The sequence below is a fragment of the Catellatospora aurea genome (genome assembly GCF_042663325.1).
GTDB classification, from domain to species: domain Bacteria; phylum Actinomycetota; class Actinomycetes; order Mycobacteriales; family Micromonosporaceae; genus Catellatospora; species Catellatospora aurea.
The window spans coordinates 1-56,561 of record NZ_JBHTAC010000048.1; the positions used below are offsets into that span (position 1 = coordinate 1).

Here is a 56,561-nt window from a genome sequence, read left to right on the forward strand (position 1 = left end):
CATCAAGCTAGTCGACCTCAATCCAAGATCTATTACTCATGAAAGACCGAGGCTAACGTTTGTCAGCCTCACTGGGTCAAGCTGGCGCTCCCAGGCTGGTGACCTGCGCTGGCTAACGGCAGGCTGCCACGAGCCATCTCCTTTTCTCGGTACCGTGGAAGGGCAGCGTTGAGGCTCGCTGGCAACAGCGTGAGCAGCGAACAGCGGAGTTAACCGCTGGCAGCGTAGTTGCGATGTGTTGTCCGACTGGCAGTAAACCGGGAAACGCAGTTACGGCCGCTTGCCAAGTCCGCGAGTTCTACAATTTAAAGAGAACTGGACATCCAGTGTCAGGCGAAAGGGGCATGCCGTGCCGTGGCCCTCGATCATTACAGGGATCATTGCATTAGTGTCCACAATCCTATCCTTCGTGCTGGCCACCATGACAATGCGTCGCGCGCAGTCTGAGAACATCGCGGCACGGTCCCAGCAGATGGCTTTGACACTGATTCCGAGGCGACTCGATGCCTTCGAGGTGATGTGGCGCGAACTGTTTGCGGTTCAGAGTGGCCAACTGCTTACCGACGAGCGCCTCGACAGGCTGATTAGCGCGTCTCTGTGGATGCCCCCCCATCTGCGCGAGTCGTTACTTCAGGCTGTAACCGCGAAAGATCCGCCAGTCGAACAGTTCAGATCACTGCGCGAACAACTATTGGAGGCAGCCGGAACAGATGAGATAGATGTAGCGATGAAGCGCCTGCGGGAAAGGAGAGGCGGTTAGCATGAACGATCATGCTCAAGTCACCATGGAACCGGATCAACTAGATGTTCTCGCCCTACAGCGAAGGGCGAGCGCCGAAGAAGCCGCCGAATTGCCGCGTCCTGAATTCATCCTAGGGGTCAAGTATTCTGAAGTAGTTTATACTTTTGCGACGGGCTCTATCCCGTTCATGCAAGCCGATCCCACCCGGCTAAGAGAGGATCTTTACGCTCGATTCGAGCTTACGCTCGACAAGATCAACATGGCACCGCTTCTCAGCGAAATGTCGGCAGAGGCCCTGGCCGCCCTTCCCTTCGACGACTGCCTGCGTCGATTGGTGAAGGCCGATAATTCTGTATTGACCTTCGAGGCCGGCAAGTTCCCCGTGCGCCACGGTTTTGTGCCGATTCGAAAGGTCAAAATTAATATAGAGTCCATCCAGGTGGGGGTTGAGGGGGTTAGCAAGATCGCCGAAGTTGTCGCACAGGAGGTCGCCGAGCGTATTTGGGCGGCGGCCGGGGCATTAGGTGAGGCGACTAAGCGATGGGAGGACATCGCTCCGGGGCTAGCCCTGACATCTTATGGAACGTCCACCCGCGTTCAGCTTCCATTTCCGTTTGAAGCGTTATTGGCTCCTGGAGTACGAGACTTTCTTGCCAAGAGCGTGACGTCGGGGCCCAGCTATGGGTCCTGCATGGGGCCACTCTCTCAGTACAACATGTTCCAACCAGCGCAGAATACATCGGTCGTCGCAACACTCGACGAGCTCGATATTCAAGTAAACAGATTCGACACAACGACGGGGTACTCGTATGACGGCCTGCTGAAAATCGGTGTTGTCGCTAGGAACGATTTTGGCACGGGCCGAGTTCTCGTTACTTCGCCGATGCAATATGACCGACACGTCGAGTGCCTGCGGGCGCTCTTGGACTCATGCACCGATTCTCACTGAGAGCAAGCGCAGGACACACCGCTGGGCAGTCCGGTCCGGATGAGCCGCAGCCTTTCGTTGGACTTTGATAGCGCAGAGTCCCTAATCCCGGCGAACTTCCGCCAGGTCAGCACCTAACAGAAGATCGTGGGGCGAGCTAAAACACCGCCCCTGTCGCTCGCAGATGCTAGGTGAGCGGGGGCATCTTGCTGGAGGACTGTCGTCCCCGAGCGGTATCGTGTCGGCACTGATTCGTTCGTACGTTCTAAAAAAGGACTCGCCGCGGGCCAACCCGGCACTTACGGACGGTATCGCTGAGTCGATGCCAGCCCAAGGTCGCAAGAGGTTGGCGCGTGATGAGTCGTTCTCAAAACCCAAGATGTTGTCGACACGAACGCCCTGACGCCCTACATATAGCGTTCGCGTTCGGGCGTGTCGGCTTGATTTGGCGAGCCATCGACGGTTACGTTCTGCGACAGAGACAGAAATGACCCCGGCGTGAGCGCCGGTGTCGGCACCCCAGCCGGGGTCAGGTGGCGATTGGTCCTCGCAGCCGGAACCCTACATGACCAGCATGTCTTCTTGCAGAAGGCACGGTGTGCTGTCGTGCGAAGTCTCACTTGCCTGGGCGAGGGACGCCCCGGCAGTGAAAGGAGGCGCGTCGTGCGCCCCATGCCAATCCGCCGAACTCAGGAGAAGCATCCCGGCTGCGGAGCTATCCGACTTCACTGCGCTTGTTGCGATCTTCCCCAGACGATGCGCGATCGAGACGGCGCACTTCCCAAGATCTGCGCTCACTGCGTAAACCACCAAGGCGAGCGTCTTGAGCGGCAGCTCGAACGGGCCTTGGCGCATGAGCGCATGATTCGCGAGCGGCTGCTCGCTTGTCGCGAGAGCGAAAGCCGTGCCCAGACCAAACTTGAAGAAGCGAACAAGAAGGTCGTCAGCGCACTTGCCAGCCGCGGAGCATTAGCCGTTCGACTGGTTGAAGCGGCTGAGCGAAGCCGGGATCACGGCTGCGCCGCGCAGAGGCTTGCTGTGGACGAGTACGTGGTGAGGTGGGCCGAGAACCATAGGCAGGAAGAGCGGCGCAGGGACTTCTGGTAGCTCTGCGACCCCGGCATCGAGGGGCGGGCGAGGTTGGCCCGCTCTCGGTGCCGGCGCGCGCCGGAGCTGGCGCGCTACCGTGATGGGCATCGTTTCGACGTCTCGCTTGTGGAGGAAGGATGGCGCAAGGCCGCCCTGACATTCCTGTCCCGCTTCAGCGCGAGGTTCTGGTTGAGGCCGGACACAGGTGCGCGATACCAACTTGCCGGACGCATCCCGTGGAGATCGCCCATATTGTTCCGTGGGCAAAGGTCCGGGTTCACGAAATGGTCAACCTGATCGCGCTCTGCCCAACATGCCACACGCGGTATGACCGGGGAGAGATCGACCGCAAGGCAATGCAAAAGTACAAGCAAAATCTGTCGATGATTAATAGTCTCTACAGTTCGCTAGAGCGGAGAGTGCTGGAGCACTTCGCCATAAGGCGGGACATCCAAATTAAGCTAGCTTTCCCTCTCGCCATGCGCGAGATGCTTGGAGTGGAGGAGTTCAATGCGCTTGTGCGGCGAGACTTTCAGGAGCAGGCAGAGCGCATCTTCGATGTGATCGAAACCCAGGAGGCGGCCAACGAGGACGAGATTACCTTGGCGGCCGGAAACCGCCTGTTGCTTTGGCAGCTCACTCGTGATGGGTATCTTCTGCCCGTACCGGGTTCGGCAGTCTTCGTGGAAAACATTCCAGTGCTAGAGACATTTAAACTTACCGATGAAGGTAAGGAGTTTCTAGACCGCTGGATAACTGCCGACTACCTGAACCTCAAAGAGCAAGAGCAGGAATGTGACTGTCATGCAGGTAAGGCATTCGCTTACCACATGCGCAATTGCATACCTGAAAGCCGTATGGATGCAGTTGCCCGTGCAGTTCGGGCGGAAATCAGGGAAGAAATGCGCGGAGCTTAGCTAACTTGCCGCACCCGGCTCCCTGGAGCCGAGGCTGGGGGGTTACTGGCTGGCGGCTGCCAAAGGCTGAGCGCCGAGACCCAGTGCCCGGACACCACGCTGCACTTCGTCGCCGCCTGACGTCGCTGCCACGGCCTAATCCGTGGTCAGTACCATGCAGAAGATCGTGATGACTGTGTCGAACAGCATGCGGCGTGGCAGTGTCGGCCTTGGTCGGGCGGGACTGTCGGCGTTGCGTATACGCGTCTTGTGACGGTCTTGTGACGTGATGCGCGATGGGCGCAGACATCGGCTCGGCAGTTTCGGCATGTGCGAACAGAACTCACCCCGCCGATCACCGACACGGTCCCAGGGTCTCGCCCACGCGCGTTGTGGGCGGACACCGCCAAGGGTGCCTGCATCGTCCTCGTCGTGCTGTGGCACGTGGTCATGAAGGACTACCTGCAGGTCGACTGGCACATCGGCATCCCGCTGCCCGGTGCCTGGGGCACCCTGGGCGAGCAGCTCCTCCCGCTGCGGATGCCGCTGTTCTTCACCATCTCCGGCGTCTTCGCGACCACCGCCCTGGCCCGCACCTGGCGACAGACCGCCCGATCCCGCATCGCCAAGTTCCTCTACCTCTACACCGCCTGGCTGCTGATCCACACCGCGATCCTGGGCACCACCCCCGGCTTCGCCACGGCCCGCGCCGACTCTTCCCTTGCGCTGCTCGAACAGCTCACCATCACCCCGTCGAACCTCTGGTACCTGTACGCCCTCGCCGTCTACTTCGTCATCGCCAAAGCCCTCCACCGCCTGCCCCGCGCCGCGGTGCTCACCGCCGCGGCCGCCCTGTCGGCGATCACCGCAGCGGGCGTGCTCGCCACCCCGGGCGATCGCGGCGGCCTGTACCAGAACCTGGTCTTCTTCCTCGTCGGCGTCTACCTGCGACCTCACATCGAACGATGGGCCGACACCGCGACCGGCCGCCGACTCACGGGGTGCTTCTTCGCCTATGCGGGCGCGCTGATCGCCATGGCCGTCGCCGGCGCACAACGATGGCCCGGGGTATGGCTCGCCGTCGGCCTCATCGCGGTGGCCTTCGGTATCACCGCCGCCGCCCGGCTCACCCGAGTGCCCGCCGTCGGCGGCCCGCTCGCCGCCCTGGGACGCCGCACCCTGCCGATCTACGTGATCCACATGCCCGTGCTGGCACTGCTGCACCAGCTGCTCCACGAACCGATCTCCACCCTCGGGTTCACCGGTCAGATCATTGCGGCGCTCTGCTATCCGGCGGTCCTGTCGGCTGTCGTGATCGCGCTCTGCCTGCTGATCCATCGAGCGCTGCTCAGCCTGGGCGCGTCGTGGCTGTTCGAGCTGCCCCTGTTCCAGGGCCGTCGCCCCGGCCAGCAGTACGCGAACACGGCAACGCCGCCCGTCGGGTGATCACACCCGGCGGACGGCGGAGACGGTCGCCGTGGTTCGCGCTACGGCAACCTGATCACGGCGTTGCGGCCGACCTGCGGCGAGCGTAGAACCAGAAGCCTGCCAGGAGGCCCACTCCGGCCAGGGCTCCGAGCACACCTAGCGCGATGGCGCTGCTCGGGCTGGAACTCTCCGATGCCGCGAGGGCGACCGCAGGTGGTGAGGCTTCAGTGGTCGACTCGGCTGCGGCCGGGCTCGCCATGGACGGTGAGGCACTGGCCAGGCTCGGCGAAACGGCGAGGGTGGTCGGTGCCGGGCTTGCCGCAGCCGCCGGCTTCGGGCTGGCTGCGGCCCGGGTCGGCGACGGCTTCGGCTGGGCGCCGGCGCAGGTGGCGGCAGTGACGCCGGGGATCTTCAGCGGGATCGAGGCCGAGTTGTTCGAGGTTTTCGGGTCGCCCGGGTAGTCCAGGCGGAACCGGCCGGGGGAGACGCACTTCTTCTTCAGCACGAAGTAGTGGGTGCTCGTGTGCCCGCCGCTGCCGCCGTTGTACGTATCCAGCCAGATCGAGCCGTCGACCTTGCAGCGGACGCGGGTGTGGGGAGTGACGATGGTGCACAGGCCGGGGCGCTGCGCATAGAACTTCTCGTCGAGCTGCCGGAAGACCGTGCCGGGTGGCGCGGTGATCTCCCTGACGACCGCGGTGCTCTCGGTGTTGTTCGGCCCGTAGTTGTGGGTCCGTACGACGACGGTCACGTAGCCGATGCCGGTGTCGCCTTTGAACAGGCCGCTCTCCGGGTTCACCGTCGCCAGGGTGACGTTGGCGGACTCGAATTCGATCGCGACGTCGGCGCTCGCCACCTCGGCTGCGGCCGGGCTGCCGGTCAGCGCGATGCCGGCCAGCGCCACGCACATGATTGATGCGACGCGGCGCATACGGTCTCCCTTTGATCGGTGCGGGGACCCTAGCACCTCGTGATGGTGCGCTGCATGCCACGTGAGCTGGCAATATCGTCGTCCGTGCGGCTATCGGCCGAGGATGTGATGTTTTACACCGGGCCGAAGCGGTAGCCGAAGCCGCGGACCGTCTGCACGTAGACCGGCCTGGCGGGGGAGTCCTCGATCTTGGCGCGGAGGCGTTGCACGCAGGCGTCGACCAGGCGGGAGTCGCCGAGGAAGTCGTGCTGCCAGACGGCTTCGAGCAGCTGGTGGCGGCTGTGCACGCGGCCGGGCGTGGCCGACAGGGTGAGCAGCAGCCGCATCTCGGTCGGGGCGAGCCGGACCCGCCGCCCCGACTTGCCGATGCAGAGCGAGGCCCGGTCGATGGTCAGCGCCCCGTGCCGCTCCGAGCCGACCGGCCGCGCGGGCTCGCGACGGGCCCGCCTGAGGACTGCGCGGATGCGGGCCTCGACGATCCGGGCGTGCACCGGCTGGATCACGTAGTCGTCCGCGCCCGCCTCCAGCGCCGCCACCACGTCGATGTCGTCGTCGCGGGCGGTCAGCACGATGATCGGCAAGTCGCCCTCGGCCCGCAGCCGGCGGCACACGTCGAAGCCGTCCATGCCGGGCAGTGCGAGGTCGAGCACGACCACCTCGGCGGCGAACGTACGCAGGCGGGCCAGGCCCTGCTCACCACTGTCCGCGGTCGCGACGATGTGGCCGTGCCGGGTCAGCGCCAGGCGCAGGCCTTCGCGCGCGGTGCGGTGGTCGTCTATCAGCAGTACGCGTGCCATCAGGGGACAGCTCATCGCATGCCCCGTTAGCGGGGCATGAGCCGGTTCGCTCACGCCGTGCTCACAGCCTTGATCGGGATGCCGCTGCGGGCAGCGTCCGGAGTATCCCCCTCACCGGACGCCGCCCGCGGGGTCACTTGCCGGACTCGCTGGAGGAGGTACGGTCCGGTGAGTGGCCGTGGCCGCCGAGGACACCCGCCTCGGTCGCCTTGATGATCGCGTCGGCTTCGGCCTGGGTCAGCTTGCCGGCCTTGACCGCCGCGGCGAGCCGCTCCTTGAGCTGCGCGGTCCGGTCGGCGGCCTTGCCGTCGCGGTTCTCGCCCTTGCCGTTCTTGCCGTCGGGGCGCAGCTGGGACTGCACCTTCTCCAGCGCGGCGGAGACCTTCGCCTGGTCGACGCCGAGTTCCTTGGCGAGCGCCTCGGCCAGCTTCTGCTGATGCTCGGCACGCTGGTCGTTCTTGTCCTTGCCCTGCGCGGTGGTTCCGGCGGACGCGGTCCCGCTGCCGTCGGCGGCCCACGCCGCGGCGGGCGCCGCGATGCCGAGCGCCAGTACTCCTGCGGCGCCGACCGTGACCAGGGTCTTCTTCGAGAACTTCATCATGGGAATTCGTCTCCTTGCGATCGGTGAGTCTCCGACGCTGCCGCGCCTGGCTCGACGAATCGCCGACAGAACCTCCAGCCCTCCTGGCAGAACGGCACGACCTTGCCGGAATTGACCGGCGACGAGCGTTTTCTCCCCAGGCGACGCCCAGCATTCCCAGCCGCCGCACAGGCGATGATCGCTGTCTCAGGACAGAAACTGCGGTCCGACCGCAGATCATGACCTGAGACGGCGATCATGGCCCGGAACGATCACCCGGAGCGGTCAGCCGGCACGATCAGCCAAAGACCCGGCGAGCACGTCCTCGATGCGGATCGGCAGGCGGCGGTGGCGTACGCCGGTGGCGTGGTAGACGGCGTTGGCGACCGCCGCGGCGACGCCGACCATGCTGACCTCGCCGAGGCCCTTGACCCCGACGGGGTGGAAGCGCAGGTCGGGTTCGCCGATGAAGTCGACGTCGAGGGTGCCGATGTCGGCGTTGACCGGCACCGGGTACTCCTCCAGGCTCGCGTTGAGCCAGCCGCCGTAACGGGGGTCGACCTCGCCGGCTTCGCGCAGGCTCGCGCCGATGCCCCAGACGATGCCGCCGCGCACCTGGCTGGCGGCGGTGACGGGGCTGGCCACCCGGCCGCAGTCGGCGACGCTGACGACGCGGGGCACCCGGATGCGGCAGGTCGTCGGTTCGACGTGCACCTCGACGAAGTGGGCGATCCAGCTGAACGTGCTGTACCCGGTGAACTCCGGCCCGGAGAGGGCGACCAGGCCCTGCCGGGCGTGCTCGGCGTCCTGCTCGGTCTGCCCGGGTCCGAGCGTCTCGGCGCGGACCTCGACGTGGTCGTGGCCGGTCGCGGCGACGGCGGCGGTCACGTCCACCGGGCCGTTGATCTCGACGGCGAGCTGTTTGCGCAGTTCGCGCAGTGCGGCGTGGACCGCGCCGAGGGTGGAGGCGGTGCCCCACGATCCGGCGGTCAGGTGCTGGGTGGCGACACGGGTGTCGCCGACGACGATGTCGACGTGGCGTACGCCGATGCCCAGGTTCTCGGCGACGAGGAGGGCGATGGAGGACCGGATGCCCTGGCCCATCTCGTGGCCGTCGACCTCGACGCGGATCCGGCCGTCGGCGGTCGCGACCAGGTGCGCGGCAGAGGGCACGATCGAGGCCGGGTACGCCCCGACGGCGACGCCCCAGCCGACCAGGGAGCCGTCGTCGGCGCGCATGCTGGCCGGTCGCTGCTGCCGGGCGCTCCAGCCGAAGCGCTTCGCACCCCGGCGCAGGCACTGGGCCAGGTGGCGGGACGAGAACGGCTCGCCGGTGACGGGGTCGACGGTGGTGTCGTTGGCGAGGCGGAATTCGAGCGGGTCGCGGTGCGCGGCGTAGGCGAGCTCGTCGACGGCGGATTCGAACGCGAACACGCCCGGGTGCTCGAACGGGGCGCGCATGAAGCCGGGCGTCTGGGTGTCCACCCGGGCGAAGGTCTGCCGGCCGCGGAAGTCGCCGATGCCGTACAGGCGTGCGGTGGTCTCGGTGTACATGAGCGGGAACAGGTCGAACCGGGAGGTCTGGTGCTCGACGTCGTGGAGCGCGGCGAGCATCCGGCCGTGCTCGTCGGCGCCGAGGCGGATCCGGTGCCGGCTCGCGGGCCGGAAGCTGGTGTGGTGGAACAGCTGGGTGCGGGACACGACGAGCTTGACCGGGCGGCCGAGCCGGCGGGCGGCCACGGCCAGGGGTGCGATGTGGATCTGCAGCGAGTTCTTCTGGCCGAAGCCGCCTCCGGTGTACGGCGAGATCACTTCGACGTGGTCGGGGTCGATGCCGAGCTGGCGGGCCAGGCCGTGGCGGATGGCGGCGGCGTTCTGGGTGCCCTCGTGCACGACCACGCTGTCGCCGTGCCACCAGACGGTCGCGCCGATCAGCTCCATCGGGTTCTGGTGCTGGGCCGGCTGGTCGTAGACGGCGTCGACCCGCACCGGGGCGGCGGCGTACGCGCTTTCGGCGTCGCCGATGTCGAGGTCGGCGAGGAACGGCAGCGGAATGGTCGCGGGCTGGGACAGGCGCTCGACGCCGGGGGAGTCGAGGGTGACGGCGAACGGCTCCGGCTCGTAGGCGGCCCGGACCAGGTGGGCGGCCTGGGTCGCGGCGGTCAGCGTTTCGGCGACGACCAGCGCGATGGCCTGGCCGCGGTAGGCGATCTGGTCGTCGAGCAGGGGTTGCAGGCTCTGCACGCCGTAGCCGCCGCCCATGACGAAGCCGGGGGACTGCAGGTCGAGGTGGTCGAGGTGGGTGAGCACGAGCAGGACGCCGGGGACCGCGGCGGCGGCCGAGGTGTCCAGTTCGGTGATGCGGCCGCGGCCGGTGGTCGCGGTGGCCAGCACGGCGTATGCGACGTCGTCGGGGAGCAGGTCGGTGGCGTACCGGGCGGCGCCGGTGACCTTCTCCCGGGCGTCGACGCGGCGGGTGTCCACGGGTGGGACGTCGGCGGGATGCGGGTTCATCCGGCGGCCCTGCCCGCGGCCAGGCGCAGCGCGTCGGCGATGGTGCGCGTACCCAGCTCGATCTTGAAAGCGTTGTGGCGGCCCGGACGCGCGTCGGCGAACGCGGCCTCGCCAGCCGCGCGGGCGCTCGCCTCGGTGATCGGCTGCCCGCGCAGCGCCTGCTCGGCCGCGGGCACGCGCCACGGGCGGGTGGCCACGCCGCCGACGGCGATGCGGCACTCGTCAACCCGGCCGTCGCCGTCCAGGGTCAGCGCGACTGCCGCCGAGACCAGCGCGAAGGCGTACGACTCGCGGTCGCGGATCTTCAGGTAGGCCGAGCCGCGGCCCGCCGGGGTGACCGGCACCCGGATCCGGGTGATCAGCTCGCCCGGTTCCAGGGTGTGTTCGAGCTGCGGGGTGTCCCCGGGTTCGCGGTGCAGCCGCGCCAGCGGCAGGCTGCGTGCGCCGCCCGGCCCGAGCACGTCCACCTCGGCGTCGAACGCGACCAGCGCGGTGGCCCAGTCGCCCGGGTACACCGCGATGCACGACTCGCTGCCGCCGAACAGCGCGTGCGAGCGGTCGAGGCCCTCCTGGGCGGCGCAGCCGCTGCCGGGGCTGCGCTTGTTGCACGCGAACGGCTCGCCGCCCCGGAAGTACGGGCAGCGGGTGCGCTGCAACAGGTTGCCGCCGAGGGTGGCCATGTTGCGCAGCTGCTGCGACGCGGCCCGCCACAGCGACTCGGTCAGCGCCGGGTAGTCACGGCGCAGCCGGCCGTCCTCGGCGACGTCGGCCATCCGCGCGCCCGCGCCGAACACCAGCTCCCGCTCGCCGGAGGTGTCGAAGCCGGCCAGGTCGGCGACCCGGTGCACGTCCACGACCGCCGGCGGGGTCTCGATCTCCAGTTTCATCAGGTCGTACAGCGTGGTGCCGCCCGCGAGCAGCCGGGCCTGCGGGCCTGCCGCCGCGAGCGCGTCGACGGCTTCGGCCGCGGTCGCGGCTGCGGTGTACGCGAACGGGCGCACGCCTCAGCGCCCCTGCTGCTCGGCGACGGCGCGCACGGCCGCGACGATGCCCGCGTACGCCCCGCACCGGCACAGGTTGCCGCTCATGTACTCGCGCACCTGGTCGTCGTCGCCCGCGTGGCCCTCGGCCAGGCAGGCCAGCCCGGACATGATCTGGCCGGGGGTGCAGTAACCGCACTGCAGCGCGTCGTGGTCGATGAACGCCTGCTGCAGCGGGTGCAGTTCGCCGTCAGGCCCGGCGACGCCCTCGACCGTGGTCACGTCCGCGCCCGCCACCTGCACCGCGGGGGTCAGGCAGGACACCACTCGGCGGCCGTCGAGGTGCACCGTGCACGCGCCGCACTGGCCGTGGTCGCAGCCCTTCTTGGGGCCGGTCACGCCGAGCCGCTCGCGTAGCAGGTCGAGCAGCGACTCCCGGGTGTCCACGCGCACGTGCACCGGCTCCCCGTTGACCGCGCACGACAGCTCCACCTCGTACGCCGGTTCCGTGGCAGCCATCTCGCCCCCTCGCACGGGTCGGCACATCACCCGATTTTATGACAAACCAGGTCGAGCGGAGCGCCAACGCGGGATCGGGCGGCGGTCAGGCGTGCAGGCTGCGGCCGCCGTCCACGACGATGCGCTGCCCGGTGACGAAGCCCGCGCCCTCGGCGGCCAGGAAGCTGACCACGTGCGCGATGTCCTCCGGGGTGCCCATCCGGCCGGCGGGCACCGTGGCCAGGTAGCCGTCCACGGTGGAGCCCGCGTGCCGCTCGACCGGGATCCAGCCGGGCGCGACGCTGTTCACGGTGATGCCGTGCGGGGCCAGCTCGCGCGCCCAGGCGCGGGCCAGGCCGATCTGCGCGTTCTTCGCGGTGGCGTACGCCGACCAGCCCGGCTGCGGCCGGTCGGCCACCTCCGAGTCGAGGTGCACGATCCGGCCGAAGCCGCGAGCGATCATGCCCGGCGTCAGCGCCCGCCCGAGCAGCACCGGGCTGTGCACGAAGAAGGCCAGCTGCGCCTCGAACGCGGCGCGGTCGGCGTCGCCGATCAGGCCTTCGGGCTGCGGGCCGGTCGCGTTGAGCACGAGCACGTCCACCGGGCCCAGCCGCGCGGCGATCGTATCGGCCAGCCGGGCGACGTCCTGCTCGTCGGTGATGTCGGCGGGGAAGGCGGCGGCGGTGCCGCCCTCGGCGCGGATCTCGTCGACCAGCTCGGCCAGCGGTTTCTCCTGCCGGCCGTTGACGGCCACCGCCATGCCGTCGCGGGCCAGCCGCCGGGCGATGACCCGGCCGAGTCCGCGGGAGCTGCCGGTGATGAGGGCTACGCGTGTCGTCACGGTCGCGATCATGCCAGTGCCGCGGGCGTCGGCCCGGTCCAGCCCGCAGGCCGACCACGAGGCGGAATCCGGTCCGGTGACATGGCACACGTTCCAGGCTCGTCGCCTGCCTTGTTCAGGCCGGCGCGGCCGAATGATGTCACGCAGTTCAGTTCGCCGACATCCCCGCCGTGCCTACTGGGGGCGCTTGCAGATCCGACCCACCCGGGAGACCCGCAGATGTACCCCGCTCTCTCACGCCGGACCGGCCGCCTGGCCGCCGTGCTGGCGCTTTCCTTGACCACGGCCCTGGCCGCCGCCGCGTGCGGCGCGAAGGAGGAGGCCCCGGCCACCGCCTCCGGGGTCGCCGCAGACAAGGCCACCTCGCTCGCCGACTTCGGCGGCATGGACGGGCTGATCGCCGCCGCCAAGAAGGAGGGCCAGCTCAACGTCATCGCGCTGCCGCCGGACTGGGCCAACTACGGCGAGGTCATCGAGGCCTTCAGCAAGAAGTACGGCATCAAGGTCAACAGTGACAATCCCGACGGCTCCAGCGCCGACGAGCTCACCGCGGTGAAGACCCTCAAGGGCCAGGACCGGGCCCCCGACGTGCTCGACCTCGGGGTCGCGTTCGCCATCAGCGGCGCGCAGGAGGGTCTGTTCGCGCCGTACAAGGTCGCCGCGTGGGACAAGATCCCGGCCTCGCAGAAGGACGCCGAGGGCCGCTGGTTCAACGACTACGGCGGTTACGTGTCGATCGGCTGCGACGCCAAGCGCGTCGCGGTCTGCCCGCAGACCTTCGCCGACCTGAAGAAGCCCGAGTACAAGGGCAAGGTCGCCCTCAACGGCAACCCGACCAAGGCGGGGGCGGCGATCGCCGCGGTGTACGCCGCGTCGCTGGCCAACGGCGGCAGCTTCGACGACATCCAGCCCGGCATCGACTTCTTCGCCGCGCTGAACATGTCCGGCAACTTCATCCCGGTGGAGTCCACCCCGGCCACGGTCGAGAAGGGCGAGACCCCGATCAGCCTGGACTGGGACTACCTGAACGCCGGGTACGCCAAGCAGTTCGCCGCCAAGGGCATCGACTGGAAGGTCGCCATCCCCGCCGACGGCAAGTACGCCAACTTCTACGCGCAGGCCGTCAACCTCGACGCGCCGCACCCCGCCGCCGCGCGGCTGTGGCAGGAGTTCCTCTACAGCGCCGAGGGCCAGAACCTGTGGCTGAAGGGCTTCGCCCGCCCCGTCCTGCTGCCCGGCATGATCACCGACGGTACGGCGCAGGCCGACCTGGTGTCCGCGCTGCCGAAGGTCGAGGGCGAGCCGAGCTTCCCGACCCCCGCGCAGAACGACAAGGCCAAGGCCGACCTCGTCGCCAACTGGGCCAAGGCCCTGGCCGGCTGACCGATGCCGACCGCCGTCACCACCGTGTCCCCGCCCGTGCCGGACGCCGCCCCCACGGCGTCCGGCCGGGCGGGGGCCCGCCGTAGCTCTGCCACCCTGGCCGCGCTGCCGCTGCTGGCCTTCGTCACCGTCTTCTTCGGCCTGCCGATGATCGCGGTCGGAGTCGGCGCGGTCACCGTCACCGACCGCGCCACAGGCACGACCAGCCTGACCGCCGACAACCTGGCCCGCTCCGTGCAGGGCGCCTACCTCGACGCGCTCACCAGCAGCATCAAGCTGTCGCTGGTCACCGCCGCGCTCGGCGTGGTGCTCGGCACGCTGCTCGCCCAGGCCGTCGTCGCCAGCCGGCTGCCCGGCCTGCGTTACCTCGTCGTCACCGCCTCCGGGGTGCTGGCCAACTTCGGCGGCGTGCCGCTGGCCTTCGCGTTCATCGCCACCCTGGGCATCTCCGGCGTGATGACCGAACTGCTGCACCTGACCGAGGCCGGGTGGAGCCTCTACACCCCCGCCGGGCTGGCCGTGGTCTACCTGTACTTCCTCATCCCGCTGATGGTGCTGGTCATCGCGCCCGCGCTGGACGGACTGCGCCCCCAGTGGCGCGAGGCCGCCGCCAACTGCGGGGCCACCGGCTGGCAGTTCTGGCGGCTGATCGGCCTGCCCGTGCTCGGCCCGTCGCTGCTCGGCGGCTTCGTGCTGCTGTTCGGCACCGCCTTCGCCGCGTACGCCACCGCCGCGGCCATGGTCGGCAGCGTGCTGCCCCTGGTCACCCTGCAGATCGCCGACGCGCTGTCGGGCAACGTGCTGATCGGGCAGGAGGGCGTCGCGTCCGCGCTGGCCCTGGACATGGTGGTCGTGGCCGGGCTGGTCATGGCGATCTACCTGCCCCTGCAACGACGGAGCGCCCGATGGCTGCGCTGACCCGCCGCGCCCGCGCCTGGCACGGCGCCGTCCTGGCCCTGGCCGGGCTCTACTTCGCCGCGCCGCTGATCGCGTCGTTCGTGTTCACCGTCGACGTGCCGGGGCAGGGCCTGACCGGGCAGGCGTACACGCAGATCCTCGGCGCGCCCGGTTTCCTGGACGGGCTCGGGCTGTCGCTGCTGCTCGCCGTCGCCACGATCGTGCTGGTGCTGGCGCTGGTGGTGCCCGCGATGGTCGCGGTGCGGCTGCGGCCCGGCCGGCTCGGCACGGTCATCGAGGTGCTGTGCACCCTGCCGCTGGTCGTGCCGCCCATCGCGTTCGTCGCCGGGATCGGCTCCATCCTGCAGCTCGGCCCCGAACGGCTCTCCCGCACCCCGCTGTACCAGACGTTCCTCGCCGTGCAGGACGAACGCTTCCCGCTCGCGCTCGTACTGTCGTACACGGTGCTGGCGCTGCCGTTCGTCTTCCGCTCCCTCGACTCGGGCCTGCGCGCCGTCGACGTGCCGACGCTGACCGAGGCCGCCCGCAACTGCGGGGCGAGCTGGTGGCAGGTGCTCGTCCGGGTGCTGCTGCCCAACCTGCGCAGCTCGCTGGCCGGGGCCGCGTTCCTGACGCTGGCACTGGTGCTGGGCGAGTACACCATCGCCCGGATCCTGACCTTCGAGACCTTCCCGGTGTGGATCGTCAAGGTCAGCGGCAGCGAGGCGCGGCTGTCGGTCGCGGTGTCGCTGCTCAGCCTCCTGATCACCTGGCTGCTGCTGCTCGCGCTGTCGAGTGCGGGCACCCGGACCACCAAGAACGAGGAAAAGCGATGACCATGTCGGCGAAGAGTGCGGGGGCGGGCGTCGAGTTCCGCGCCCTGCGGCGCACGTTCGGCAGCACCGTGGCGCTGGACGGGCTCGACCTCGCCATCGCGCCCGGGGAGCTGCTGGCGCTGCTCGGGCCTTCAGGCTGCGGCAAGACGACCGCGCTGCGCATGGTCGCCGGGTTCGACCACCCCGACTCGGGGCAGGTGCTCGTCGACGGGGCCGACATCGTCGGGGTGCCCGCCAACAAACGCGACGCGGGCATGGTGTTCCAGTCGTACAGCCTTTTCCCGAACCTGACCGCGCGCGACAACGTCGCGTTCGGGCCGCGCATCCGCAAGGTCGACGCGGCGACCCGCCGGGCCCGCGCCGACGAGCTGCTCGCGATGGTCGGCCTGCCCACCCAGGGCGACCGGTATCCGCACCAGCTGTCCGGAGGCCAGCAGCAGCGGGTCGCGCTGGCTCGCGCGCTGGCCCTGCAGCCCCGCGTGCTGCTGCTCGACGAGCCGCTGTCGGCGCTGGACGCGCAGGTGCGGCTCACCCTGCGGGAGGAGATCTCCCGGCTGCAGAAGAACCTCGGCATCACCACGATCTTCGTGACGCACGACCAGGAGGAGGCGCTGTCCATGGCCGACCGGGTCGCGGTGCTGCGCGACGGGCGGCTGGAGCAGTGCGCGACACCGGTCGAGCTGTACCACCACCCGGCGACCGCGTTCGTGGCCGAGTTCGTCGGCACCATGAACCGTGTGCCGGGGCTGCTCACCGGCGAGGGCCGCGTCGAGGTGGCGGGGCAGCGGCTGCCGGTGCTCGGTGACGTCCCCGCCGAGAACACGGTGGACGTGCTGATCCGGCCCGAGGACGTACACGTCAGCGCCGACGCCGACGGGGCGGCCCGGGTCGTGACAGTGTCGTTCCTGGGGCCGACCACGCGGCTGTTCGTGGAGCTGCCGGGCGGGGTCGGGGTCAAGGCCGACCTGGCCACCCGCCAGGCCGCGGGCCTCGGTCCGGGTGCCGCCGTCCGGGTGGAGCTGGCCGAGCATCCGGTACGGGTGGCCGCGTCACGCTGACGCTCCGAGCAGGCACGGCAACGATCTGGAGCGGCCGTTGCCGTGCCGCCCGGCGCCACCGCTTGTCGTCGGACCCGCGCCGTAGTGTGCGTGACCTCGGTCCGGTGGATTACTGGGAGTGGTGATGGGTGCGAAGACCGCGTTGCTGGCGTTCGCCGACGGGGACCTCCGTGCGGCTCTGCGGGACGCGGCACCCGCCGGGCGCGCCGAGGCGGAACAGGCGGTGCGCCGGATCCACCCCGGACGCCGGGTCGAGTGGCACAAGGAGACCTCTCTCGACGACGTCCACCCGGCCGACATCGTCACCAACGCCGTCGTCCTGGCCGGTGCGGAGGTCTTCTGCGACCGGCGGCTCGTCCTCGGCCGGCCGTCGGAGCTGCCCGAGCACCTGCTCGCCCTCGGCGCGGGTCGGCGCATCGTCATGCACGGGATGCACTCGGTCGTCGACTGGTTGTGCTTCGCGGTCTGGGAGGACGGCCGCCTGGTCCGGTCGCTGAGCCTGTCGCCGGACAGCGGCATCATCGAGGACATCGGCGAGCGGTACCCGTTCGAGCTGCCCTACTGGGCCGGCGAGCACCCGGTCGAACCCTGGCCGGACGATGACGACGACGAGCCCTACCCGCTGCCGTTCCACCCGCTCGAACTCGGCGAGGACGCGCTGCGCGCGCTGTTCGGGTTCGTCCAGGAAGGTATGCCAGGCCCGGACGACATCGACGAGCACTCCGTGCCCATGCACGGCTTTCTGGTCATCTGAGCCGCCGCTGCGCCCGGTGGCGGCCGTCGGGCCGGCACCGGGCGCGGTACGGGATCAGGGCAGGGTGTACCTGACCTGGTAGGAGCCGCCGTCGCCGACGTAGTAAGCCCAGCTGCCGATGCTGCTGCTCGCCGTGGCGACCATGTCGTCATTGGACAGGTACATGGCGGTCGTGTTGCGCAGCGTGGCCCGCATCTCCGAGATCATCGTGCTGGCCGGCTTCCAGAACGAGATCTGGTACTGGTTGTACATGTTGTTGCCGATCCAGGCGATCTCACCGGCGGTGAGATCGTTGTCGTAGTCCTCCTCGACCATCAGCGAGATGAGCCGCCAGGTGCTGTTGCTCACGCCGCCGGCGATGGACGCGTTCGGGCTGTAGGAGTCGCCGCTGGCGATCTCGTCGTCCCAGCCGCCGGGGCCCCACTTGCCGAAGGCCGTCGCACCGGGGTTGGTCGTGCTGGCCGCGAAGACCAGGAAGTACGGGCTGTCGTCGCCGATCTCGTCGGTCTCCTCGTTGCAGATGACGGTCGCGACCTTCAGCGTGGTGGCGGCCTGCGCCGGGGTGCCGACGGCGAGGCCCGCCGCGAGCGCGACGCCGGTCAGCGCGCCGAACGCGCCGAGCCTGCGCAGGAGGGAGGTGGCTTGCATGGGGGACTCCGTTCCGCCGCGGGCCGGACGGGCCTCGCGGCTGCTGTGCCGGGAACGGGCCGGTGGTCCCGGCCGCTGGGGGCAGCGTCGGCGACCGGGGTTGTGACTGGGTTGTGGTCAGGTTGTCCCGCAGTTCAGCGATGGGAATGCGCAGGCGCGGCTAGCCCAGCCCGCGTCCAGATACGGCAGTTTGTTCAGAGTCGTCGCCGGTTACGCGCAACGTCCTACGTTGCGGGCCCCCGCTTGGTGGCCTTGTGCGCCGAGTGAAGGAAGGTCAACCATCCCCGGCTTCGCGTGAAGCGCCACGAGTGGACGATGTCGCGACCGGACATGGCAAGGCCGATCGGATTGACGGGGAGAGGGAACGGCGCGGCCCCGACGATACCTTTGATGACTTCCATGCGCGTCGACAGCCCCAACTCGTCGATAGCCGCCCACAGAGCATCGATCGCCTGAGTCCTTCCGGCCGCACCTCCCGGCGATGCCGAACCGGCCAACCACTGCCTGAAGTTCCGGACTTTTCGATGGGACCGGAGATCTGCCACAGCCGCCCAGGGCAAGTCTCTGACAGATGGAACGAACATCTCCACCGCTTCATACATCGATTGTGCGTCGTCCGCCCGATCAGTCGCATCCACGGTCAACGCGGCAAGTTGCTCAATGCGATAGAAGGCTACCAGCGCACACGGGACGTACTGCCTCAACCTTCGATGTATGGCAGCTCCGCCGAACGCGCTGGCGGTGACTCCATTGTATTCGCGCAGATAGCTGTAGCGATCTTCATTTTCGATCGCCCTCAACCGCTTTCGGGAAAGTTTGAGCGTTTTCATGATGGCCTCGTCTGTCGCCCCCTTGAAGCCATGTCGATATTTTCCACCCCGAGCGGGAAGAATTTCCCGATCTATTCGCAACGCCTCGTCAAACTGACCTTTTTCTGAAGCCGGAACATAGGCGTCGTAAGATACCCATAGCTCCTCAAAGGCCTTTGTGGGAACTCCTTCATCTGAGAAGATCCGAACGACTCCTGTCACGCTCCTCGAAGAAATCGGCAGCACGAGCTTGTCGTAGAAGACGGCAGCCACCTTCATCTTCGCTTCGTCGTCGCTGCCCGGTGTCAGTCCGAATAGACTGGAGCCCAAGGTCAAGACGCCAATGTTCGGGACAGGCTTCCTGCTAATCATATTCCACCTATCGCCATGGTGACGCTTCCGTGGCGCCGAAGCGCGCGTCAGATCTGTGGTTCGGATGGCAATGACACACCAACCATGGCCATAATCGTATGCACCGAATGCAACGCTGGCGGAGCAGTGTGAACGGTTCGGTCAACGTCACCCGGACCAGCACGAGAAAGATCAGGACCCCGCTAGTCCGTGCCGTCGCTGTACCGGCCTCGCCTAGGCCGCGACTGCGGTCCAGTGTGCCAATTCGCCCAGACGTCCTGGTGCGAAAACGCAGTCGGTTGCCACCTCAAGGCTGATCGGTGGCAGATTCCTGCTGCAACGGGGACTTCCGGGATCAGGCTCTTGGTTGATACTCATGGCCGGTAATCAACCGTTGTGGCCCGGGACCCTGCGGATCAACAGCAGAGCTTGAAGTAGATGACTCGCCTCGCGTGCGCCGGACCGGAGAGCATGCCCGCGTCTCCCTGGTGGCGACGTTTGCCACGACCTCTTACGGTATCTCCAGTAACCCCGCGTCTTATCGTTCAGTCCAGGGGGTGTGCAATGTCGTGGGAAGCGGTGTCTGCAATCTCGTCATCAGTGGGGACGCTGCTTGTGATTGCCGTCTCATGGGTGGCTCTACGGCAACTGCGCGAAACCTCGGAAACGCGGCGCCTGCAAGCGACGCTCGCACTAATAGAACGCCTGCAGGGCGGATTGCTGAGAAGCACTCGGAGTTTCTTCGCGTGTCACCAGTCCGAGATTAAGATGATCCTGGATCAGCCGGACGGTCTCGCAGCGTTGGACGCCTTTCTGTCGAGTAGAGATGCCCTGCACGGCGAGCCGCGCTCAATGGCCGAGGTGCGGCAGGCGCTGGCGGAACTAGAATTCGCAAGCCTACTGTGCTTGCATAATTCACTTCCTAGAGGCCTAGAGCACGCATACCTAGCACCGACGCTGACTCACGTCTGGCAGGAAATGGAGCCGGTGATCCGCGCGATTCGATCTACCTCGAAGTCTGACATTTATCTACAACATACAGAGCTTGTCGTCGTGCTTGCCGGCACGCAAAGGCTATTCGAGCCGCGAAGCGGACGCACGAAGGCCCGAGAACTTGGAAAATTGGCCCTCCGGGGCCGATCCGCGTCTCAGATTCGTTCGTATCGCGGCCTTCCAAGCTCATCTCCAACAGAGCCGTCGCCCACCGAGTCAGCCGCGACGTGATCAAACTTAAACATTTTTGGACCCGCCACTGTGAATGCCGTGTTGTCCAACCTATACGGCAACGACACCTACGAAGTGTTCTACAATGTGCTGCTGAACCCTCAGCTGAGACAACTTATCGCCAGCACCACGGCATGCTGCCCGGCTCGGGTCAGTCCGAGCGCGGACGCCATCAGCGTTGCGGCGGCGACGGCCGCGCAACCAGGCCGATGCCGCAGGCAGCAGGCGATGGCGGCCGAGGTGGGCAAGCACAACCGTCCTGACCAGAATTCTTCACCTGACGATCGTGCAGGTCCTTTGACTACGCCGACCACGATGTAGCCCTCAACGTTGCCCAACGCGGCGTCGAGGATTGGGGTGCAGTCAACCACCCGCATGCGGCCTGACCTCGCAGCCAGGGAGGAAGAACTCGCAAACCTGGCCCTTAAGGCCGGGTAGCTGACCTGACGGATTAAGGGGCCGAAGTCGGCTCGGACGGCGTCTGCCACTCGCCCCGGAGCAGACCGTAGACCCACGAGTCGGAGACGTCGCCGTTCACGACGCAGTCTTCGCGCAGCGTCCCCTCGCGTACGAAGCCGAGCTTCTCCAGCACGCGGGCGGACGCCGCGTTGCGGGTGTCGGCCTCCGCCTGGACGCGGTTGAGGTCCAGGGTGGCGTAGGCCCACTCCAGCAGGGCACGCGCGGCCTCCGTCGCGTACCCGTGGCCCCACGCGGCCTTGCCGAAGCAGTAGCCCAGGGACGCGCTGCGGAAGTCCGGATTCCACCGGTTCAGCGTGCACCAGCCGAGGAAGGCCCCGTCCGAGGCGTGCTCCACGACCAGCCGGGCCCCGGTGCCCTCCTCCGCCAGCTGACGGCAGACCGCGAGGAAGCGCTCGGCGCGCGCAGGTTCGGTCCACGGCGGTGAGTCCCAGTAGCGCAGCACCTCGGCGTCGCTGTGCAGGGCGAAGAGGTCGTCCGCATCCGTGTCGTCGAACGGCCGCAGCCGGAGTCGGGCGGTGTGCAGTGTGGGGGTGGGCAGCGACATACGGGCCATGGTCCCTTCCGTGCTCGGTGGTCGATCAACCAGACAACTGATCTCGGCCGCTCGCAACGGGTTTTCCCGATGCTGACAACCACGTGGGTGGGGATGTCTGTCTACTGTGGTCGGAAGTCCCGATGGAGCCGCCGCCGGGACCGTCACGAAACGGGGTAAACGTGTCCACCCTGCGGACCAAAGCCTTCCGGGTGCTCGGCATCGCCGGTGTCGCGCTCGCCACGACGCTCCTCGCGCACGAGGTCGCGCTCGCCGACACCGCGCAGACGCCCCTCGGATGGCTGACCAGCAGCCTCGAGGGTTGCAACGACCACGGTGGGGAGGTGCTGGTCACGCTGACCGGCGGACAGCCCGACACCGTGTACACCGTGAGCACCGCCCGTGGTTTCCACCACGTCGACACCTTCACCACCGACGCGAGCGGCAACGGCCAGGGCCACCTGCACAACGCGTGGGCCGACGCCGACCCGCACTGGTCCGGCCAGGCCGTCGTCACCGTCACCGGGAACGGCCAGACCGGCACCGTGCCGGTGCAGATCGACTGCCTGGACCCGAAGGGCGAGTAGGCTCCGCCGCGCGGGTCCTGCCGGCCGCGCCGACGGAAAGAACGTCCGCCGACGGGGCGAACGCCCTGCCGGCGGACGTTCGTCTTGACCTCGCCCCAGGGGCACGCCGCAGACTGGCCGGGTGGCACGGGAGCATCTGCTGGCGGGGGAGTTCGGGGCGGCGGCACGGCTGTCGCCGAAGGCGCTGCGCCTATACGCCGAACAGGGCCTGCTCCCGCCCGCGTGGGTAGACCCGGCCACCGGCTACCGCTACTACCGCCCCGACCAACTGCCCCGGGCCCGCCTGATCGCCCGGCTGCGGCGGCTCGGCCTGCCGCTGGCCCGGATCGCCGCGCTGGCCGACCTCAGCCCGCAGGACCGGGCCCTCGAACTGCGCGGCTGGCTGCACGCCCAGCGCTGCCTGCTCGACGACCGGGCCGCCGTGGTGGAGGCCGTGCAGGGCTCGTCCGACGGCTCGGGGCTGGCCGACGCCGTGGCACAGCGGGACGTGCCGGTGACCAAGGTGCTCGGCCGCCGGCGGCGGACCGACTCCACCGCGCTGCATGGCCTCATGAACACGGCTGAGCAGGACATCCGCGCTCAACTGCGGGCCTGCGGGCTGGCCGCGGACGGCCCCCGGTTCGTGTTCTTCGAAGACCTGATCACCCCGGACAGCGACGGGTACGTGGAGGTGGCGGTCGCCTGCGGCGGGCCCGTCGAACCCGTCGACGACCTGCACGTCCGGCTCGTGCCGGCGCACACGGCGGTGTACCTGCCGGTGCCGCCCGGCTACCAGAGCCTGCCACTGATCCTGCGCGTCTACGACGCGATCGAGGCGTGGACCGACGCCCATCCCGGTGTCGTCTGCACCGGGCATCCCTACGAGATCTATCCGGGCACCGGATCGCGCTTCGACGTCGCGTACCCGGTCGCCGTCTGAGCGAGAGGCTTATCGTGCGTCATCTTCCCTATGTGGGCAGCGGCCCCTACTGCTACTCGAACTCGTTCGCGATGCTGCTCGGGGCGCAGGCGCCGTCCACCGCGGTCATCGAGGTCGCCACCGGTGGGCCGTTCGGCATGCAGCTCATCGGCGGCACGCTGGTGTTCTTCGACGCCTACGGGTGGGATCCCGCGCAGGGGTTCGACCGGGCGCTGGCGGCGATCGGCTGGACGTCGACGGTCAGCAAGGGCGGCGACGCCGAGGAGGCGCTGGCCCGCCTCGCGGCGGCGGTGCGGCAGGGGCCGGTGTGGGTCGGGCCGGTCGAGATGGGGCACCTGCGCCACCAGCCCGAGATGAACGGGCCGATCGGGGCCGACCATTATGTGGTCGCGCTCGACGTGGACGACGAGCGGGTGCTCGTGCACGACCCGCACGGGTATCCGTATGCCGAGGTGCCGGTCGGCGACTTCATGACGGCCTGGCGGGCCGAGACGATCAGCTACGGCGACCCGTACACGATGCGCACCGGCTTCGCGAAGGTCGCCGACGTCAAGGACGCCTCCGCGATCCGCTCGATCATCCCGGCCGCGATCGACTGGCTGTCGATGCGTGCCGAGGTGGAGATGCCGCCCGGCAGCCTGGGCAACGGGGCGGCCGCCGCGCGGGTCGCCGAGCTGGTCGAAGCCGGCGCGGGGGACGGGCTGCGGGAGCACCTGATGTACTTCGCGATCCGGGTCGGCGCGCGCAGGCTCAGCGACACCGCCGACTGCCTGCTGCTGGCCGGCTACACCGAGGCGGCCGGGATCGCCGCCGAGCAGGCCCGGCTCGTCGGCTCGCTGCAGTACCCGATGGTCACCAAGGATTTCCCGGCGGCGGCGGACGCGCTGCGGCGGCTCGCCCCCACCTACGACCGGCTGCACGCGGCGCTCGTCTAGCGACCCGGCGAACGGCGGCGTCGGAGAACTGCCTCATCAAGATGTGGGCACATCATTTTTGATGTGCCCACATCAAAAATGATGTGGGCGCTCGGCGCGCTACATCTGTCAGGCCGCGGCGGTGTCAGCAAGTGCCTGGTCGAGGATCTCCAGGCCGAGGGCCAGTTCTTCCCGGGTCGCGGTCAGCGGCGGTGCGATGCGGAACGTGCCGCCCATGCCCCGCAGCTGCACCACGTTCAGGTGCAGGCCGAGTTCCAGGCAGCGGCGGGTGACCTGCGCGCCGAGCGCGTCGGCGCCCTGCTTGGTGGCCCGGTCGACGACGAGTTCGAGGCCTTGCATCAACCCGCGACCGCGCACGTCGCCCACGGCCTGGTGCCGCTGCTGCAGCTCCAGCAGCTCGGTGCGCAGGAACGCGCCCAGCTCCCGCGCGCGCAGGTCCAGCTGCTCGGACAACGCGACGTCGAGCACGGTGTTGCCGACGGCCGCGACCAGCGGGTCCGACACGTGGGTGGTGTAGAACAGGTAGCCGCGCTCGTGGGCGCGCTGCTCGATCTCCTCGCTGGTGATCACCGCGGCCAGCGGCAGCCCCGCGCCCAGCGTCTTGGACAGGGTGAGGATGTCGGGCACGATGCCGTCGCGCTGGAAGGCGTACCAGTCGCCGGTGCGGCACAGTCCGGTCTGCGCCTCGTCGACGATCAGCAGCATGCCGCGTTCCCGGCACTTGGCGGCCAGTGCCGCGAAGTAGCCCGGCGGCGGTTCGATGACGCCGCCGGAGCTGAGGATGGGCTCGACGATGCAGGCGGCGAGGCTGCCCGACGACTGGGCGTCGATCATCGCGAAGCCGTGGTCCAGTTGCCGCCGCCAGTCGAGCTCGCCTTCGGCGGTGGTGAAGTCGGGACGGTACGGGTTGGGCGTGGGCAGCGCGAAGTTGCCGGGCGCGGTCGGCCCGTAACCCTGGTGGCCGGCGCTGTACGTCGCGGCGGCCGCGGCGCCGGTCATGCCGTGCCAGGAGCGGGCGAACGCCACGATCTCGTGCTTGCCGGTGACGAGTTTGGCCATGCGGATGGCGGCCTCGTTCGACTCGGCGCCCGTCGTCAGCAGCAGCACCTTGTCCAGCGGGGCGGGCAGGGTCTCGGCGAGCCGCCGGGCGAGGTCGACGACCGGCCGCGACAGCATCCCGCTGAACAGGTGGTCGAGGCTCGCGATCTGCTGCTGCACGGTGGCCACGATCGCCGGATGGCTGTGGCCGAGGATGGCGCTCATCTGCCCCGAGGTGAAGTCGAGGATGCGGCGGCCGTCGGCGGTGTACACGAAGCTGCCCGCCGCCCGCTCGATGATCTCCGGCGTGAACGGGCCGCCGTAGCGCACCAGGTGGCGTTCCGCGTCGGACCAGAACCGTGCCGCGGTGGACTGCTCGCTCGTCAGCGTCATGCCCTCACGATATGGGCGGTTGCTGTACGCGAAAAGCGCCGATCCACGGCTAGCCTGTGCGTATTCTGCGCACAAGGAGCCACGGTTGCGACTGAACACCGCTCGCCTGGAGATGCTCGCCCTGCTGGACAGCCTCGGCACGGTGCGGGCCGTCGCCGCCGCGCTGCACCTGAGCCCGTCGGCGGTGTCGGCCCAGCTGGCGGTGCTGGAGGCGGAGGTCCACGCCGACCTGCTGCAGCGGGTCGGCCGCCGGGTGCGGCTCACGGCGGCCGGGCGCACCCTGGCCCGGCACGCCCGGGTCATTCTCGACCAGGTCAAAGCAGCCGAGGCCGAGCTTCGCGACCTGTCCGGACAGCCGGCCGGGCCGGTGCGCCTCGCCGCGTTCTCCAGCGCGGTCCGCACCCTGGCCATCCCGCTCGCCGCCCGGCTGCGGCAGGCGCACCCCCGGATCGAGCTGGAGATCAGCGAACTTGATCCGCAGGCCAGCCGGCCTGCCCTGCGCCGCGGCGACTGCGACATCATCGTCACCGCCGACTTCATCGACGGGTCGACGCCCCTGGACCCGGACGTGCACACGGTCGCGCTGCTCGCCGACGCCGTCGTGCTGGTGACCGCGCAGGATCAGGCGGGGCCGGACCTGCCTGCGGACCTGGCCGACTTCGCCGAGGCGGCCTGGTCGGTCGACCTGCCCGGGACGTACCTGTCCCATCTGGTCACCAGCAGCTGCCGCCACGCCGGCTTCGAACCGCGGGTGGCCGGCCGTTTCGGCAGCTACGAGCTCCTGCTGGCACATGTCGCAGCGGGTCTGTCCGTGTCGTTGCTGCCCGAACTGGCCGTCGACGGCAGATACCGCGTGGCGACCCGCGCGCTGCGCGAACCGCTGACCCGCCAGGTGTACGCGGCCGTGCGCAGCCGCTCGGCGCTGACCGCGGCGACCCGCATCGTGCTGGACGAACTGCGCGCCCTGTCGGCGTCCCGGGTCCGCGCCTGACACCGCCCATGATCGTCCGACTTGCCTGGCATTCGTGCGTATCTTGACCGCTCATTGCCACAGGTGCCAGGCAATTCGAGTGACCTTGTGCGGTCGGGGACCGCGCTCAGGCCTGCGGCGGGAGAGCCGTGCCCGGCTGGGGCGAGGGAGCCGTGCCCGGCTCGGGCGGGGGAGCCGTGCCCGGCTGGTGGGTCGGAATGCCGCGGGTGAGGAAGAGCGCGGCGAGCGCGATGATCGCGAGCAGGCCCAGCGCGGCGCGCAGGCCGTCGAGCCGGGACTGCTCGTTCTGCGCGACGGCGGCGGCCGCCGTGGACGGGTCCACGCCCGCGTCCGACAGCGCCGCGGCCAGCTGGTCGTTCGACAGGAACGGGATGCCTGCCGACAGCTGCACCTGGGCCTGCGCCGACACCTCGGCGGGGATGGCCGGGTTGGCCTGGACGCCGGTCAGGAACGACGTCGTCAGCCCGGAGATGAGCACAGCCCCGGCCAGTGCGGTGCCGATGGACGCGCCCAGGTTGGTCACGGTGTTCTGCAGCCCGCCGACTTCGGCGCTGCGCTCGTCGGGCACCGCCGACACGGTGACGCTGCCCAGCTGGGAGGCCAGCGCGCCGATGCCGAGCCCGGCCAGCAGCAGCGGCCAGGTGACGATCTCCGGACCGGCGCCGACCTCCAGCGCGGCGGCGAGGGCGACGATGCCGGCGAACAGGGCGGCGAAGCCGAGTTGCACCACCCGGCGCGGGGAGGCGTTCGGGAGGAACCTGGGCACGCCCACGGCGGCCAGCAGCAGCGTCACGGACAGGGGGAGGATGCGCAGGCCGGTGTCGATCGCGGACAGGCCGAGCGCGACGGACAGGTAGAGCGGGACGGTGAAGAACAGACCCGCCTGAAGCAGGTACTGGAACAGGAACGAGTTGAGCCCGCCGCGCAGCAGCCGGTTGTCCAGCAGGCCCGGGTCGAGCAGCACCGGCCGGCCCCGGCGCTGGCGGGCGCGTTCGCGGGACAGGAACCAGCGCAGCACGACGCCGCCCGCGATGACCAGCCAGAACACGGGCGACAGGCCGAGCCACGCCGGCCCGCCGGGCTTGGGGTTGACGAAGCCCCAGGTGCCGCCGCGTAGTACGCCGAAGACGACCAGCACCAAGCCCAGGCCGGACAGGGCGGTGCCGCCGAGGTCCAGGCGGGTGGCCCGGTCGGGCGGCAGGCCGCGCATGTGGCGGGTCAGCAGCAGGATGCCCAGGACGACGACCACCTCGCCGGCGAACACCCAGCGCCATGAGGCGTACGTGGTCAGCAGTCCGCCGATCAGCGGCCCGACCGCGACCGCGATCGCACCGAACGCGGCGACCAGGCCGTATGCCCGGGGGCGCTGGGAGCGGTCGAAGTTCGTCGCGACCAGTGCCACGATGGCGGGCAGGATGAGCGCGGCCCCGACGCCTTCGAGCAGTGACCAGCCGATGAGCAGCACGGTGAGGTCGGGTGCCAGGGCGGTGGTGAGCGAGCCCGCGCCGTAGATCACGCAGCCGATCGCGAACGAGCGCTTGAAGCTGATGATTTGGCCGATCTTGCCGCCGGTGATCATCAGGGCCGCCATGACGAGGGTGTACATCGTGATCGCGGTCTGGATGCCGGTGACGGTGGTGCCCACGTCCTCGGCGACCGTCGCGATCGACACGTTCATGACCGAGCTGTCCAGCGTCATCAGGAACTGGCCGCAGGCCAGGGTGAACAGCACGGTCCCGGTCGCGGTCTGGCGGTCGGGTGATGTCAGGGCCATGACCCGTTCCTTTGCGCTCGGTCCCGCACCGGCCTGCCGATGCCATCCGAAATGGTGAGCATTCATCCTATAAGCCCGTAGTCGGGTGAGGAGTGGTCGCCGTGCCGCGGTGGCCGTCCGCGGCCTCGCGAAGGTCATCCGGGTAGGCGCCTCCCGGGACCTTCTCCGTAATCCAACCGTGATCTGGCGTCCATTGACCGTGGCCCCCCAGGCGTCGAATCATGTGAGCGTTCACAATCCCGTAATCTGCGACAGTCGCGGGTTACCGAAAGATTTTGTGAGCGATCACAGCCTGCCGCCTGACCTGGCGGCCGGTGGGCCGTTCCCGTCGGGAGAAGGAGCGATATGAAGATCGCAAGATTGGCCGCCGCCGCACTGGGACTGGTCGTGGCAACGAGCCTCGCCGCCTGCGGTTCGAGCACCAAGACCGCCGACCAGGAGCAAGCCGGCGGCACGGCGGGCGCGCTGGTGGGCGTGACGATGCCGACCAAGTCCTCCGAGCGCTGGATCCACGACGGGGAGAACCTCAAGGCCCAGCTGGAGGCGCTCGGCTACAAGGTCGACCTGCAGTACGCCGAGAACGACATCCCGACCCAGGTCAACCAGATCGAGAACCAGATCACCCGCGGCGCGAAGCTGCTGATCGTCGCCTCGATCGACGGCACGGCGATCACCACGCAGCTGCAGCAGGCAGCCGACAAGAAGATCCCGGTCATCGCCTACGACCGCCTGATCCGCAACTCGCCCAACGTGGACTACTACGCCACGTTCGACAACTACAAGGTCGGCGTGCAGCAGGCGACGTCGCTGCTGGTGGGCCTGGGCCTGAAGAAGGCCGACGGCTCCGACGGCACAGCCAAGGGCCCGTTCAACATCGAGCTGTTCGCCGGATCGCCCGACGACAACAATGCGACGTTCTTCTTCAACGGCGCGATGGACACCCTCAAGCCCTTCATCGACAAGGGCACGCTGGTGGTCAAGAGCAAGGAGACCGAGTTCAAGACGGTCGCGATCCTGCGCTGGGACCCGGCGACCGCGCAGAAGCGCATGGAGGACCTGCTCACCAAGACCTACGCCAAGGGCGACAAGGTGCAGGGCGTGCTGTCGCCGTACGACGGCCTGTCCATCGGCATCCTGTCCGCGCTCAAGAGCAGCGGCTACGGCACCGCCAACCAGCCCTACCCGGTCGTGACCGGTCAGGACGCCGAGGTCGCCTCGGTCAAGTCGATCATCGCGGGCGAGCAGTACGCGACGATCTACAAGGACACCCGGGAGCTGGCGAAGGTCACCGTGAAGATGGCCGACGCGGTGCTCAAGGGCGGCAAGCCGGAGGTCAACAACACCAAGGACTACGACAACGGCATCAAGGTCGTCCCGTCGTACCTGCTGGAGCCGATCGTCGTCTACAAGGACAACTACCAGGCGACCCTCGTCGACACCGGCTACTACACCGCCGACCAGCTCAAGTAGCACCGCCGCGCCCGCCCGGCCGGTCACCCCGGCCGGGCGGGCGTCCCATCGACCGGAGGAGGACGACCTTGACCGACGTGATCCTGCAGATGCGTCACATCACCAAGACGTTCCCGGGGGTCACCGCCCTCGACGACGTCAACCTCACGGTCCGCCGCGGGGAGATCCACGCGATCTGCGGAGAGAACGGCGCGGGCAAGTCCACCCTGATGAAGGTCCTGTCCGGGGTCCACCCGCACGGCGACTACAGCGGTGAGATCACCCTCGACGGCGAGGCCTGCCGGTTCGGCACCATCCGCGACAGCGAACGCCTCGGCATCGTGATCATCCACCAGGAGCTGGCGCTGTGCCCGAACCTGTCGATCGCGGAGAACATCTTCCTCGGCAACGAGCGCGCCCCCGGCGGCGTCGTGAACTGGAACCGCACCCACGCCGAGGCCGCCGAACTGCTGCACCGCGTCGGCCTGCACGAGAACCCGGCCACGCTCGCGATGGACCTCGGCGTCGGCAAGCAGCAGCTGACCGAGATCGCCAAGGCGCTGTCCAAACGGGTGCGCCTGCTCATCCTCGACGAGCCGACCGCCGCGCTCAACGACGAGGACTCCGCACACCTGCTCGACCTGCTGCGCGGCCTACGCGACCAGGGCATCACCTGCGTGATCATCTCGCACAAGTTGAACGAGATCCGGGAGATCGCCGACACCACCACGATCCTGCGCGACGGGCGCACCATCGAGACCCTCGACATGTCCGCCGACGTCACCGAGGACCGCATCATCGCCGGCATGGTCGGCCGCGACCTCGAACACCGCTTCCCCGAGCACGAGCCGAACATCGGCGAGGAGGTGCTGCGCATCGAGGACTGGACCGTGCACAGCCCCACCCAGCACGGGCGGGTCGTCGTGCAGGGCGCGAACCTCAGCCTGCGCCGCGGCGAGATCGTCGGCCTGGCCGGGCTGATGGGCGCGGGCCGCACCGAGCTGGCCATGAGCATCTTCGGCCGCAGCTACGGCATCGGCATCTCCGGTCGGATCTTCAAGGACGGCCGGGAGATCCGCCTGAAGACCGTCGGCGACGCGATCCGCCACGGCATCGCGTACGCCACCGAGGACCGCAAACGCTACGGCCTCAACCTGATCGAGGACATCAAGCGCAACGTGTCCGCGGCGGCGCTGAACAAGCTGGCCACCCGCGGCTGGATCCACGACAACGAGGAGTACCGGGTCGCCGACGGCTTCCGGGCCGGCATGAACATCAAGGCCCCGAACGTCGCGGCCGTCACCGGCAAGCTCAGCGGCGGCAACCAGCAGAAGGTCGTGCTGTCGAAGTGGCTGTTCACCGACGCCGACGTGCTCATCCTCGACGAGCCCACCCGCGGCATCGACGTCGGCGCGAAGTACGAGATCTACTCGATCATCAACCACATGGCCGACCAGGGCAAAGCCGTGCTGGTCATCTCCTCCGAACTGCCTGAGCTGATCGGCGTCTGCGACCGCGTCTACGCGATGTCCGCCGGCCGGATCACCGGCCAGGTCACCCGCGAGCAGGCGACCCCCGAGCGGCTCATGCAGTTCATGACCAAGGTGAAGGAGCAGTAACCCCATGACCAGTGTCGGCCCCACGACCGGCCCGAGCACCGCAGTGCCGGCGACCGCGAGCGAGCTCGCGGTGACCAAGGCACCGGACCGATTCGGCGGTCGGCTCTTCTCGGCCAACCTGCGCCAGAACGGCATCTACATCGCGTTCGCGCTGATCATCGCCCTGTTCGCGTTCCTCACCGACGGAGACCTGCTCGCCCCGCAGAACATCTCCAACCTGGTGGTGCAGAACTCCTACATCCTGATCCTCGCCATCGGCATGATCCTGATCATCATCGCCGGGCACATCGACCTGTCCGCCGGCTCGGTCGTCGCCGTCACCGGCGCGATCTCCGCCGTACTCATGGTCAACAACGATGTGCCGTGGCCGCTCGCCATCCTGATCACCCTGATCTGCGGCGGCCTGATCGGCGCCTGGCAGGGCTACTGGGTCGCGTACTTCGGCATCCCCGCGTTCATCGTGACGCTGGCCGGCATGCTGCTGTTCCGGGCGCTCACCCTGACCGTGCTCGGCAACCAGGGCATCGGCCCGTTCCCCGACGAGGTCCGCACCATCGCCAACGGGTTCATGCCGACCACCCTGGGCAACATCGGCCTCGGCCCGCTCGGCGGCGCGGACCTGCTCACCCTGCTGCTCGGCGTCGCCTTCATCGCCGGCATCGTGGTCACCCAGTGGCGCAGCCGCGCCGGCCGCGTCCGCTACGGCCAGGCCGTCGAGCCGACCGCGCTGTTCGTCACCAAGCTTGCCATCGCCGCCGTCGTCGTGATGACCGTCATCGTGCAGCTGGCCCGCTTCAAGAACCTGCCCTGGGTGCTCGTGCTGCTGGCCGCGCTGGTCCTGGCGTACTCGCTGCTCACCGACCGGGTCGTGTTCGGCCGCCACATCTACGCCATCGGCGGCAACCTCAACGCGGCCACCCTGTCCGGCATCAAGGTCAAGTCGGTGACGTTCTGGCTGTTCGTCAACATGGGCGTGCTCGCCTCGATCGCGGGCATCGTCTTCGCCGGACGGCTCAACCAGGCCGGTCCCACCGCGGGCAACGGCTTCGAACTCGACGCCATCGCGGCGGCGTTCATCGGCGGCGCGGCCGTGCAGGGCGGCGTCGGCCGGGTCGTCGGCGCGATCACCGGCGGGCTCATCATGGGCGTCATCAACAACGGGATGTCCCTGATCGGCGCGCCGAGCGAGCGGGTCATGCTGTTCAAGGGCCTGGTGCTGCTGGCCGCCGTGGCGTTCGACGTCTTCGCCAAGCGCCGCGCCGGAACCGCTCGCTGAAACGGGGGAGTCGGGGGCTGTCGCCGTACGGCGACAGCCCCGACGCGTCAGCTGCTGAGGCGCTGGATGAAGGCGACGCTGCCGTCGAAGATGCGCGGCGCGTCGTGGTCCAGCGTCGCGACGTGGTAGCTGTCCTGCAGGACGACCTCCTGCACATCCGCCGACGTGATGTGCTTCAGCACGATCTCGCTGTTGACGGGCTCCACGACGTGATCGTTGGCGGAGTGGTAGAGCAGCACCGGCTGGGCGACCTTGGGCAGGTCCGCGCGTACGACGGACTGGAATCTGCGCAGCGACGCCGCGGCACGCACCGGTGTGCGCGGGTAGGCGCCCTCGTCGACGCCGGGCTTGGCGATGTCGTTGCCGATCGCGGGCACCGAGGGCACCAGCATGCCCAGCACGGGCAGCAGCTTGGCGTCCCAGCGCAGCATGGTCACGGCCGGGTTCACCAGCACGATGCCGGCCAGGTCAGGGTGCTGCTGGGCCAGGCGCAGGGCGAGCGTGCCGCCCATCGACAGGCCGACGGCGTACACGGACGTGCAGTGCTTGCGCAGGTCGGTGACCGCGCGTTCGACCTCGGTGTACCAGTCCTGCCAGGTGGTGCGGTTCGCGTCGCGCCAGCTCGTGCCGTGGCCCGGCAGCAGCGGCAGCCGCACCGACCAGCCCTGCGCGGCCAGGTGGCGGGCCCAGGGGCGCATGCTGTGCGGCGAGCCGGTGAAGCCGTGGCAGACCACGACCCCGATGCCGCTGTCGCCGTCATGGTGCAGGGGAGCGTGGTCGATGGCGTTGTCCATGGGTGCTCCCAGCGGCGGGTGTGTGACGGGTCCCGCCATACTGCCACGTCGCGGCGCGCACAGGCAGGGTGCGAGCGGATGAGTGCGCGCCTCGCGATCGAGGTCAGTCCTCGTGGTCCTCGTCGTCCGGGACCATCTGCCAATCGCCCGGCAGCCTGTCCCGCACAGCCTGCACCGCTGCCGGGGTGCGGCCGTGGACCCACAGCCAGGTGCCGCTGTCCTCGCGCAGCAGCACGTCGGGACCGGCGAACCAGCGCACGGGCGGCCCGTCCGGCGCGGCCCAGAGCGGCAGGTCCGGCAGCGGCAGGCGTACGAACATCGCCCGCAGCGCCGCGCTCGCGGCGTCGTCCAGGTCACCCCGGCTGTCGAAGTTCGCTTCGTCGGCGGAGAACATCGCCTCCGACAACACCATCTCGACGAGCACGATCGACAACCGATCGGCGTACGGCAGCCAGCGGCCGCCGGTGCTCATCAGGACCGGCGGATCATCGCGGTCAACGGCCTCGGCCGGTACACCCCACGACGCGCAGTGCTGGTTCTCGATGCGGAACACCAGGACGCCCTCGGCATCGCGCAGAAGCTGGCCGGGTGCCAGCAGGCGGTCCTGTACACGGGTCAGGTCCGTACGCCGCCCGAACAGCAGGTGAGCCTCACGCAGCGCGGCCGGCAGCGCGACGCCGAGCCGCTCCTCGGCTGCCCGCAGCCGGTCGGCGTCGACACCGTCGCCTTTGACCACGGGGCGGCCGTAGGCAGCAGCCTGTGTGCGGACGAACTCCCACCCTCGGCGGCGGTCGCGGTCCTCGCCGCATAGCGCGTGCAGCGCGTCGTGACCGTCCAACATGCCGCCAACCCTACTGGCGACCGGCACAGAGCATCGGCTTCAGTGCGGCCCGCTTGATCATGGGCGAGTCGCCATTGTGCCTTCCGAGAACCACCTTCGTGATTCGCAAAGACCTAGCCGCGAGGGTGGTGGCCTGCGCCGCTGCCTCAGTCGAGGTGCTTCAACGCGGCTTCCCACGGGAAGCGTGTCTGTTGCGAATGTCCCGTACCAGGCTGATGGGGCAGCCATGAACTCGCCTGGCCAAGGACAACGGCGATGCCTTCCTGCCTGAGGCTCTCGACGGCGGAAACGAAGGGCCTTCGCGCAGCGAGCGCGGCGTTGACGAACGGAACGATCACGGTGGGCACTCGTCGGCCGACGATCTCAGCAACAGATGTGAGGACGTATGTGTCGGCGATACCCAGAGCGAGTTTGTTGATCGTGTTGTAAGTGGCTGGAGCGATGATCAAGGCGTTGACCGGCCTCACCTGTCGCTCAGTGCCCGGTGCGACTCCGTAGTCGGTGCGTACCGGGTTGCCGGACAGCCGTTCCAGCTCCGCGGTGTCGATGAAGCTCAGCGCCGCCTGTGTGGCCGTGACCGTGACCGTCCATGATTGCTCCTGCGCGAGCCTGATCAGGACGACTGCGTCGGCAGCTGGTCCCGCGCCGCAGAGGATCAGATTGAGATGTTTGCCTGTCACAGGCGGATACCGGCCTGACCGGCGAATTCGACAACACGCGCCCGGGTATGACCACGCGCCAGCGCGGCAAGGTCCGCGATGAGCCGCGCAGTCGCGGGCCGTGCGGTGACTTCACCCGGAGCGGCCTTCAGCGCAGCGTGCAGTGCGCTGAGGGCCTGCTCGTGCCGACCCCACATCGCGTACGCCTTCGCGACGTCGAGGAATAGGGAGCCTCGACGCTCGGCAATTGGGATCTTGTCGAGCGGGACCCGCCTGGCGATCTCGACAGCTGTGCCGGCATCACCGAAGGCGAGCGTGAGGTGCACTCGGTGCTGCTGGACGTTGGTTGGCCCGAAGCCGGTCCAACGGTCGTTACCGTCATGGCCGAGCTTTTCTCCTGCCCGCTTTGCCTCATCAAGGATCGCCTCGGCGGTGTCGCGGTTCTGCGCCCGACCGGCCGCAACGGCGGAGCGGAGCAGGAGCGCGCCGTATGCCGAAAGAGCATCGTCTTCCCTGAGACCGGTGGCGCGTTTGAGACGGGTGGCCGCGCCAGTCCCGATCGCCACGGCATTCGTATTGTGGCCGCTGGCCATCAGAGCATGGGTCAGAACACGTGCGCTGGTCGCTTCGGCGATCGGATCGCCGCTCCTGGCGGCGTGATGCCCGCTGCGTTCAGCGGCGAGCAAAGCGATCGCGGGGTCTCCGAGCTTGAGGAAGACGCTCCCAGCCACGTGGTAGAGGTCCGTTGCGAGTGCATGTCCGGCATCGAGCTGGCTGCTGTCCAGGCGATCCAGGGAGGACCGCACGGCCGGTAGCAGCCGCGTGAGAACGGCGGCCACGTCGTCGTAGCGGCATGCCTGGTAAGCCGTTTTCACCTCTTGGACGCCGGCGCTGAGCTGATTCAACGTCAGAGCCTCGGCTTGCGGCGGCTGAAGGAGCGCATCGATGAGTCCAGGCCGACTTGGAACGCTGACTGCGCTCGCCATTGTCGTGGTCAGAAAGACTCTGCGATCCATCTCGTCACCGTCGCCCAGGCCCGAGGACTCTGCCTGCACAGTAGTCGCTGCCGTGGTCGGTGGTTCGAGTACGAGCAGTGCGTCGCACTCCGCCAGGGTAACGCCAAGAGCCTGAGCGAGGTTCGGGCGTTGCCACGGTTGGGGCGTGCTGGTGCCAGACTCCCAGCGAGCGATCGTCGTTCGGTCCACGCCGAGTTGCTCTGCGAGGCGCTCCTGAGACAGGCCTTGAGCAGTACGACGACGGATCAGTGCCGTACGCCGGGCCGCCGGATCGGATGGGGGACGCGCCGAGGTAGCCATCGGGTCCCATCGTTCGCCGTCTCGCCCTGCATCGCAATGGACTCGCAGCAGATACGCCCGGTCGATGCGATGTTCCAGTGGGCCGCCTGCGGACACGATCGATGGCATGCCTGGCGCTGGTGTCATCGGGACGGCGGCGTCGGGCAGCAGGGCGCGCGGCGGCGTGACGACCGCACCCGTGCGCACGCCGCGTGCCCTGGCCACCCCACCAGATGGGATCGCTAATTCATGACCGAGAGCACCTTCGCCATCATGCTGACCACCGTGCAGCCTCTACCAGACGGCATACGACGGGACGAGAACGCCAACCCGGAGAAGATCGTGGAAGCTGTCTCCGCGACTACGCCGGAGGCAGCGCGGCGGATCTTCGACGCGTTTTGCTCGCTGCCTCGTGTACGTGCCGGGCGGCAGCGGGCGAAGATCCTTACCTGCTCCGTCGAGGCGGCTGCCTTCGAGGCTCCGCTGATGACCGCAGGGGCAGCCCGCGCGCTCGCACGCCTGGGAACAAGGCGATGAGCGAGCCGCAGCCGACAGACGAAGCGGCCGCTGCGCACGCAGTGCGAACGCACTGCGCCATCGACTACCCGAACGGCTCGCGATGCCTCAACTGTCACGCGAGGTATCCCTGCGACATCCGTCTCGCCGCCGTCGAAATCCTGGTCGCCGCCGCGTGGCAAGACGAGGCGATCATGGCGCTCGATGCCCGAACCGGGCCGTGGTTCTGAACCGGGGAACCTTGACGGCACCAGTCGCCGTGGGCGGCTTGACTTCGAGTGCGCTCCAACTGGGAGGCTGGGCGGCATGGAGGAAGGGTTCTCGGTCGGCGAGGTCGCGGCCAAGACCGGGCTGACGGCGTACACCCTGCGTTGGTATGAGCAGGTCGGGCTGCTGGACCCGATCCCGCGTGACCACGCGGGCCGCCGCCGCTACCGGCTGCGCGACGTCGAGCGGCTCGACCTGCTGACCAAGATGCGCGCCACCGGCATGCCGGTGCGGGAGATGGTCCGCTACATCGAGCTGGTCCGCGCGGGCAAGCACAACCGCCGCGAGCGCCTGGAGCTGCTGGAACAGCACCGTACGACGGTGCTGCGCCAGATCAGCGAGCTGGAACGCGACCTGGCCGTCATCGACCGGAAGATCACCAGATATCGGGGGTACTTGGATGCAGAGCAGACTGATTGACCCGGCCGGCCCGGCCATCCCGGCGCTCGGCCTCGGCTGCATGGGCATGAGCACCAACTACGGCCCGGCCGACCAGGACGAGTCGCTGGCCACCCTGCACCGCGCGCTGGAGCTGGGCGTGACGCACTTCGACACGTCGGCGTCCTACGGCGAGGGCCGCAACGAGGAGCTGCTGGCGCGGTTCCTGCCCGGCAACCGCGACCGGGTCTTCCTGGCCACCAAGTTCGCGATCCGCCGCGACGGCGGCGTTGCCCGGGTCGACTCCAGCCGCGGCTGGGCCCGGCAGTCCTGCGAGAACTCGCTGCACCGCCTGGGTGTCGACGTGATCGACCTGTTCTACCTGCACCGGCGCAACCCCGAGGTCCCGATCGAGGACACCGTCGCGGCGATGGCCGATCTGGTAGCACAGGGCAAGGTACGCCACCTGGGGCTGTCCGAGGTCGGCGCGGAGACGATCCGGCGCGCGCACGCGGTGCACCCGATCAGCGCGCTGCAGATCGAGTACTCGCTGTTCAGCCGCGACATCGAGGACGAGGTGCTGCCGGTGTGCCGGGAGCTGGGCATCCGGATCGTGGCGTACTCGCCGGTCGGGCGTGGCCTGCTCACGGGCACGATCCGGTCCACGGCGGGGCTGGCCGACAGCGACAATCGGCTGAACCACCCGCGCTTCGCGGACGGCAACCTCGATCACAACTTGGCGCTGGTCGACCGGATCCGGGACATCGCGGGCGCGGCCGGGTGCACTCCGGCGCAGGTGGCGATCGCGTGGGTGCTGGCGCAGGGCGACGACGTGCACGCCATCCCGGGCACGACCCGCCGCACGCACCTGGCCGAGAACGTCGACGCCGCCGACGTCGTGCTGACCCCGGAGCAGCTCGTGGCACTGAGCGGGCTCGGTCCCGCAGCTGGGCATCGGCTATCGGCGTTCGCGCAGACGATGGTCGGCCATTGACGGACGCAGGGGCCGTCGCGCGACGCGACGGCCCCTGCCGTGCATGTGGGTGCGGCTGGTCCGGGCTGGTCAGTCGTCCGTGGCGGACGGTTCCGGGCCGGGCGGCGTGTGTCCTGGTACGTGTCCGTCGGCCGAGGGTGACGGCACCAGATTGGCGTTGCCGGGCACGCTCGGGCTGGCCGCGAGGCACAGCGGCATCGGTTTGCAGCCGTCCGGTTTCGGCTTCTTCGACGGCTCGACGCCGTCGCCCACCCCCTCGGACTCGCCGAGCTTGCCGTTGGTGCCGTTGGCCAGGGGTTCCAGCGGGAGCTTCATGTCGGCGTGGGCCTGGTTCATGAAGCCCTGCCAGATCTCGGCGGGCAGGCCGACGCTGGTGATGTTGCCGCCGCCCAGCGCCGCGGGCCGGTAGATCGGGTCCGAGGCGTTCTTGACGTTGCCGACCCAGATGGCCGAGGCGATCTGCGGGGTGTAGCCGACGGTCCAGACGTTGGAGTGGGCCTTGTCCTGGACCTTGCTCTCCCAGGTGCCGGTCTTTGCGGCGGCCTGGCGGCCGCCGGCGAGCCCCCGGTAGTAGCTCTTGGGCAGCTGCTTGAGCATGCCGGTGACCTCGTCGGCGACCTCCTGGCGGATGCGCCGCTCGGCCTTGCTCACCTCGCCGGTGTTGGGGACCAGCCGGTATTTGCCGTTCTCGTCCTTCTTCTCGACGCGGAGCACGACGTGCGGCTTGTTGTAGACGCCGTGGTTGGCGAACGTCGCCATGCCGGAGGCGTGGTCGAGCACGGTGATCGGATACTGGCCGAAGCCGACCTGGTAGTCGAAGGAGGCGCGGCTGGTGTCGGTCTCCGGTTTGGTGAGGTCGCGGGCCTTGCCGTCGCTGACGGCCCACATGGTGTTGATGCCGGCGGCGTGCGCCATGGCGACGACGTTCTTCGGCTCGATCTTCTTGGCGATCTTGAAGAACGGCACGTTGAGCGAGAGCCGGGTGACGTCCTGCAGCGTGCACTTGCGCTTGCACTTGAGGCTGCCGGCGTCGCGGCCGGCGTTCTCCACCTCGTACGGGCAGAGCTTGTACTTGTCGCAGTTCTTCTTCTTGCCGGTGGCGACGATGGGCGTCGGGTCCCAGGTGGACTTGAGTGAGATGCCCGCGTCGATCGCGGCGGCCAGCGTGTACACCTTGAACGACGACGCCGGCGGGTGGCCGCCGTCCTCCCAGATCGTGCCCTCGTTGATCTTTCCGGCGTAGTCGATGCCGGTGCCGTCCGCGCCGCCGTAGTAGGCCAGGATGCGGCCGTTCTTCGGGTCGATGGCCACTCCGGCGGCGATCACGTTCTTGGGATAACCCTTGATCTTGGTGTACGCGCCGTCGACCTTGTGATCGACGGCCTTGACGACGTCGTTGGTGCACTCCTTCTCGTCGCCCTTGCCCTTGCAGGTCTCCTTCCACTCGAAGGTGCGGTAGAGCTGCGCCTCCAGCGCCTTCTGCGCCTTGGAGTTGATCGTCGTGGTGATCCGGTAGCCCTTGTTGCGCCAGTCCGTGATGCCCCAGGCGGCCATCTCGCGCTCGACGTATTTGTTGATCACGAAGCCGGTGCCGGTGCCCTGGATGCCGGTCTCGCCGGACCGGGCGGAGTACTTGCGCAGCGTCTTGTCCGGATACACCATGGCCGCGCGCTTCTGCGGGTCGAGCCGGCCCATCTCGACCATGTTGTCGAGCACGTAGTTCCAGCGGATGCGGGCGGCGTCGGGGCTGAGGTGCGGGTCGTAGCCCTTGGTGCCGTCGTAGTCGTTGGGCTCGGGCTGCTTGAGCACCGCGCCGAGCACCGCCGCCTGTTCGACCGTCAGCTGGCTGGCCGACCTGTTGAAGTAGGCCTTCGCCGCCGCGCCGACGCCGCTGGAGCCGCGGCCGAACCAGACGGTGTTCACGTAGAAGCCGAGGATCTCGTCCTTGGAGTGCTCCTCCTCCAGCCGCCGCGCCATCACCGCCTCGCGCAGCTTGCGGGCGTAGGTGACCTCCAGGTCCTTGGCCGCGTTGCGGGCGTACTGCTGGGTGATCGTGGAGGCGCCCTGGGTCTCGCCGCCGGTCAGGTTGTTCCAGGCGGCGCGCGCGATGCCCCACAGGTCGATGCCGCTGTGATTGAAGAAGTTCTTGTCCTCGCCCGCGATGAGCGCGACCTTCACCTCGTCGGACAGCCGGGACATGGGGACGATCTCGCGGTTCTCGCCGCCGAGCTTGGCGATCTGCTCGCCGTCGGCGGAGTAGACGAAGGTGTTCTCGTTGGCGCTGAAATCGGCGGGTTCGGGGACCGAGTCGTAGAGGTAGGCGACGCCGATCAGGCCTCCGCCGGCCAGCATGACGACGACCGCGGCCGAGGCCAGCACGATGCTGCGCCACTTCCGGCGGCGGCCCTTCGCCTTAGGTCCGGTGTCTTTGCCGGTGTTCGATCCGTCCGGGCCCTCGCCGCCCTTGCCCGTGGGCGGCACGGGGGTGCGGCTCGCGCCGCCGACCGAGGCCCGGCCGGTGACGCCGCCGAGGCTCGCGCGACCGGCGGCGGACGGGACAGGGGCGCGGCCGGCACCGGGGCGCAGCGGCGCCGGGCCGGCCGGGGCGGGGCCGTGGCCGCCGCTGCTGCGGCCTTGGCCGGCGCGGTCGCCGCCGGGGCCGGGCCGGTCGGGACGGAGGCTGGGGCCGGGTTGCTTGCTGGGGCCGTCGGATGGCACCGAGGCACGGGCCGAGCCGGGTGCCGGGGGCGTGGTCATCGATTCAACCCTTCCGGTCGGGGATGTGCTGAGCGCAGGGACAGGGGAAGGGGCGGCGGGGGACCGCCCGGTGGGGCCTTCCCCGCGGCATGTGCCGCGTGGTGCCAGGCGCCCCGCTCAGCCCCCCGGGTGACACCGTTCTCACGGGCGGCGAGGGCGACCTGTGCGAAGGCCACTCCACGTCCGACATCCTGCCTCACAAATCGGGTGAAGTCCGGCAAGACACCACGGTGTGGGCGGCGCGCCGTAAGGGCAAGAGGCCCTGTGGCGTATCCGCAACCGGCGAGCAGACCCTGACCTGCAACAACGCAAGATCTGGACTTGACGGTCCAATTATCCGGCGCTACGTTGGACCGAGCGGTCCAATACTGGAGCGCGGGACTTCGATCAGCGAACAGGGACGGCAGCTGTGAACGACTACTACCTGCTCGGCAGGTCCGGGCTGCGGGTGAGCAGGCTGGCGCTGGGCACGATGAACTTCGGCACCGGCGGCTTCCACGCCGCGTACGGCAAGACCGAGAGCGAGGCCGAGCCGATCCTCCGGCGCTACCTGGACGGCGGCGGCAACTTCATCGACACGGCGGACTTCTACACCGCGGGCGAGAGCGAGACCATCCTCGGGCGCTTGATCGCGTCGGCCGGGGTGCGGGACCGGGTGGTGCTGACCAGCAAGTTCACCAACACCGTCGACCCGTCCGACCCGAACGCGGCGGGCAACGGCCGCAAGCACGTCATGCGCGCCGTGGAGGCGTCGCTGAAACGGCTCGGCACCGACTACCTCGACCTCTACCTGCTGCACACGTGGGACCGGATCACCCCGGTGGAGGAGGTGGTGCGCACCTTCGACGACCTGGTGCGCGCCGGCAAGATCCGGTACGCGGGGCTGTCCGACGTGCCCGCCTGGTACGCCGCCCGCGCCCAGAGCCTCGCTGAGGCCCACGCGCTGACCCCGATGATCAACCTGCAGCTGCCGTACTCCCTGGTCAACCGTGGGATCGAGGCCGAGTATCCGGCCATGGCCCAGTCGCTGGGTATGGGGCTGACCGCCTGGAGCCCGATCGGCGGCGGCCTGCTGTCGGGCAAGTACCGGCGCACCGCCGACGGCCTGGCCGGCGACGGGCGGCTCGGCGGTGCGGGGCAACCGGTCGCCGAGCGCGACTGGGCGGTCATCGAGGCCCTGGAGCAGGTTGCGGGCGAGCTCGGCCGCAGCATGGCCCAGGTCGCGGTCAACTGGGTGGCGACCCAGCCCGCCGTCGGCTCGGTGATCATCGGGGCGAGCAGCGCCGAGCAGCTCGACGCCAACATGGCCGCGCTCGACTTCACCATCCCGGCCGAGCTGCGCGACCGGCTGGAGCTGGCCGGAGCCCCGGAGCCGGGCGGGCCCTACGCGATGTTCACCTCGCGGTACCAGTCCTGGATCGTGAGCCCGGGTCTCGGCATCGGCGACAAGCCGGCCGGGTACGCGCCGCCGGTCTGGAACGGCGCGGCCGCCTGACCTCTGCCGGCGCCGTCCCATGCCGGGCGGCGCCGGTTCGCTCTATTTCGGACTGTCGTGGCCGATCTGAACTGCTGATATGCAGAAGTCTTGCATGTGTTCGGCTGGAAATCACGACCTTGGATGGTTGACACTGTCGATGCGTGTCGTAAGAATTACCTCCGGTCACCACCGGGTGCGGCATCGCGACTGACGCTGTGCTCCCTCGCCCCTGCCGGATCGTGTCGCCACGATCGCCGAAAGGGGTGCCTTCTTGCTGCCCTCAGCGGGCCAGCGACTGCGCGCAACGGGGCTCGCGGGCGATCCGCCACGCCATGATGCAGCCAGGGTCCGAAAGAGATGCGCCGTGTCCGAACGAACCATGCCCTCGTTCCGGGAAGTCCGCGCTGAAGCCGCACCCGCCGGGGAGCCGGCCCGGTGAGCCACGCCCGGGGCACCTGCTTCGTCCCGCTGATGGTGGGCAACACACCCCTGGTGGCGGTGCGCCTGCGGATCGGCGGACGGACCGCCACCCTGCGCCTGAAGCTGGAGTCCTTCAACCCCTGCGGGTCCATGAAGGACCGCACGGCGGTCGCCCTGTACGACTCCGTGGCGGACAAGCTCGACCCGGCCGTCGGCATCGTCGAGTCGACCTCCGGCAACCTCGGGGTGGCCCTGGCGAGCCTGGCCCGCGCCAACCGCGTGCGCTTCACCGCGGTCGTCGACCCGCGGGTGCCCTCGGCGGCCCTGCACGAACTGCGCCGCCTCGACGCGACCCTGGTGCTGGTCGACGAGGAGGACGGCCGCGGCGGCTACCTGATGAACCGGCTGCGCCGGGTGCGGGAGCTGCTCGCGGAGCAGCCGGCCCTGTGCTGGACCAACCAGTACGACAATCCCGCCAACCCCCGCGCGCACCAGTACGGCACCGCGCCCGAGCTGGCCGCGCAGGTGCCCGCCGACAGCGTGGTGCTGGTCGCGGTGTCCACCGGGGGCACGCTGGCCGGCATCCGCCGTTACGCCGCCGCGGCAACCCGCTGGGACGTGCGCGGCGTCGACGTCTACGGCTCGTACGCCGTCGGGCATGTGCCGGGGCGGCGGCTGCTGCCCGGCATCGGCTCCAGCCAGCGGTCGCAGTTCGCCTCGGCCTTCGACGGCCCCACCGAGCGGGTCGGCACCGACGAGGCGGTCGCCGCGTGCCTGTGGCTGCTGGAGTCCTGCGGCATCGGGGTCGGGGCCAGCGCCGGGGCGCTGGTGTCGGCGGCGCTGCGGCTGATCGAACGCGACGGGCTCGACGACGTCGTGTGCGTGTGCCCGGACGGGGCCCGCAACTACCTGAGCACCGTGTACTCGGCCGCGTGGCGGCGCGCGCACGGGGTCGACCCGGCGCCGCCGGCCGCGGTCTGCGAGTCGGTGGACTGGGGGACCCTGTGAGCGAGTCGCCGCTGGCCGACTGGCACGAGCGGGCCGGGGTGCGGGTCGATCCGCGCCGCGTGCTCGGCGACGACCTCGACGACGGCAAGGTGCTCTTCCCGGAGCGGCTGATCCCGTATCTGGCGCATCCGCTGGTCGCCGGGCTCGACTCCACGACCCGCGAGCAGCTGGTGGCGCGGCACGCCTACCAGTACTTCGCGTTCACCGCGCACTTCGAGACCCGGGTGGTCAACCGGGCCACGGAGCTGATCGCCAACGGCCGCACCGACGTCGTGCTCGGCGGCGACGTGCGCGAGGACGCGTACAAGATCTACTGCGACGAGGCGTACCATGCGCTGTACTCGTTCGACGTGGTGCGGCAGCTGGAGGCGGCCACCGGCGTCGCGGCGCTGCCGTACACGTTCGAGCCGGTGATCACCGAGCTCGACGCCGTCGCCGCAGTGTGCCTGCCGCAGGCCGGGTCGCTGCCGTACCTGCTGCAGGTCGTGGTGTTCGAGACGCTGATCACGAGCCTGCTCGCCGAGCTGCCCAACGATCCCGACCTGGTCGGCCTGGTGCGCACCACGGTCCGCGACCACGCCCGCGACGAGGGCCGCCACCACGCCTACTTCGCCCGCTTCTTCCGGGAGCTGTGGACCGGCTGCGACCCGCGCACCCGGCGCGAGATGGCGACCGCCCTGCCCCGGCTGATCACCCAGAGCCTGCGCCCGAACCAGGTCGCGGTCGCCGCGACCCTGCGCGCGGCGGGCCTGACCGAGCCGCAGGTGCGCGACGTGCTCGCCGACGTCTACGCCCCCGACCTCGTCCGCCGGACCGCCCGCGAGCAGTCGGCGCAGTCGGTGCGGTTGTTCCGGTCCGCCGGGGTGCTCGACCTGCCCGGCGCCGACGAGGCGTTCGCCCAGGAAGGACTGATCTGAACGTGTCCACAGAGGAACTGCCGTGGTTCGCCGCCGGGCTGCGCGGCCTGGGCGGCGCGGGCTCGGTGCTGCTGATCTCCCGGGATGAGGTGGCGCGCTGCCTGCAGCTGCTGGATCCGGTGGCGATCGTGCGGGAGGCGCTGGTCGAGCACCACGCGGGCCGCACCGTGCTGCCCGCCGAGGCTTACCTGCGCTGGGACAACGACCAGGGGGCGTACACCCGCTCGATCGCGATGCCCGGCGGCATCGTGCGCGACGGCGGGCCGGCCGCGTACGGCATGAAGATCATCAACGCGAGCGTGTCGAACCCCGCCGCGGGGCTGGAACGGGCCGGTGGCGTCGGGCTGTGCTTCGACCCGCAGACCGCCCGGATCAGCGCGATCATCGAGATCGGCCTGATCAGTTCCGTGCGTACCGCCGCGGTGTCGCTGGTCGGGGTGCAGGCGGCCGGTCACGCCGACGCGACCTGCCTGGCCGTGCTCGGCTGCGGCACGCAGGGCGGCACCCACCTGTTCCTGTTCGCCGACCGGCTGCCCGGCCTGCGCCGGGTCGCGCTGCACGACGCCGATCCGGCGGCCGCCGACGCCCTGGCCGAGCGGGTGCGGCGGCACCGCCCCGAGGTCGAGGTGGCGGTGCTGCCCGACGCCCGCGCCGCGCTGCGCGACGCGGACCTCGTGCTCACCGCGACCACCGCCGACGACGGCTACCTCCCGCCGGACTGGATCAGGCCCGGCGCGGCGGTGGTCAACGTGTCCCTGGCCGACCTCACCGCAGAAGCCCTGCTCCAGGCCGGGCGGCTCTACGTCGACGACGTCGAGCTGGTGGAGCAGAACCCGCGCCGTCCGCTCGGCCGGCTCATGCGGCAGGGCCTGGTCACCGCCCCGGGCTCGACGGGCGGCCGCCCGATCGACGCGACCATCGGCGCGCTCGCCGCCGGGGCGGTGCTTGCCGCGCCGCCGCCGTCCGGGTCGTACACGGTGATCAACCCGTTCGGCATGGGCGTGCTGGACGTGGCGCTGCTCGACGCGATCCGGCGCGCCGCGACCGGACTGGGCCTGGGCACGGAGGTGGCGCTGTGACCACGACGCAGCCTCCGGTCGCGCTGGTCGACGTCGCGCGCAACCGCCGCCGCAGCCTGCTCAGCGTGCGGCAGCTGACCGCCGCGCAGCTCGACGCGCTCGTCGAGCGGTCGGTGGGCATCGCCGCCGCGCCCGCCGACGTCGCCCCGGTGCTGGAGGGGCTGGTGGTCGCCACGCTGTTCGAGCGCACCTCCACCCGCACCCGCACCGCGTTCAGCGTCGGCGCGCTGCGCCTGGGCGCGAAGCTGCTCACCTACGACGCGGCGGGGCTGCAGCTGCAGACCGGCGAGACCATCGAGGACACGCTGCGGGTGCTCGGGCTCATGCTCGACGGCGTCGTCATCCGCAGCACCCGTACGCTGGCCGAACTCGACGGACTGCTGGACCGGGGCGCGCCGCCGATCGTCAACGCGATGGCCCGGGAGGAGCACCCCACCCAGGCCGTCTGCGACCTGGCCACGATGCGCGCCCACCTCGGCGCGCTCGGCGGGATCTCGGTGCTGTACGTGGGCGAGGGCAACAACTCCGCCTCCGCGCTGGCGTACGCGCTGGCCCGGGTGCCGGGCGCGTTGCTCTCGCTGTACGTGCCGCCCGGCTACGGCCTGCCCGAAGAGCAGCTCGCGCTCGCCGTCGCCGACGCGACCGCCCACGGCGCGCAGGTCCGGCAGGTCGAGCGGGCCGACGAGCTGCCCGAACACGTCGACGTCGTCTACACCACGCGCTGGCAGACGACCGGCACCAGCAAACCCGACCCGGCCTGGCGCGAGACGTTCCGCCCCTACCACGTGGACGAAGCGTTCCTGGGCCGCTGGCCGGCCGCCCGTTTCCTGCACGACCTGCCCGCCCACCGGGGCGAAGAGGTCACCGGCGCGGTGCTCGACGGCCCGGCCAGCCTGGCCTGGCAGCAGGCGCGGATGAAGCTGTGCAGCGCCATGGCGGTGCTGGAGACCTGCTGGACGGCGCGATGACCGCGCCGTGGCGAAAGGACGGATGAGCGATGCAACCCGCGGTCCTGCTCGTGTACGCCAAAGGCGGCCCGGCGCTGGAGTTCCTGCTGCCCCGGCTGGTGAGCCGGGCGCTGGTGGACGTGCTGCTGATCGGCGAACCCCAGCCGTGGCAGCGTGAGCTGCTCGAACGGCTGTGCCGCCGGGTGGTGCCCGCCGACCCGTCGGCGGTCCTGCCCGACGAGATCGTCCGGGTGGCCACGGAGCTGCGCAGCGACGGGGTGCTGACGTTCTCCGAGTTCTGCGTCGTCGCCACCGCGCAGGCGTGCCTGCGCCTGGGCATCCCGGGTCCGGGGGAGGGCGCGGCCCGCTCACGCGACAAGGTGCTGATGCGCCAGGCCTGGCAGGCGGCGGGCGTGCCCAACCCGGCGTTCCGGCCGGTGGACTCGCTGGCGGAGCTGGAGGCGGCCCGCGCCGAGATCGGCGGCGACGTGATCGTCAAGTCGGCGCTGGGCGCGGGCTCCATCGGGCAGGCGATGCTCAGCCCCGGCGAGGACGGCGCGGCGGTGTGGCGCGAGGTCGAGGCCGCCACCGCCGCGGCCCGCCGCTCCGGCATGAGCGAGCACGGCGACCGGACCGGCCCGCGCTACCTCGTCGAGGAGATCATCCAGTCCGGCGTGGACGGCTGGTACGACCAGCCCGGCTACGGCGACTACCTCAGCGTCGAAGGCCTGGTGGCGGGCGGGGTCTACCACCCGGTGTGCCTGACCGCCCGGCTGCCGACCGTGCCGGTGTTCGTCGAGCTGAGCAACCACGCCCCCTGCACGCTGGCCCCCGAGCTGCAGCAGCGCATCGCCGACGTGTGCCGCCAAGCGGTCGACGCGCTGGGCCTGGACACCTGCGCCACGCACACCGAGGTCAAGCTGATGCCGGACGGCACCGTGCGGCTGCTGGAGTCCGCGGCGCGGGCCGGCGGCGCGGCGGTCACCCGCGAGCTGGTCGAGGCGTACGGCGTGGACCTGATCGGGCTGCAGCTGGCGGCCGCGCTCGGCGAGTCTCCCGCGGTGCCCGACCGGCTGCTGCTGCCCGCCGACGCCCGCGGGGCGGCCGCGTCGCTGTCGGTCATCGCCGTCGACTCGACCGGCAAGCCCTGGTCGTCGCTGCCGCCGTTCCGGCCCGACCTGGTCGCCTGGGAGGAGCTGGTGTCCGGCGGCACCACCGTCGAGCTGGTGCGCGGCCAGTCCCAGCCGCTCGGCACGCCCATGCCCGCGTTCCACCCGCACACCGGGGTGCTGGCGTACGCGGGCCTGCTGCTGGTCCGCGCCGCCGACCCGCTGACCCTGCGCGACGACTGCTACCGCATCCTCGACGGCCTCGAAGAGGCCATGACCAGGGCCGCCGCTGACGCCTGACCGACCCGCACCCCGACCGCGCACCACGGCCGCCGCGGCGGCACCCGACCGAAAGCGAGTAACGCATGTCCCTCGTGCTGGGGTTGAACCTGAGCCACGACCGCTCCGCATGCCTGGTCCGCGACGGCGAGATCGTCGTCGCGATCGAGGAGGAGCGCCTGGACCGGATCAAGCACTCGGAGGGCTTTCTCATCCAGGGCCACTTCGAACGCCTGACCAAGACGATCCCGATCAAGTCGGTGGCGTACTGCCTCGACGCCGCCGACGTGGGCATCGACGACCTGGACCTGGTGGTCGGCAATCGGCCGCTGGGCGACGGCGCGGTGTGGCGCATCCGCCGGGACCTGCCGATCCGCGACAAGTCGAAGATCCGGGAGCTGCCGCTGCCCGGCCACCACCTCGGCCACGCCTCGGTGGCGTTCTACCCGTCCGGGTTCGAGCAGGCCGCGGTGCTCGTCGTCGACCAGGCCGGCGCGCGCTGGCCGGGCACCGGCCGGATCGAGAAGCACACCCTGTTCCGGGGTGAGGGCAGCACGCTGACCCGGGTCGCGGCGGTGGACTACCCGTCGGACTACTCGGACATGAGCCTGGGGCTGTTCTACGACTTCTTCACCGTCAAGCTCGGTTTCGTCACCCGCTACGGCACCCCCGACTGGGGCGTGTTCGGCTGCGGCGGCTACCCGGAGGCGGGCAAGACGATGGGCCTGGCCCCGTACGGGCGGCCGCGGCCGGACTGGGGCAACTGGCTGGCCTTCGACGGGTTCGACATCAAGGTGTCACAGCAGTCGCTGGAGGACGTCTGGCAGCGGCTGCTGGCCGAAGAGGGGAGCGAGTTCTCCGCCGCCGACCCGCTGCGCTGGCAGACCCAGTTCGCCAAGGACGTGGCCCGCAAGATCCAGGACGAGCTGGAGACGGCGATGCTGCACCTGGCCAACCACGCCCGCGAGGTCACCGGGCTCGACCGGCTGTGCCTGGCGGGCGGGGTGCTGCTGAACTCGGTGGCCAACGAGCGGGTGCGGGCCGAGTCCGGGTTCACCGACGTGTTCATCCCCGCCCCGGCGGGCGACTCCGGCGTGGCCATCGGCGCGGCCCTGTACGGCAGCATCGAGCTGCTGGGCCAGGCCCGGCCCGCGCCGATGCGGCACGCGTCGTTCGGCCGTGCGTACACCCGCGCCGAGGTGCTGGAGGCGCTGGCCACCGTCACCGGCTACACCGGCGTCGAGCTGGCCTGCCGCGACGCGGGCCCGCGCGACGTCGCCGAGCTGCTGGCCGGCCACCAGGTCGTCGGCTGGTTCAACGGCGGCTCGGAGATGGGGCCGCGGGCGCTGGGCCACCGCAGCATGCTCGCCGACCCGCGCCACCCCGAGATGCGCGACTACCTCAACAACGTGGTCAAGCACCGGGAGCCGTTCCGCCCGTACGCCCCGTCGGCGGTGGCCGAGGAGGCGGGCAAGTGGTTCGACTTCTCCGGGGAGAGCCCGTTCATGCTGCTCGTGCCGAAGGTGGCCGGGCACGCGCAGCAGGGGCTGCCCGCGGTCACGCACGTCGACGGCACCGCGCGGCTGCAGACCGTGTCGGCGGAGGCCAATCCGGCCTACCACCAGGTCATCGCCGAGTTCGGGGCGCTGACCGGGGTGCCGATCGTGCTCAACACGTCGTTCAACGACGCCGGTGAGCCGATCGTGGAGACGCCGCTGCACGCGCTGTGCACCTTCGTGCGCACCGAGATGGACCACCTGTACCTGGACGGGCTGCTCGTGTCCAAGGTCGGCCGGGAACTGCCCGCCGCGCACCCGGCCCGCTCGCCACTGGCCCGCTGATGGCGGCACCGTACGCCCGGATCAGCAGCGGCTTCCTCGTCAGCCAGGTGTTCTTCGGCCTGGCGACGAGCCTGTTCGACATGTACTACGCGCTGCACCTGCAGCAGGTGGGGATCGGCCCGGCCGGGGTCGGGCAGATCTTCTCCGTCGGCTTCATCGTGATGGCCGTGGTCGTGCTGCCGCTGAGCGCGGTCACCGATCGGTTCGGGCTGGAGCCGTCGATGGTGGTCAGCAGCGTCGGCTTCGGCCTGACCATGCTGGTCATGCCGCTGTCCGACCGGTTCGCCGCCCAGCTGCTGCTGTTCGCCGTCAACAGCGTGGCGGCGGCGATGATGCTGGTCAGCGTGAACGCGGTGGTGGGCGCGTCGGTGCCCGACGAGCAGCGGCGGCTGAGCCTGTTCCGGCACGGGTTCGTGGCGTTCCTGGCCGCGTCGGCGGCGGGCAACCTGCTCGGCGTCGGGCTGGCCGCGCTCGGCGGGTCCGGTGACTACCGGTCCGAGCTGCTGCTGTCCGGGGCGCTGGCGCTGCTCATCGGCGTCGCGCGGGCGATGATGTGGCAGCGCGGCGCGGTGCGGTCCGCCCCGGCGGGCGGCACCCTGTCGGCGCTGCGCGACGCGGTGCGCGAGCACGGCGCCCGGCTCGGCGAGCTGCTGCTGCTCGCCGGGCTGGTCGGCGGGGCCGGGGTGCTGGCGATCCGGTTCGTGCCGCTGCTGGTGGTCAACCACCTGGGCCTGGACGAGCAGTGGCTGGGCTGGGTGCTGGTCGCCGACCGGGTCGCCAGCGTCGTCGGCATCTTCGTGCTGTTCCCGCTGATGCGCCGCGGCGGGGTGTTCCGCGTCGCGGGCTGGGGCATGTGCGCGGCGCTGCTGTTCCAGGGCCTGGGCGCGGCGGCGACCGGCGCGGCGCTGTTCCTGCTCTGGTACCTGCTGCGCCAGGGCAGCCACTACGCGCAGATGCCGGTGCTCGACCACACCGCGAACCTGCTCGCCCCGACCGGGGTCCGCGCGTTCGTCAACGGCGTGCAGCGCATGGGCATCTTCGTCGGCAGCGCCGTCGCGTCCCTGGCCTACGGCACGCTGATGGACCAGGGGGCGTACCGGACGGCGATCGTGCTGTCCGGGGTGCTGTCGTTCCTGGCCGGTCTGCTGTATCTGCGCCGCGCACGGGCGCAGCGCCGGGTCCCGGTCGCGGTGGGGGAGCCGGTGGCGCGATGACCGCGGGTACGCCGGCCACGTGGTCAGCGGTCGGCGTACAGGGCCTCCAGCTCGCGGCGCAGCAGCGGCGGGCTCTGCTCGACGAGCTTGAGCAGCCGGTCGGCTTCGGCCAGCGTCATCGCGTGCTCCCAGCGCCGACGGAACAGGCTCGCGTCGAGGGCCTGGTGCCTGCGGCAGAAGTGGTCCAGGTTGCGCATCAGCTGGGCGCGCATGACGCGCAACGCGACCGCCGGGTTCGGGTCGGCCAGCGGGTGCACCTGGTGGTAGTTGATCGCCGTGGTGCTCACCGAGAACGTGACGCCCGCCCGGTGCAGCCGGTAGCTCAGGTCGGTGTCCTCCAGCCCCCAGCCGGTGAAGGACTCGTCGAAGCCGCCGACCTCCTTGACCGCGTCTCGGCGTACCGACAGGTTCGCGGTCGTGGCCAGGGCCCAGCCGAACCGGAAGTCGGCCAGCTCGGGGCCGTAGGCCCCGACGATCGCGTGGTAGTTGTCGGGCTCGTCGCCCAGGCCGGTGCGGTCGAACGCGGCGGCCGGGTCGGCGGCCAGCTCGCCCGGCGCGAGGAAGTGGATCGGCTCGGCCAGCTTCTCGACGCCGCCGACCCGGGCGACCAGGGTCAGCAGGTCCTGCTCGCCGAGCGGCAGGAGGCCGGGCCGCCACCAGGTCAGCGCCCGGCGTTTCCAGCCGATGACGCCGTCGCGGCCCTGCCGTGCCGCCGCGACGTGCTCGGCGACGAACTCGGGCGCGGCCATCCGGTCGTCGTCCAGGAAGACGATCAGCTCGCCGTCGGCATGGGCCAGCGCGGTGTTGCGGGCGGCGGCCCGGCCCCGGTTCTCCTGGCTGACCAGCCGGATGTCGAGCCGGTCGAGGAACGGCGCGACGACGTCCTCGACGCCGCCGGCGGTGCCGTCGTCGCAGAGCACGACCTCGAATCCGGGGTGGGTCTGCGCGAGCAGCGACTCCAGGGTGAGCGCCAGATACTCGCGCTTGTCGCAGGTCGCCATCACCAGGCTGACCGGGAGCCGTTCTACCATCCAAGCCTCCACCGCTCGTCGCCGTACATGTCCACCATCTCGTTCAGATCGCCCTCGACCCGCGGCAGGCGCGACGGCACCGCGGAGCGGGGATGCGCGACCACGGGCACCGGCCCCTTCGGCGACATCAGCAGCCCGACCTCGCGGGAGATCGGGTTGCCGGGCACGGGGACCAGCACGTAGCGGCTGAGAATCGCGCCGAGCACGAGCTTCATCTCCAGGTCGGCGAAGGCCGCGCCGATGCACACGTGCGGCCCGGCGCCGTAGGGCAGGTACTCGTACCGCGTCGGGCTCGCCGCCTCCCAGCGCTCGGGCTGGAAACGCAGCGGCTCGGGGAACCGGGCGGGGTCGCGGTGGGTGACGTACTTGCTGGTCACGACCTGGCACCAGGCGGGGATCTCGTGCTCGCCGAGCATGGTCGGCGCGACCGTGATCCGAGCGGTGTTCGGGCCGGGCGGCAGCAGCCGCAGCGTCTCCTTGAGGATGCGGTCGAGCACCGTGGACGCGGCGTGCTCCTGCGGTGTGCGCCCGGCGGTGTCGTCGAGCGCCTCGTCGAGGTCGGGACGGTGCTGCGAGAGCAGGATCAGCGCCCAGGACAGGGTGCTGGACGACGTCTCGTGCCCGGCCACCAGCAGTGTGGTGAGCTGCCCGACGAGCTGGTCGTCGGACAGGCCCCGGCCGCTTTCGTCGCGGTCGGCCAGCAGCGACTGCAGCAGGTCGGGCTGCTCGCCACCGGACCGCCGAGCGTCCACGATGGACGCCAGGGCGTCGTCCAGCCGCCGGATGACCGACAGCAGCCGCCGGTACGGCGTGCCGGGCAGGTCGAACGGGAAGTAGCGGATCGACGTGGCGAAGTAGCGCAGGGCCAGCATCTGCTGCACCAGGCGGCCGATCGAGTCGGCGTCACGGGCGATGTCGACGCCGAAGAAGCACTGGCAGGCGATCCGCAGGGTGAGCCGGCGCATGCTCGCGGTCAGGTCGAACGCCTGCCCCGGGACCCAGGAGTCGACCTCCTGCGCGGCGAGCCGGGCGATGACCTCGGCGTGGCGGCCCATCGCCTGGGGCCGGAAAGACGGCGTCACGGTGTGCCGGGCCGCGCGGTGGTCGGGGCCGTTCATGTTGAGCAGCCCGATGCCTCGGCGCGCCCGCCGGATCCGGGCCGGGATCGCGTACTCCAGCACCGTGTGGAACACGTCGCCGCCGGTCAGCACCGTGCGGTTGTGCTCGGCTCCGAAGGCGAACACCTGCCGGCCGTCGCCGTGCACCAGGCCGCTGACCGGGCCGAACTCGTGGTGCAGGCGCGCGGTGTAGGCGACCGGGTCGGCGGCGTAGGCGTGGGCGTTGCCGCGCCGACCCGTCCAGCGCCGCGGCGGCGGGCCCGGGACCGGGCTCATCCGGCGTACCAGCCGGCATGGGGCCGTTCGAGGCCCGCCTGCCCGCCGTGCCGGAACGCCGTCGCGGCGAAGCGCCCGGCCGGGCCCCGCAGGGCCGACACGGTCGTCATCGGCAGGTAGCGGCGGAACAGCCCGGGGAACGCGGTCGCGAACGCCCGCTCGGCCAGCGGTCCGGGCTCGGCGTGCACCGGGTCCGGCATGACCAGCCCGAGCATGAAGCAGGTCGTCCAGTACTCGAACAGGGTCAGCTCGCTGACCGCGCCGGTCAGCGCCGGCTCGGCGGCCAGATCGGCGTAGAAGCGCCCGGACAGGTCGGCCTTGCGCAACCCGCCGGGCAGCCTGGTGTCCGCGAACTCGCCGAGCCAGGCCAGCTCGCCCTCGTCGCCGCAGTAGAACCACTCGGCGTGCACCCGCATCCAGGACGCCCACGGCACCCAGGTCAGGCCGTCGCCCGCCACCGGGGTGGCGAAGTCGACGGGTGTGTCGCCGTCGGCGGGGCAGGTGGCGTGGCGCAGTCCCTGGAAGCCGTTGCCGGTCAGGCTGAGGTGGTCGTCGTGCTCCACCAGGTGCGGCACGGTGACCAGGGTGCGCCGCCCGGTGGCGCGCAGGTGCGCCGACAGGGCGAGGTCGTCCGCGCCGGTCGGGTCGGTGACGCTCGCGGCGAAGTCGAGCGCCGCCTGCCGGGGCAGCACGAGGCCCTGGGACGGGGTGTACACGTCGACGGCCCGCGCCCACGACCAGCCCTGCCAGGCGGCGGCGCGGACCAGGCCGGCGGTGCGCGAACCCCACTCGCAGAACAGGCTGACCGCGTCGTCGGGCCGGGCCCGCACGGCCCGGTGCAGCTGCTCGGCGAACCCGTCGCAGGGGATGACGTCGTCCTGCAGCACCAGGTGGTGGGTCGCGTCGTCACCGACCGCGGCCCAGGCCCGTACGGCGTTGCCGAGGTTGCCGCCGCCCGGCCCGCCCGTGTCGACGACCAGCGCGGGAGTCAGCCCGGCGAGTTCGTCGGCGAGCGCGCGGGCGCGGTCGGCCCGCGCCGGATGCGTCATGATCACGGTCGACAGCCGGACGTCACTGTGCGGCATGGCCGCTCCTGGTGATCCGGTGCAGGGCGACGGCGCGCTCCACGTGCTCGATCATCGCCTGCGCGCCGTCGGCGGCCCGCAGCGTGTCCGCGAACACGGTGTGCGCCGAGCGGTCCGCCGGGGCAAGCATCGACCTGATCTTCTCGGCGACGGCCTCCGCGGGATCGTCCGGTGCGACGACCACACCGAGGCCCAGGTCGCTGACGCGGCCGGCGTTGCCGCGCTGCTCGGCCGAGTGCGGCACGAACACCAGCGGCGTCGCGGACAGCAGGCCTTCGATCATGGAGGTGTGGCCGCCGTGCACGACGGCCGCGCTGGCGCGGGCCATCAGGTCGACGGCGTCGTGGCGCAGCCCCGCGATGTCGACCACGGCGTCTGCGGCCGCGGCCCGCACCCGCGCGGCGAGGGCGTCGCTGCCGGGGCCTTCGGCGCCCAGCGTGACCGCCATCGGCACGCCGAGCCCGCGGGCGGCGGCGACCACCCGGAGCAGGTCCGCGTCTCCGGCGCCGCTGCCGCCGAGGGTGATGTTGAGCAGCGGCGCGCGCTCGCCGCGTTCCGGCGCTTCGACCAGCTCGGGCGGGACCAGGGCTCCGATGTGGCGGATCTCGGCGACCAGGCTGGTGACCAGGCCCATCGTCTCGGCGGGCACGTCGGACAGCGGGTCGAGCAGCGCCAGGTCCGGCACCAGCATCGCGTCCCCGAGCACCTTGCCGGTGTGCGCGCCGGCGATGCCGAGCTGGTCGAGGGTGATCAGCACCTCGGGCAGCACGGCGTGCATCGGATGGCGGAACAGCCGTAGGTTGTGGCAGGTGACGCTCGGCAGCCCGCGCATCGCGGCGGCCACCGACGCGGTGTTGCGCATGTCGCTGACCACGATGTCGGGTCCGAAGTCGTCGATCACGCGCAGCTCGTCGGCCAGGCAGGTCTCGACGTAGGCGGGACTGGCCAGCCGGGTGCGGGCGAACGCGCGCAGCTCGGCGACGTCGTTCATGCCGCGCCAGGCGGGCGCGGGCCCGATCTCGTCGATGCCGATCCAGGGCAGCCCGGCCCGTTCGACGAGCGGGCGGACCTCCTCGTGGGCGGCGACGGCGACCTGGTGGCCGGTGAGCTGGAAGCGCTGCGCGGCGGTGCGCATCCGTGCGATGTGGCCGAGGCTGGAGCGGCTGAACGCCACGAACAGCACCCGCAGCGGGGTCCGGGTGGTCATCGGGCGGCTTCCTCCAGGGTGAGCGTGCGCGGGGTGCGCAGGGCGACGACCAGTCCGGCCAGGGCGCAGACGGCCAGCAGCGCCAGCGCCTGGCGCGGCCCGAGGGCCTCGGTGAGCCAGCCGCAGAGCAGCGTGCCCAGCGGCACCGAGCCCCAGGCGATCATCCGGCCGACGGCGTTGACCCGGCCCTGCAGGTGCAGTGGGGTGATCACCTGCCGCACCGAGATGCCGACGACCATGAAGCAGGTGTGCACGGTGTTCCAGCACAGCAGGGCGGCGAGCGCGACGGCCCAGTTCGGCGCGGCGGCGTACGCCAGCAGCAGCACCAGGTCCGCGCCGATCAGCCAGCGGGCGGCGGGAACCGGCGGTGCGGTCTTGAGCCGCCGTGCCGCGAGCGCGCCGAGCAGCGCGCCGGCCCCGCACGCGGTCATGATCCAGGCCGTCCGGTAGTCGTCGGTGGGCAGGCCCAGCGCCCGGGAGGCGAACACCACGAGCATCCCGTACACCGCGCCGGCGCTGATCCCGACGCCGACGTTGACGATCGTGTACGCGCGCAGCAGCGGCTGCCCGCCGATGAACCGCAGGCCCGCCCAGACCGCGCCGCGCTCCCGCGCCCGGCCGGGCTCGGGCGCGGCGGCGTCCGGCAGCCGCAGCAGCGCGATCAGCACCGCCGACAGCAGGTAGAACCCGGCCAGCACGGCGAACGTCGGGCCGAGCCGCAACGCGTCGAGCAGGAAGAAGCCGACCGGCGCGGCGACGGACGTGACGACCGTGCCGGCCATCCACAGGTAGCTGTTGGCGCGGAACACCCCGTCCTTGCCGACCACCGCCGGGATGGCCGCCGAACTGGCCACCTCGAACCACACGTACACGGT

Annotated in this window: 52 protein-coding genes (1 of these 52 running past the window's edge); 30 read left to right on the top strand and 22 right to left on the bottom strand. The window is 70.2% G+C overall.

Features of this window, described 5'->3' with window-relative positions; all coding sequences use genetic code 11:
* Nucleotides 1-409: 409 nt before the first annotated feature.
* The 5 genes from ACFQO7_RS31210 (at nucleotide 410) to ACFQO7_RS31230 (ending at nucleotide 5,101) form a co-directional block, all read left to right on the top strand.
* A complete protein-coding gene (locus ACFQO7_RS31210) occupies nucleotides 410-760 on the top strand; it encodes a hypothetical protein (RefSeq protein ID WP_376809746.1) in 351 nt (116 codons plus the stop codon).
* A 1-nt stretch (nucleotide 761) separates the two neighbouring features.
* Nucleotides 762-1,691 carry a hypothetical protein gene (locus tag ACFQO7_RS31215; RefSeq protein WP_376809747.1) on the top strand — a complete coding sequence of 310 codons (930 nt, stop codon included), beginning with the start codon at nucleotides 762-764 and terminating at the stop codon, nucleotides 1,689-1,691.
* Nucleotides 1,692-2,426: 735 nt separating this feature from the next.
* Nucleotides 2,427-2,777, top strand: coding sequence for a hypothetical protein (locus ACFQO7_RS31220; protein WP_376809748.1), 351 nt, complete (start codon nucleotides 2,427-2,429; stop codon nucleotides 2,775-2,777).
* 119 nt (nucleotides 2,778-2,896) lie between these two features.
* Nucleotides 2,897-3,676, top strand: coding sequence for an HNH endonuclease signature motif containing protein (locus tag ACFQO7_RS31225; RefSeq protein WP_376809749.1), 780 nt, complete (start codon nucleotides 2,897-2,899; stop codon nucleotides 3,674-3,676).
* A gap of 309 nt (nucleotides 3,677-3,985) precedes the next feature.
* A complete protein-coding gene (locus ACFQO7_RS31230) occupies nucleotides 3,986-5,101 on the top strand; it encodes an acyltransferase family protein (RefSeq protein WP_376809750.1) in 1,116 nt (371 codons plus the stop codon).
* 55 nt (nucleotides 5,102-5,156) lie between these two features.
* Here ACFQO7_RS31230 and ACFQO7_RS31235 read toward each other — a convergent pair whose 3' ends face one another.
* The 7 genes from ACFQO7_RS31235 to ACFQO7_RS31265 form a co-directional block, all read right to left on the bottom strand.
* Nucleotides 5,157-6,014, bottom strand: coding sequence for a hypothetical protein (locus tag ACFQO7_RS31235; RefSeq protein ID WP_376809751.1), 858 nt, complete (start codon nucleotides 6,012-6,014; stop codon nucleotides 5,157-5,159).
* 113 nt (nucleotides 6,015-6,127) lie between these two features.
* Nucleotides 6,128-6,811 carry a response regulator gene (locus tag ACFQO7_RS31240; protein ID WP_376809752.1) on the bottom strand — a complete coding sequence of 228 codons (684 nt, stop codon included), beginning with the start codon at nucleotides 6,809-6,811 and terminating at the stop codon, nucleotides 6,128-6,130.
* 133 nt (nucleotides 6,812-6,944) lie between these two features.
* Nucleotides 6,945-7,412, bottom strand: a complete 468-nt coding sequence (locus ACFQO7_RS31245) for a hypothetical protein (RefSeq protein WP_376809753.1) — start codon at nucleotides 7,410-7,412, stop codon at nucleotides 6,945-6,947.
* A gap of 264 nt (nucleotides 7,413-7,676) precedes the next feature.
* Nucleotides 7,677-9,905 carry a xanthine dehydrogenase family protein molybdopterin-binding subunit gene (locus ACFQO7_RS31250; RefSeq protein ID WP_376809754.1) on the bottom strand — a complete coding sequence of 743 codons (2,229 nt, stop codon included), beginning with the start codon at nucleotides 9,903-9,905 and terminating at the stop codon, nucleotides 7,677-7,679.
* On the bottom strand, nucleotides 9,902-10,906 hold the full coding sequence (locus ACFQO7_RS31255; RefSeq protein ID WP_376809755.1) for an FAD binding domain-containing protein: 1,005 nt from the start codon (nucleotides 10,904-10,906) through the stop codon (nucleotides 9,902-9,904). Before ACFQO7_RS31255 ends, ACFQO7_RS31250 begins: the two co-directional genes overlap by 4 nt.
* Nucleotides 10,907-10,909: 3 nt before the next feature.
* Complete coding sequence (locus tag ACFQO7_RS31260) at nucleotides 10,910-11,404, bottom strand: (2Fe-2S)-binding protein (protein ID WP_376809756.1); 495 nt, start codon at nucleotides 11,402-11,404, stop codon at nucleotides 10,910-10,912.
* A gap of 85 nt (nucleotides 11,405-11,489) precedes the next feature.
* On the bottom strand, nucleotides 11,490-12,224 hold the full coding sequence (locus ACFQO7_RS31265) for an SDR family NAD(P)-dependent oxidoreductase (RefSeq protein WP_376809757.1): 735 nt from the start codon (nucleotides 12,222-12,224) through the stop codon (nucleotides 11,490-11,492).
* A gap of 219 nt (nucleotides 12,225-12,443) precedes the next feature.
* Here ACFQO7_RS31265 and ACFQO7_RS31270 point away from each other — a divergent pair, with 219 nt between their 5' ends.
* The 5 genes from ACFQO7_RS31270 (at nucleotide 12,444) to ACFQO7_RS31290 (ending at nucleotide 17,152) form a co-directional block, all read left to right on the top strand.
* The gene (locus tag ACFQO7_RS31270; RefSeq protein WP_376809758.1) at nucleotides 12,444-13,607 is read left to right on the top strand and encodes an ABC transporter substrate-binding protein; all 1,164 of its coding nucleotides are present in this window, start codon (nucleotides 12,444-12,446) and stop codon (nucleotides 13,605-13,607) included.
* Between the two features lie 3 nt (nucleotides 13,608-13,610).
* Entirely contained in the window at nucleotides 13,611-14,525 is a 915-nt protein-coding gene (locus ACFQO7_RS31275; RefSeq protein WP_376809759.1) for an ABC transporter permease, read from the top strand.
* On the top strand, nucleotides 14,513-15,340 hold the full coding sequence (locus tag ACFQO7_RS31280) for an ABC transporter permease (protein WP_376809760.1): 828 nt from the start codon (nucleotides 14,513-14,515) through the stop codon (nucleotides 15,338-15,340). Before ACFQO7_RS31275 ends, ACFQO7_RS31280 begins: the two co-directional genes overlap by 13 nt.
* Entirely contained in the window at nucleotides 15,337-16,398 is a 1,062-nt protein-coding gene (locus ACFQO7_RS31285) for an ABC transporter ATP-binding protein (protein WP_376809761.1), read from the top strand. Before ACFQO7_RS31280 ends, ACFQO7_RS31285 begins: the two co-directional genes overlap by 4 nt.
* Before the next feature lie 124 nt (nucleotides 16,399-16,522).
* Nucleotides 16,523-17,152 carry a DUF6928 family protein gene (locus tag ACFQO7_RS31290; RefSeq protein ID WP_376809762.1) on the top strand — a complete coding sequence of 210 codons (630 nt, stop codon included), beginning with the start codon at nucleotides 16,523-16,525 and terminating at the stop codon, nucleotides 17,150-17,152.
* Between the two features lie 54 nt (nucleotides 17,153-17,206).
* Here the strand turns inward: ACFQO7_RS31290 and ACFQO7_RS31295 are convergent, their stop codons facing one another.
* Both ACFQO7_RS31295 and ACFQO7_RS31300 read right to left on the bottom strand, forming a co-directional pair.
* Entirely contained in the window at nucleotides 17,207-17,800 is a 594-nt protein-coding gene (locus ACFQO7_RS31295) for a hypothetical protein (protein ID WP_376809763.1), read from the bottom strand.
* A 224-nt stretch (nucleotides 17,801-18,024) separates the two neighbouring features.
* On the bottom strand, nucleotides 18,025-18,945 hold the full coding sequence (locus tag ACFQO7_RS31300) for a hypothetical protein (protein WP_376809764.1): 921 nt from the start codon (nucleotides 18,943-18,945) through the stop codon (nucleotides 18,025-18,027).
* A 579-nt stretch (nucleotides 18,946-19,524) separates the two neighbouring features.
* On the opposite strand from ACFQO7_RS31300, the gene ACFQO7_RS37800 reads away from it, so the two are divergent.
* Entirely contained in the window at nucleotides 19,525-20,184 is a 660-nt protein-coding gene (locus tag ACFQO7_RS37800; protein WP_465252391.1) for a DUF4760 domain-containing protein, read from the top strand.
* Nucleotides 20,185-20,635: 451 nt separating this feature from the next.
* On the opposite strand, the gene ACFQO7_RS31305 is transcribed toward ACFQO7_RS37800, so the two are convergent.
* The gene (locus tag ACFQO7_RS31305; protein WP_376809765.1) at nucleotides 20,636-21,208 is read right to left on the bottom strand and encodes a GNAT family N-acetyltransferase; all 573 of its coding nucleotides are present in this window, start codon (nucleotides 21,206-21,208) and stop codon (nucleotides 20,636-20,638) included.
* A 170-nt stretch (nucleotides 21,209-21,378) separates the two neighbouring features.
* Here ACFQO7_RS31305 and ACFQO7_RS31310 point away from each other — a divergent pair, with 170 nt between their 5' ends.
* The 3 genes from ACFQO7_RS31310 to ACFQO7_RS31320 all read left to right on the top strand — a co-directional run bounded on the left by ACFQO7_RS31310 (nucleotide 21,379) and on the right by ACFQO7_RS31320 (nucleotide 23,637).
* Nucleotides 21,379-21,783 (top strand): hypothetical protein, encoded by a 405-nt coding sequence (locus tag ACFQO7_RS31310; protein ID WP_376809766.1) that lies wholly within the window; start codon nucleotides 21,379-21,381, stop codon nucleotides 21,781-21,783.
* 121 nt (nucleotides 21,784-21,904) lie between these two features.
* On the top strand, nucleotides 21,905-22,702 hold the full coding sequence (locus ACFQO7_RS31315) for a MerR family transcriptional regulator (protein ID WP_376809767.1): 798 nt from the start codon (nucleotides 21,905-21,907) through the stop codon (nucleotides 22,700-22,702).
* Between the two features lie 32 nt (nucleotides 22,703-22,734).
* A complete protein-coding gene (locus ACFQO7_RS31320; RefSeq protein WP_376809768.1) occupies nucleotides 22,735-23,637 on the top strand; it encodes a hypothetical protein in 903 nt (300 codons plus the stop codon).
* Between the two features lie 108 nt (nucleotides 23,638-23,745).
* Here the strand turns inward: ACFQO7_RS31320 and ACFQO7_RS31325 are convergent, their stop codons facing one another.
* Nucleotides 23,746-25,068: an aspartate aminotransferase family protein gene (locus ACFQO7_RS31325; protein WP_376809769.1), complete on the bottom strand. Its 1,323-nt coding sequence runs from the start codon at nucleotides 25,066-25,068 to the stop codon at nucleotides 23,746-23,748.
* 85 nt (nucleotides 25,069-25,153) lie between these two features.
* Here ACFQO7_RS31325 and ACFQO7_RS31330 point away from each other — a divergent pair, with 85 nt between their 5' ends.
* The gene (locus ACFQO7_RS31330; RefSeq protein ID WP_376809770.1) at nucleotides 25,154-26,059 is read left to right on the top strand and encodes a LysR family transcriptional regulator; all 906 of its coding nucleotides are present in this window, start codon (nucleotides 25,154-25,156) and stop codon (nucleotides 26,057-26,059) included.
* 106 nt (nucleotides 26,060-26,165) lie between these two features.
* Here the strand turns inward: ACFQO7_RS31330 and ACFQO7_RS31335 are convergent, their stop codons facing one another.
* Nucleotides 26,166-27,833, bottom strand: a complete 1,668-nt coding sequence (locus ACFQO7_RS31335; RefSeq protein ID WP_376809771.1) for an MFS transporter — start codon at nucleotides 27,831-27,833, stop codon at nucleotides 26,166-26,168.
* Nucleotides 27,834-28,178: 345 nt separating this feature from the next.
* Here ACFQO7_RS31335 and chvE point away from each other — a divergent pair, with 345 nt between their 5' ends.
* From chvE to mmsB, 3 genes are all read left to right on the top strand, one after another.
* Nucleotides 28,179-29,303, top strand: coding sequence for a multiple monosaccharide ABC transporter substrate-binding protein (gene chvE / locus ACFQO7_RS31340; RefSeq protein WP_376809772.1), 1,125 nt, complete (start codon nucleotides 28,179-28,181; stop codon nucleotides 29,301-29,303).
* 68 nt (nucleotides 29,304-29,371) lie between these two features.
* Entirely contained in the window at nucleotides 29,372-30,901 is a 1,530-nt protein-coding gene (gene mmsA / locus ACFQO7_RS31345; protein ID WP_376809773.1) for a multiple monosaccharide ABC transporter ATP-binding protein, read from the top strand.
* A 4-nt stretch (nucleotides 30,902-30,905) separates the two neighbouring features.
* A complete protein-coding gene (gene mmsB / locus ACFQO7_RS31350) occupies nucleotides 30,906-32,177 on the top strand; it encodes a multiple monosaccharide ABC transporter permease (RefSeq protein WP_376809774.1) in 1,272 nt (423 codons plus the stop codon).
* Nucleotides 32,178-32,224: 47 nt separating this feature from the next.
* Here the strand turns inward: mmsB and ACFQO7_RS31355 are convergent, their stop codons facing one another.
* The 4 genes from ACFQO7_RS31355 to ACFQO7_RS31370 all read right to left on the bottom strand — a co-directional run bounded on the left by ACFQO7_RS31355 (nucleotide 32,225) and on the right by ACFQO7_RS31370 (nucleotide 35,991).
* Nucleotides 32,225-32,971 carry an alpha/beta hydrolase gene (locus ACFQO7_RS31355; protein ID WP_376809775.1) on the bottom strand — a complete coding sequence of 249 codons (747 nt, stop codon included), beginning with the start codon at nucleotides 32,969-32,971 and terminating at the stop codon, nucleotides 32,225-32,227.
* A gap of 103 nt (nucleotides 32,972-33,074) precedes the next feature.
* Entirely contained in the window at nucleotides 33,075-33,812 is a 738-nt protein-coding gene (locus tag ACFQO7_RS31360) for a hypothetical protein (protein ID WP_376809776.1), read from the bottom strand.
* Nucleotides 33,813-33,958: 146 nt separating this feature from the next.
* Entirely contained in the window at nucleotides 33,959-34,492 is a 534-nt protein-coding gene (locus ACFQO7_RS31365) for a flavoprotein (protein WP_376809777.1), read from the bottom strand.
* Nucleotides 34,489-35,991 carry a helix-turn-helix domain-containing protein gene (locus ACFQO7_RS31370; RefSeq protein WP_376809778.1) on the bottom strand — a complete coding sequence of 501 codons (1,503 nt, stop codon included), beginning with the start codon at nucleotides 35,989-35,991 and terminating at the stop codon, nucleotides 34,489-34,491. The genes ACFQO7_RS31365 and ACFQO7_RS31370 overlap by 4 nt, the downstream gene beginning before the upstream one ends.
* A 24-nt stretch (nucleotides 35,992-36,015) precedes the next feature.
* On the opposite strand from ACFQO7_RS31370, the gene ACFQO7_RS31375 reads away from it, so the two are divergent.
* The 4 genes from ACFQO7_RS31375 (at nucleotide 36,016) to ACFQO7_RS31390 (ending at nucleotide 37,921) form a co-directional block, all read left to right on the top strand.
* Nucleotides 36,016-36,303: a hypothetical protein gene (locus tag ACFQO7_RS31375; RefSeq protein ID WP_376809779.1), complete on the top strand. Its 288-nt coding sequence runs from the start codon at nucleotides 36,016-36,018 to the stop codon at nucleotides 36,301-36,303.
* Nucleotides 36,300-36,512, top strand: a complete 213-nt coding sequence (locus ACFQO7_RS31380; protein WP_376809780.1) for a hypothetical protein — start codon at nucleotides 36,300-36,302, stop codon at nucleotides 36,510-36,512. Before ACFQO7_RS31375 ends, ACFQO7_RS31380 begins: the two co-directional genes overlap by 4 nt.
* A 76-nt stretch (nucleotides 36,513-36,588) precedes the next feature.
* On the top strand, nucleotides 36,589-36,969 hold the full coding sequence (locus ACFQO7_RS31385; protein WP_376809781.1) for a MerR family transcriptional regulator: 381 nt from the start codon (nucleotides 36,589-36,591) through the stop codon (nucleotides 36,967-36,969).
* Complete coding sequence (locus ACFQO7_RS31390; RefSeq protein ID WP_376809782.1) at nucleotides 36,950-37,921, top strand: aldo/keto reductase; 972 nt, start codon at nucleotides 36,950-36,952, stop codon at nucleotides 37,919-37,921. The genes ACFQO7_RS31385 and ACFQO7_RS31390 overlap by 20 nt, the downstream gene beginning before the upstream one ends.
* Before the next feature lie 69 nt (nucleotides 37,922-37,990).
* Here the strand turns inward: ACFQO7_RS31390 and ACFQO7_RS31395 are convergent, their stop codons facing one another.
* A complete protein-coding gene (locus tag ACFQO7_RS31395; RefSeq protein WP_376809783.1) occupies nucleotides 37,991-40,678 on the bottom strand; it encodes a transglycosylase domain-containing protein in 2,688 nt (895 codons plus the stop codon).
* Between the two features lie 409 nt (nucleotides 40,679-41,087).
* On the opposite strand from ACFQO7_RS31395, the gene ACFQO7_RS31400 reads away from it, so the two are divergent.
* The 8 genes from ACFQO7_RS31400 (at nucleotide 41,088) to ACFQO7_RS31435 (ending at nucleotide 50,969) form a co-directional block, all read left to right on the top strand.
* Entirely contained in the window at nucleotides 41,088-42,173 is a 1,086-nt protein-coding gene (locus ACFQO7_RS31400; protein WP_376809784.1) for an aldo/keto reductase, read from the top strand.
* 417 nt (nucleotides 42,174-42,590) lie between these two features.
* On the top strand, nucleotides 42,591-43,583 hold the full coding sequence (locus ACFQO7_RS31405; RefSeq protein WP_376809785.1) for a pyridoxal-phosphate dependent enzyme: 993 nt from the start codon (nucleotides 42,591-42,593) through the stop codon (nucleotides 43,581-43,583).
* A complete protein-coding gene (locus ACFQO7_RS31410; protein ID WP_376809786.1) occupies nucleotides 43,580-44,500 on the top strand; it encodes a diiron oxygenase in 921 nt (306 codons plus the stop codon). Before ACFQO7_RS31405 ends, ACFQO7_RS31410 begins: the two co-directional genes overlap by 4 nt.
* Before the next feature lie 2 nt (nucleotides 44,501-44,502).
* On the top strand, nucleotides 44,503-45,579 hold the full coding sequence (locus tag ACFQO7_RS31415) for an ornithine cyclodeaminase (RefSeq protein ID WP_376809787.1): 1,077 nt from the start codon (nucleotides 44,503-44,505) through the stop codon (nucleotides 45,577-45,579).
* The gene (locus ACFQO7_RS31420; RefSeq protein ID WP_376809788.1) at nucleotides 45,576-46,547 is read left to right on the top strand and encodes an ornithine carbamoyltransferase; all 972 of its coding nucleotides are present in this window, start codon (nucleotides 45,576-45,578) and stop codon (nucleotides 46,545-46,547) included. The genes ACFQO7_RS31415 and ACFQO7_RS31420 overlap by 4 nt, the downstream gene beginning before the upstream one ends.
* Before the next feature lie 29 nt (nucleotides 46,548-46,576).
* Complete coding sequence (locus tag ACFQO7_RS31425) at nucleotides 46,577-47,935, top strand: ATP-grasp domain-containing protein (RefSeq protein WP_376809789.1); 1,359 nt, start codon at nucleotides 46,577-46,579, stop codon at nucleotides 47,933-47,935.
* 65 nt (nucleotides 47,936-48,000) lie between these two features.
* On the top strand, nucleotides 48,001-49,755 hold the full coding sequence (locus ACFQO7_RS31430) for a carbamoyltransferase family protein (protein WP_376809790.1): 1,755 nt from the start codon (nucleotides 48,001-48,003) through the stop codon (nucleotides 49,753-49,755).
* Nucleotides 49,755-50,969 (top strand): MFS transporter, encoded by a 1,215-nt coding sequence (locus ACFQO7_RS31435; protein ID WP_376809791.1) that lies wholly within the window; start codon nucleotides 49,755-49,757, stop codon nucleotides 50,967-50,969. Before ACFQO7_RS31430 ends, ACFQO7_RS31435 begins: the two co-directional genes overlap by 1 nt.
* A 23-nt stretch (nucleotides 50,970-50,992) precedes the next feature.
* Here the strand turns inward: ACFQO7_RS31435 and ACFQO7_RS31440 are convergent, their stop codons facing one another.
* The 5 genes in view from ACFQO7_RS31440 to ACFQO7_RS31460 are tightly spaced (each overlapping or abutting the next) and all read right to left on the bottom strand, a layout consistent with a single transcriptional unit that may run on beyond the window.
* A complete protein-coding gene (locus ACFQO7_RS31440; protein ID WP_376809792.1) occupies nucleotides 50,993-52,000 on the bottom strand; it encodes a glycosyltransferase family 2 protein in 1,008 nt (335 codons plus the stop codon).
* Nucleotides 51,994-53,394: a cytochrome P450 gene (locus ACFQO7_RS31445; protein ID WP_376809793.1), complete on the bottom strand. Its 1,401-nt coding sequence runs from the start codon at nucleotides 53,392-53,394 to the stop codon at nucleotides 51,994-51,996. Before ACFQO7_RS31445 ends, ACFQO7_RS31440 begins: the two co-directional genes overlap by 7 nt.
* A complete protein-coding gene (locus ACFQO7_RS31450) occupies nucleotides 53,391-54,479 on the bottom strand; it encodes a hypothetical protein (protein ID WP_376809794.1) in 1,089 nt (362 codons plus the stop codon). The genes ACFQO7_RS31445 and ACFQO7_RS31450 overlap by 4 nt, the downstream gene beginning before the upstream one ends.
* Nucleotides 54,466-55,686 carry a glycosyltransferase gene (locus ACFQO7_RS31455; RefSeq protein ID WP_376809795.1) on the bottom strand — a complete coding sequence of 407 codons (1,221 nt, stop codon included), beginning with the start codon at nucleotides 55,684-55,686 and terminating at the stop codon, nucleotides 54,466-54,468. Before ACFQO7_RS31455 ends, ACFQO7_RS31450 begins: the two co-directional genes overlap by 14 nt.
* Nucleotides 55,683-56,561 carry the 3' portion of an MFS transporter gene (locus tag ACFQO7_RS31460; protein ID WP_376809796.1) on the bottom strand. Its footprint extends 351 nt past the window's final position, so the window shows 879 of its 1,230 coding nt (coding positions 352-1,230); the start codon falls outside the window, past its right edge; it ends in the stop codon at nucleotides 55,683-55,685. The genes ACFQO7_RS31455 and ACFQO7_RS31460 overlap by 4 nt, the downstream gene beginning before the upstream one ends.

Coding starts and splice junctions, on each gene's coding strand:
- ACFQO7_RS31215 (WP_376809747.1), top strand. CDS start 762: ATGAACGATCATGCTCAAGTCACCATGGAACCGGATCAACTAGATGTT.
- ACFQO7_RS31220 (WP_376809748.1), top strand. CDS start 2,427: ATGCGCGATCGAGACGGCGCACTTCCCAAGATCTGCGCTCACTGCGTA.
- ACFQO7_RS31225 (WP_376809749.1), top strand. CDS start 2,897: ATGGCGCAAGGCCGCCCTGACATTCCTGTCCCGCTTCAGCGCGAGGTT.
- ACFQO7_RS31235 (WP_376809751.1), bottom strand. CDS start 6,014: ATGCGCCGCGTCGCATCAATCATGTGCGTGGCGCTGGCCGGCATCGCG.
- ACFQO7_RS31240 (WP_376809752.1), bottom strand. CDS start 6,811: ATGGCACGCGTACTGCTGATAGACGACCACCGCACCGCGCGCGAAGGC.
- ACFQO7_RS31245 (WP_376809753.1), bottom strand. CDS start 7,412: ATGATGAAGTTCTCGAAGAAGACCCTGGTCACGGTCGGCGCCGCAGGA.
- ACFQO7_RS31250 (WP_376809754.1), bottom strand. CDS start 9,905: ATGAACCCGCATCCCGCCGACGTCCCACCCGTGGACACCCGCCGCGTC.
- ACFQO7_RS31260 (WP_376809756.1), bottom strand. CDS start 11,404: ATGGCTGCCACGGAACCGGCGTACGAGGTGGAGCTGTCGTGCGCGGTC.
- ACFQO7_RS31270 (WP_376809758.1), top strand. CDS start 12,444: ATGTACCCCGCTCTCTCACGCCGGACCGGCCGCCTGGCCGCCGTGCTG.
- ACFQO7_RS31275 (WP_376809759.1), top strand. CDS start 13,611: ATGCCGACCGCCGTCACCACCGTGTCCCCGCCCGTGCCGGACGCCGCC.
- ACFQO7_RS31280 (WP_376809760.1), top strand. CDS start 14,513: ATGGCTGCGCTGACCCGCCGCGCCCGCGCCTGGCACGGCGCCGTCCTG.
- ACFQO7_RS31285 (WP_376809761.1), top strand. CDS start 15,337: ATGACCATGTCGGCGAAGAGTGCGGGGGCGGGCGTCGAGTTCCGCGCC.
- ACFQO7_RS31290 (WP_376809762.1), top strand. CDS start 16,523: ATGGGTGCGAAGACCGCGTTGCTGGCGTTCGCCGACGGGGACCTCCGT.
- ACFQO7_RS31295 (WP_376809763.1), bottom strand. CDS start 17,800: ATGCAAGCCACCTCCCTCCTGCGCAGGCTCGGCGCGTTCGGCGCGCTG.
- ACFQO7_RS37800 (WP_465252391.1), top strand. CDS start 19,525: ATGTCGTGGGAAGCGGTGTCTGCAATCTCGTCATCAGTGGGGACGCTG.
- ACFQO7_RS31305 (WP_376809765.1), bottom strand. CDS start 21,208: ATGTCGCTGCCCACCCCCACACTGCACACCGCCCGACTCCGGCTGCGG.
- ACFQO7_RS31325 (WP_376809769.1), bottom strand. CDS start 25,068: ATGACGCTGACGAGCGAGCAGTCCACCGCGGCACGGTTCTGGTCCGAC.
- ACFQO7_RS31335 (WP_376809771.1), bottom strand. CDS start 27,833: ATGGCCCTGACATCACCCGACCGCCAGACCGCGACCGGGACCGTGCTG.
- chvE (WP_376809772.1), top strand. CDS start 28,179: ATGAAGATCGCAAGATTGGCCGCCGCCGCACTGGGACTGGTCGTGGCA.
- mmsB (WP_376809774.1), top strand. CDS start 30,906: ATGACCAGTGTCGGCCCCACGACCGGCCCGAGCACCGCAGTGCCGGCG.
- ACFQO7_RS31355 (WP_376809775.1), bottom strand. CDS start 32,971: ATGGACAACGCCATCGACCACGCTCCCCTGCACCATGACGGCGACAGC.
- ACFQO7_RS31360 (WP_376809776.1), bottom strand. CDS start 33,812: ATGTTGGACGGTCACGACGCGCTGCACGCGCTATGCGGCGAGGACCGC.
- ACFQO7_RS31375 (WP_376809779.1), top strand. CDS start 36,016: ATGACCGAGAGCACCTTCGCCATCATGCTGACCACCGTGCAGCCTCTA.
- ACFQO7_RS31380 (WP_376809780.1), top strand. CDS start 36,300: ATGAGCGAGCCGCAGCCGACAGACGAAGCGGCCGCTGCGCACGCAGTG.
- ACFQO7_RS31385 (WP_376809781.1), top strand. CDS start 36,589: ATGGAGGAAGGGTTCTCGGTCGGCGAGGTCGCGGCCAAGACCGGGCTG.
- ACFQO7_RS31390 (WP_376809782.1), top strand. CDS start 36,950: ATGCAGAGCAGACTGATTGACCCGGCCGGCCCGGCCATCCCGGCGCTC.
- ACFQO7_RS31395 (WP_376809783.1), bottom strand. CDS start 40,678: ATGACCACGCCCCCGGCACCCGGCTCGGCCCGTGCCTCGGTGCCATCC.
- ACFQO7_RS31425 (WP_376809789.1), top strand. CDS start 46,577: ATGCAACCCGCGGTCCTGCTCGTGTACGCCAAAGGCGGCCCGGCGCTG.
- ACFQO7_RS31430 (WP_376809790.1), top strand. CDS start 48,001: ATGTCCCTCGTGCTGGGGTTGAACCTGAGCCACGACCGCTCCGCATGC.
- ACFQO7_RS31435 (WP_376809791.1), top strand. CDS start 49,755: ATGGCGGCACCGTACGCCCGGATCAGCAGCGGCTTCCTCGTCAGCCAG.
- ACFQO7_RS31440 (WP_376809792.1), bottom strand. CDS start 52,000: ATGGTAGAACGGCTCCCGGTCAGCCTGGTGATGGCGACCTGCGACAAG.
- ACFQO7_RS31445 (WP_376809793.1), bottom strand. CDS start 53,394: ATGAGCCCGGTCCCGGGCCCGCCGCCGCGGCGCTGGACGGGTCGGCGC.
- ACFQO7_RS31450 (WP_376809794.1), bottom strand. CDS start 54,479: ATGCCGCACAGTGACGTCCGGCTGTCGACCGTGATCATGACGCATCCG.
- ACFQO7_RS31455 (WP_376809795.1), bottom strand. CDS start 55,686: ATGACCACCCGGACCCCGCTGCGGGTGCTGTTCGTGGCGTTCAGCCGC.